The sequence below is a fragment of the Nocardia implantans genome, assembly GCF_035544775.1.
Classification (GTDB): domain Bacteria; phylum Actinomycetota; class Actinomycetes; order Mycobacteriales; family Mycobacteriaceae; genus Nocardia; species Nocardia implantans.
This window is the reverse complement of the sequence record NZ_JAYKYQ010000004.1, coordinates 340471-397943: the sequence shown is the minus strand read 5'-3', so window position 1 is coordinate 397943 and position 57473 is coordinate 340471. Positions and strand designations below refer to the sequence as shown.

General features: G+C 69.6%; 55 protein-coding genes and 1 pseudogene (2 of these 56 only partly in view). 15 read left to right on the top strand and 41 right to left on the bottom strand.

The window, feature by feature from the left end:
- Both tsf and rpsB read right to left on the bottom strand, forming a co-directional pair.
- Positions 1–314: the 5' end (the start) of a translation elongation factor Ts gene (gene tsf / locus U3653_RS12380; RefSeq protein ID WP_195078727.1), read on the bottom strand. 511 nt of this gene lie to the left of the window's left edge; 314 of the gene's 825 nt are visible here — the first part of the coding sequence; the start codon lies at positions 312–314; its stop codon lies beyond the left edge, outside the window.
- A gap of 170 nt (positions 315–484) precedes the next feature.
- On the bottom strand, positions 485–1309 hold the full coding sequence (gene rpsB / locus U3653_RS12375; RefSeq protein WP_195078726.1) for a 30S ribosomal protein S2: 825 nt from the start codon (positions 1307–1309) through the stop codon (positions 485–487).
- Between the two features lie 378 nt (positions 1310–1687).
- Between rpsB and U3653_RS12370 the strand changes: the two genes are divergently transcribed.
- The 3 genes and pseudogenes from U3653_RS12370 to U3653_RS12360 all read left to right on the top strand — a co-directional run bounded on the left by U3653_RS12370 (position 1688) and on the right by U3653_RS12360 (position 3131).
- On the top strand, positions 1688–1963 hold the full coding sequence (locus U3653_RS12370) for a hypothetical protein (protein WP_195078725.1): 276 nt from the start codon (positions 1688–1690) through the stop codon (positions 1961–1963).
- Between the two features lie 23 nt (positions 1964–1986).
- A pseudogene (locus tag U3653_RS12365) lies at positions 1987–2505 on the top strand (M23 family metallopeptidase); the annotation flags it as partial.
- Positions 2506–2618: 113 nt separating this feature from the next.
- Entirely contained in the window at positions 2619–3131 is a 513-nt protein-coding gene (locus tag U3653_RS12360; protein WP_195078724.1) for a DUF1990 domain-containing protein, read from the top strand.
- A gap of 40 nt (positions 3132–3171) precedes the next feature.
- Here U3653_RS12360 and U3653_RS12355 read toward each other — a convergent pair whose 3' ends face one another.
- From U3653_RS12355 to U3653_RS12335, 5 genes are all read right to left on the bottom strand, one after another.
- Complete coding sequence (locus tag U3653_RS12355) at positions 3172–5073, bottom strand: alkyl/aryl-sulfatase (RefSeq protein WP_195078723.1); 1902 nt, start codon at positions 5071–5073, stop codon at positions 3172–3174.
- Between the two features lie 47 nt (positions 5074–5120).
- The gene (locus tag U3653_RS12350; protein WP_195078722.1) at positions 5121–5429 is read right to left on the bottom strand and encodes a DUF202 domain-containing protein; all 309 of its coding nucleotides are present in this window, start codon (positions 5427–5429) and stop codon (positions 5121–5123) included.
- On the bottom strand, positions 5426–5791 hold the full coding sequence (locus tag U3653_RS12345) for a YidH family protein (protein WP_323124233.1): 366 nt from the start codon (positions 5789–5791) through the stop codon (positions 5426–5428). The genes U3653_RS12350 and U3653_RS12345 overlap by 4 nt, the downstream gene beginning before the upstream one ends.
- Positions 5792–6339: 548 nt before the next feature.
- A complete protein-coding gene (locus U3653_RS12340) occupies positions 6340–7071 on the bottom strand; it encodes an acetoacetate decarboxylase family protein (protein WP_195078936.1) in 732 nt (243 codons plus the stop codon).
- 131 nt (positions 7072–7202) lie between these two features.
- Positions 7203–7964 carry a TetR/AcrR family transcriptional regulator gene (locus tag U3653_RS12335; RefSeq protein WP_195078720.1) on the bottom strand — a complete coding sequence of 254 codons (762 nt, stop codon included), beginning with the start codon at positions 7962–7964 and terminating at the stop codon, positions 7203–7205.
- Positions 7965–8018: 54 nt separating this feature from the next.
- On the opposite strand from U3653_RS12335, the gene U3653_RS12330 reads away from it, so the two are divergent.
- From U3653_RS12330 to U3653_RS12320, 3 genes are all read left to right on the top strand, one after another.
- Entirely contained in the window at positions 8019–9482 is a 1464-nt protein-coding gene (locus U3653_RS12330) for an MFS transporter (RefSeq protein ID WP_323124214.1), read from the top strand.
- Between the two features lie 230 nt (positions 9483–9712).
- The gene (locus U3653_RS12325) at positions 9713–9991 is read left to right on the top strand and encodes a hypothetical protein (RefSeq protein WP_195078719.1); all 279 of its coding nucleotides are present in this window, start codon (positions 9713–9715) and stop codon (positions 9989–9991) included.
- 170 nt (positions 9992–10161) lie between these two features.
- Positions 10162–10827 (top strand): chymotrypsin family serine protease, encoded by a 666-nt coding sequence (locus U3653_RS12320; protein WP_397068881.1) that lies wholly within the window; start codon positions 10162–10164, stop codon positions 10825–10827.
- Positions 10828–10854: 27 nt separating this feature from the next.
- On the opposite strand, the gene U3653_RS12315 is transcribed toward U3653_RS12320, so the two are convergent.
- On the bottom strand, positions 10855–11544 hold the full coding sequence (locus U3653_RS12315; RefSeq protein ID WP_195078718.1) for an FHA domain-containing protein: 690 nt from the start codon (positions 11542–11544) through the stop codon (positions 10855–10857).
- 212 nt (positions 11545–11756) lie between these two features.
- Here U3653_RS12315 and U3653_RS12310 point away from each other — a divergent pair, with 212 nt between their 5' ends.
- On the top strand, positions 11757–12254 hold the full coding sequence (locus tag U3653_RS12310) for a GNAT family N-acetyltransferase (protein WP_323124213.1): 498 nt from the start codon (positions 11757–11759) through the stop codon (positions 12252–12254).
- 223 nt (positions 12255–12477) lie between these two features.
- Here the strand turns inward: U3653_RS12310 and U3653_RS12305 are convergent, their stop codons facing one another.
- From U3653_RS12305 to U3653_RS12250, 12 genes are all read right to left on the bottom strand, one after another.
- Positions 12478–13401 carry a tyrosine-type recombinase/integrase gene (locus U3653_RS12305; protein ID WP_195078717.1) on the bottom strand — a complete coding sequence of 308 codons (924 nt, stop codon included), beginning with the start codon at positions 13399–13401 and terminating at the stop codon, positions 12478–12480.
- 54 nt (positions 13402–13455) lie between these two features.
- Positions 13456–14709, bottom strand: coding sequence for a DNA-processing protein DprA (gene dprA / locus U3653_RS12300; protein ID WP_195078716.1), 1254 nt, complete (start codon positions 14707–14709; stop codon positions 13456–13458).
- The gene (locus U3653_RS12295; RefSeq protein ID WP_195078715.1) at positions 14706–16214 is read right to left on the bottom strand and encodes a YifB family Mg chelatase-like AAA ATPase; all 1509 of its coding nucleotides are present in this window, start codon (positions 16212–16214) and stop codon (positions 14706–14708) included. Before U3653_RS12295 ends, dprA begins: the two co-directional genes overlap by 4 nt.
- A complete protein-coding gene (locus U3653_RS12290) occupies positions 16214–16570 on the bottom strand; it encodes a YraN family protein (RefSeq protein ID WP_195078714.1) in 357 nt (118 codons plus the stop codon). Before U3653_RS12290 ends, U3653_RS12295 begins: the two co-directional genes overlap by 1 nt.
- A gap of 101 nt (positions 16571–16671) precedes the next feature.
- Complete coding sequence (locus U3653_RS12285; protein WP_011210678.1) at positions 16672–16977, bottom strand: DUF2469 domain-containing protein; 306 nt, start codon at positions 16975–16977, stop codon at positions 16672–16674.
- A 46-nt stretch (positions 16978–17023) separates the two neighbouring features.
- Positions 17024–17809 carry a ribonuclease HII gene (locus U3653_RS12280; protein ID WP_195078932.1) on the bottom strand — a complete coding sequence of 262 codons (786 nt, stop codon included), beginning with the start codon at positions 17807–17809 and terminating at the stop codon, positions 17024–17026.
- Positions 17810–17857: 48 nt separating this feature from the next.
- Positions 17858–18640, bottom strand: coding sequence for a signal peptidase I (lepB, locus tag U3653_RS12275; RefSeq protein ID WP_397068887.1), 783 nt, complete (start codon positions 18638–18640; stop codon positions 17858–17860).
- Positions 18641–18717: 77 nt separating this feature from the next.
- Positions 18718–19059 (bottom strand): 50S ribosomal protein L19, encoded by a 342-nt coding sequence (gene rplS / locus U3653_RS12270; protein ID WP_014352079.1) that lies wholly within the window; start codon positions 19057–19059, stop codon positions 18718–18720.
- A gap of 633 nt (positions 19060–19692) precedes the next feature.
- Positions 19693–20610: a hypothetical protein gene (locus tag U3653_RS12265; RefSeq protein WP_323124212.1), complete on the bottom strand. Its 918-nt coding sequence runs from the start codon at positions 20608–20610 to the stop codon at positions 19693–19695.
- A gap of 27 nt (positions 20611–20637) precedes the next feature.
- Entirely contained in the window at positions 20638–23046 is a 2409-nt protein-coding gene (locus U3653_RS12260; RefSeq protein ID WP_323124211.1) for a Tex family protein, read from the bottom strand.
- A gap of 61 nt (positions 23047–23107) precedes the next feature.
- Positions 23108–24745, bottom strand: coding sequence for an AMP-binding protein (locus U3653_RS12255; protein ID WP_195078713.1), 1638 nt, complete (start codon positions 24743–24745; stop codon positions 23108–23110).
- Positions 24742–26376 (bottom strand): AMP-binding protein, encoded by a 1635-nt coding sequence (locus U3653_RS12250; RefSeq protein WP_195078712.1) that lies wholly within the window; start codon positions 26374–26376, stop codon positions 24742–24744. The genes U3653_RS12255 and U3653_RS12250 overlap by 4 nt, the downstream gene beginning before the upstream one ends.
- A gap of 99 nt (positions 26377–26475) precedes the next feature.
- Between U3653_RS12250 and U3653_RS12245 the strand changes: the two genes are divergently transcribed.
- Positions 26476–27330, top strand: coding sequence for a LuxR C-terminal-related transcriptional regulator (locus U3653_RS12245; protein WP_195078711.1), 855 nt, complete (start codon positions 26476–26478; stop codon positions 27328–27330).
- A 273-nt stretch (positions 27331–27603) separates the two neighbouring features.
- Here the strand turns inward: U3653_RS12245 and trmD are convergent, their stop codons facing one another.
- From trmD to ftsY, 13 genes are all read right to left on the bottom strand, one after another.
- Positions 27604–28308 (bottom strand): tRNA (guanosine(37)-N1)-methyltransferase TrmD, encoded by a 705-nt coding sequence (gene trmD / locus U3653_RS12240; protein WP_195078710.1) that lies wholly within the window; start codon positions 28306–28308, stop codon positions 27604–27606.
- 64 nt (positions 28309–28372) lie between these two features.
- A complete protein-coding gene (gene rimM, locus U3653_RS12235; protein WP_195078709.1) occupies positions 28373–28897 on the bottom strand; it encodes a ribosome maturation factor RimM in 525 nt (174 codons plus the stop codon).
- Positions 28898–29140, bottom strand: a complete 243-nt coding sequence (locus U3653_RS12230) for an RNA-binding protein (RefSeq protein WP_011210690.1) — start codon at positions 29138–29140, stop codon at positions 28898–28900.
- 94 nt (positions 29141–29234) lie between these two features.
- Positions 29235–29663, bottom strand: coding sequence for a 30S ribosomal protein S16 (rpsP, locus tag U3653_RS12225; RefSeq protein WP_195078708.1), 429 nt, complete (start codon positions 29661–29663; stop codon positions 29235–29237).
- A gap of 216 nt (positions 29664–29879) precedes the next feature.
- Complete coding sequence (locus U3653_RS12220) at positions 29880–30617, bottom strand: class I SAM-dependent methyltransferase (protein WP_195078707.1); 738 nt, start codon at positions 30615–30617, stop codon at positions 29880–29882.
- A gap of 49 nt (positions 30618–30666) precedes the next feature.
- The gene (locus tag U3653_RS12215) at positions 30667–31650 is read right to left on the bottom strand and encodes an LLM class F420-dependent oxidoreductase (RefSeq protein WP_195078706.1); all 984 of its coding nucleotides are present in this window, start codon (positions 31648–31650) and stop codon (positions 30667–30669) included.
- Between the two features lie 54 nt (positions 31651–31704).
- Positions 31705–32763: an amidohydrolase family protein gene (locus tag U3653_RS12210; protein ID WP_195078929.1), complete on the bottom strand. Its 1059-nt coding sequence runs from the start codon at positions 32761–32763 to the stop codon at positions 31705–31707.
- Between the two features lie 212 nt (positions 32764–32975).
- Positions 32976–34538: a signal recognition particle protein gene (gene ffh, locus U3653_RS12205; RefSeq protein WP_195078705.1), complete on the bottom strand. Its 1563-nt coding sequence runs from the start codon at positions 34536–34538 to the stop codon at positions 32976–32978.
- A gap of 105 nt (positions 34539–34643) precedes the next feature.
- Complete coding sequence (locus U3653_RS12200) at positions 34644–34958, bottom strand: hypothetical protein (protein ID WP_067808803.1); 315 nt, start codon at positions 34956–34958, stop codon at positions 34644–34646.
- A gap of 121 nt (positions 34959–35079) precedes the next feature.
- Positions 35080–37494, bottom strand: a complete 2415-nt coding sequence (locus U3653_RS12195) for a [protein-PII] uridylyltransferase (RefSeq protein WP_195078928.1) — start codon at positions 37492–37494, stop codon at positions 35080–35082.
- A gap of 144 nt (positions 37495–37638) precedes the next feature.
- A complete protein-coding gene (locus U3653_RS12190) occupies positions 37639–37977 on the bottom strand; it encodes a P-II family nitrogen regulator (RefSeq protein WP_040868325.1) in 339 nt (112 codons plus the stop codon).
- A gap of 5 nt (positions 37978–37982) precedes the next feature.
- Positions 37983–39362: an ammonium transporter gene (locus U3653_RS12185; RefSeq protein ID WP_323124210.1), complete on the bottom strand. Its 1380-nt coding sequence runs from the start codon at positions 39360–39362 to the stop codon at positions 37983–37985.
- Positions 39363–39713: 351 nt separating this feature from the next.
- Positions 39714–41192 carry a signal recognition particle-docking protein FtsY gene (ftsY, locus tag U3653_RS12180; RefSeq protein ID WP_195078704.1) on the bottom strand — a complete coding sequence of 493 codons (1479 nt, stop codon included), beginning with the start codon at positions 41190–41192 and terminating at the stop codon, positions 39714–39716.
- Positions 41193–41385: 193 nt separating this feature from the next.
- Here ftsY and U3653_RS12175 point away from each other — a divergent pair, with 193 nt between their 5' ends.
- Complete coding sequence (locus U3653_RS12175; RefSeq protein WP_019048221.1) at positions 41386–41775, top strand: DUF2237 family protein; 390 nt, start codon at positions 41386–41388, stop codon at positions 41773–41775.
- 131 nt (positions 41776–41906) lie between these two features.
- Here U3653_RS12175 and U3653_RS12170 read toward each other — a convergent pair whose 3' ends face one another.
- On the bottom strand, positions 41907–42752 hold the full coding sequence (locus tag U3653_RS12170) for a TetR/AcrR family transcriptional regulator (protein ID WP_323124209.1): 846 nt from the start codon (positions 42750–42752) through the stop codon (positions 41907–41909).
- Positions 42753–42786: 34 nt separating this feature from the next.
- Between U3653_RS12170 and U3653_RS12165 the strand changes: the two genes are divergently transcribed.
- A complete protein-coding gene (locus tag U3653_RS12165; RefSeq protein WP_195078703.1) occupies positions 42787–43704 on the top strand; it encodes an NmrA family NAD(P)-binding protein in 918 nt (305 codons plus the stop codon).
- 331 nt (positions 43705–44035) lie between these two features.
- Positions 44036–44233, top strand: a complete 198-nt coding sequence (locus tag U3653_RS12160; protein ID WP_195078702.1) for a hypothetical protein — start codon at positions 44036–44038, stop codon at positions 44231–44233.
- 12 nt (positions 44234–44245) lie between these two features.
- Here the strand turns inward: U3653_RS12160 and smc are convergent, their stop codons facing one another.
- A complete protein-coding gene (smc, locus tag U3653_RS12155; RefSeq protein ID WP_195078701.1) occupies positions 44246–47866 on the bottom strand; it encodes a chromosome segregation protein SMC in 3621 nt (1206 codons plus the stop codon).
- Positions 47867–48284: 418 nt separating this feature from the next.
- On the opposite strand from smc, the gene U3653_RS12150 reads away from it, so the two are divergent.
- Complete coding sequence (locus tag U3653_RS12150; protein WP_195078700.1) at positions 48285–49835, top strand: hypothetical protein; 1551 nt, start codon at positions 48285–48287, stop codon at positions 49833–49835.
- 57 nt (positions 49836–49892) lie between these two features.
- On the opposite strand, the gene U3653_RS12145 is transcribed toward U3653_RS12150, so the two are convergent.
- Positions 49893–50318 carry a DUF1707 SHOCT-like domain-containing protein gene (locus tag U3653_RS12145; RefSeq protein WP_195078699.1) on the bottom strand — a complete coding sequence of 142 codons (426 nt, stop codon included), beginning with the start codon at positions 50316–50318 and terminating at the stop codon, positions 49893–49895.
- 225 nt (positions 50319–50543) lie between these two features.
- Here U3653_RS12145 and U3653_RS12140 point away from each other — a divergent pair, with 225 nt between their 5' ends.
- Both U3653_RS12140 and U3653_RS12135 read left to right on the top strand, forming a co-directional pair.
- Positions 50544–51629, top strand: coding sequence for an S-(hydroxymethyl)mycothiol dehydrogenase (locus tag U3653_RS12140; protein WP_195078698.1), 1086 nt, complete (start codon positions 50544–50546; stop codon positions 51627–51629).
- Complete coding sequence (locus U3653_RS12135; protein ID WP_397069178.1) at positions 51623–52252, top strand: MBL fold metallo-hydrolase; 630 nt, start codon at positions 51623–51625, stop codon at positions 52250–52252. The genes U3653_RS12140 and U3653_RS12135 overlap by 7 nt, the downstream gene beginning before the upstream one ends.
- Positions 52253–52306: 54 nt before the next feature.
- On the opposite strand, the gene U3653_RS12130 is transcribed toward U3653_RS12135, so the two are convergent.
- The 5 genes from U3653_RS12130 to U3653_RS12115 are packed head-to-tail and all read right to left on the bottom strand — an operon-like array spanning position 52307 to position 57284.
- Positions 52307–53176 carry a potassium-transporting ATPase subunit C gene (locus U3653_RS12130; protein WP_195078696.1) on the bottom strand — a complete coding sequence of 290 codons (870 nt, stop codon included), beginning with the start codon at positions 53174–53176 and terminating at the stop codon, positions 52307–52309.
- 1 nt (position 53177) lies between these two features.
- On the bottom strand, positions 53178–55310 hold the full coding sequence (gene kdpB / locus U3653_RS12125; protein WP_397069180.1) for a potassium-transporting ATPase subunit KdpB: 2133 nt from the start codon (positions 55308–55310) through the stop codon (positions 53178–53180).
- A gap of 22 nt (positions 55311–55332) precedes the next feature.
- Entirely contained in the window at positions 55333–57003 is a 1671-nt protein-coding gene (kdpA, locus tag U3653_RS12120; RefSeq protein ID WP_195078694.1) for a potassium-transporting ATPase subunit KdpA, read from the bottom strand.
- On the bottom strand, positions 57004–57090 hold the full coding sequence (kdpF, locus tag U3653_RS33250; RefSeq protein ID WP_353963128.1) for a K(+)-transporting ATPase subunit F: 87 nt from the start codon (positions 57088–57090) through the stop codon (positions 57004–57006).
- Positions 57087–57284, bottom strand: a complete 198-nt coding sequence (locus U3653_RS12115; RefSeq protein ID WP_323124208.1) for a hypothetical protein — start codon at positions 57282–57284, stop codon at positions 57087–57089. Before U3653_RS12115 ends, kdpF begins: the two co-directional genes overlap by 4 nt.
- A 168-nt stretch (positions 57285–57452) precedes the next feature.
- Here U3653_RS12115 and U3653_RS12110 point away from each other — a divergent pair, with 168 nt between their 5' ends.
- Positions 57453–57473, top strand: the 5' portion of a protein-coding gene (locus tag U3653_RS12110) for a hypothetical protein (protein ID WP_195078693.1). The gene runs 123 nt beyond the window's last position; only the first 21 of its 144 coding nucleotides appear in the window; it begins with the start codon at positions 57453–57455; the stop codon falls past the right edge of the window.

Below are 57473 nucleotides of genomic sequence, written 5' to 3'. Positions count from 1 at the left end.
TCCAGGTCGCCCGGCTTCGCCGCCGCAGCCGCGGTGACGACCTGCTCGGCCAGCTGCTGGAACTCCGCGTTCTTGGCGACGAAGTCGGTCTCGGAGTTGATCTCGACCATGACGCCGTCCTTGGCGGCGACCAGGCCTTCGGCGGTGGTGCGCTCGGCACGCTTGCCGACGTCCTTGGCGCCCTTGATGCGCAGCAGCTCGACGGCCTTGTCGAAGTCGCCGTCGGTCTCGGCCAGCGCGTTCTTGCAGTCCATCATGCCGGAGCCGGTCAGCTCCCGGAGCCGCTTCACATCGGCAGCGGTGTAGTTCGCCATTCTCGGCGAGCCTCCTTCGGAGAAGTGTGAGTTTTGGCAGCGGCGATCACGATGGCACTCGCCCGTGAACGCCGCCGGAACTGTGCCCGACCGCGGCGTGCACGGGCCCCGCGTGGGTGCGCAGGTACTGCCTCCGGGACCGTTCGCTCACGCCGCGGTGGTGACGAGTCTCAGGCTTCGGCCGAGGCTTCGGCCGAAGTCTCGGCGGCCTCGGCGCCGGGGGCGGCCTGCGCGAGCAGCTCCTGCTCCCACTCGGCCAGCGGCTCGCCCGCGCCCGCCTCCGGCTTCTCGTCGCCCGAGGAAATACCGGCGCGCGCCTGCACACCCTCGGCCACCGCGGAGGCGACGACCTTGGTCAGCAGGGCGGCGGAACGGATCGCGTCGTCGTTGCCCGGGATCGGGTAGTCGACCAGGTCGGGGTCGCAGTTGGTGTCCAGGATCGCGATGACCGGGATGTTCAGCTTGCGCGCCTCGCCGACGGCGATGTGCTCCTTGTTGGTGTCGACGACCCAGATGGCCGAGGGCACCTTCTGCATGTCGCGGATACCGCCGAGGGTGCGCTCCAGCTTGTTCATCTCACGCGTGAGCATGAGGATTTCCTTCTTGGTGCGACCCTCGAAGCCACCGGTCTGCTCCATGGCCTCGAGCTCCTTGAGGCGCTGCAGACGCTTGTGCACGGTGGAGAAGTTGGTGAGCATGCCGCCCAGCCAGCGCTGGTTGACGTAGGGCATCCCGACGCGAGTCGCCTCGGCCGCGATCGACTCCTGGGCCTGCTTCTTGGTGCCGACGAAGAGGACGGTGCCACCGTGGGCGACGGTCTCCTTGACGAACTCGTAGGCCTTGTCGATGTAGGTCAGCGTCTGCTGCAGGTCGATGATGTAGATGCCGTTGCGGTCGGTGAAGATGAACCGCTTCATCTTCGGGTTCCAGCGCCGGGTCTGGTGTCCGAAGTGCGCGCCGCTGTCGAGCAGCTGCTTCATGGTTACGACAGCCATGGCTCCCGTATCTCTCTTTCGTTGCCGGTTGACGCAGCGAATCGGCGATCCGCTGCCCTGGCGCCACCGAATCGTCGGACCCGACCACGGAGGTGGGGACCAGCCGGCGATTCCCTGTTCCGAACACGCTGCCGCGAACCCAATGATCTCGAGTTCGATTCGAACAGCGCCGCTATGAACAAGCACGGGTGGCGCGCGAAGTCGGTCCATGCACGCACAGACCGCCCGATCAGTTTACGACCTCCGGGCACCAGATCTAAATCGGTCCCGTCGGAGGGCTGCGACCAGGCGGAACGGCGGCTTTTCACAGTCGGGCCGGTTATCCCCAGTCCGCGGATCGAACCATCGGCGAGGCCGCGACCGCGCAAGGGTGGAGTCATGAAACCGATCTCCACTGCCACCACCTTTTTCGTCCCGCTGTTCTTCGTGCTCGGTGTAGCGACCGCGCCGCCGGTCGGGGCCGACACTCCTGCCGCGAAACCCGCGCCCGGGGCGTGTACGGGTTCGGCGTGCCTGCCATCGCTGTCCCACCTGCTGCGGCGCGCGCCGCTCCACTTCCGGCAATCCGGACTCGGCGGGGACGAGCAGCGTGAGACGCCTTCCGCCCCCGGTAGCGACCTGTGCGCACCGCTCGCGCCCCGCTGCGGCGCGTAGTCGGATCCGCCGGCCCGGCACGCATGACCAAGGTCTTACGGCGTGGTCGGCGCCTGTCCTCGGCGCTGGCTCTCGGCATCGCCGCGATCGTCGCGACGATACCGGTCGCGACCGCCCGGCCCGAAGGACGATTCGACTGGCCGCTGCAACCGCGCCCCGCGGTCATGCGGCACTTCGACAAACCGGCGCGGAACTGGCTACCGGGGCATCGCGGGGTCGATCTGGCCGGTGCCGAGGGCCAAGCCGTGCTCGCGGCGGGGGACGGGATCGTCGTTTTCGCCGCAACGGTGGCCGACAAGCATGTCGTGTCCATCGACCACCCCGGCGGGCTGCGCACGACCTACGAGCCCGTGCTCGCCGAAGTCCCCGAGGGCAGACGGGTCGGACGAGGCGCCCGGATCGGCACGCTGGAGGCCGGGCACCCAGGATGCGTGGCGGCATGTCTGCACTGGGGAGCCCGCGTCGAGCGCGGTAGCCGCAACCGCGAGTATCTGGATCCGCTCGGGCTGCTTCGCCTCGGTCCCCTGCGGCTCAAACCGGTGCGTCCCGCTTCCGGCGCCGGACGATCGGCTGCGCGTCGGTCGGTGACCTCGTCTCCCGGCGTGTCGGCGGTGAAGGGTGGCCAGACCGCGGGGGCCGGGGTGAAGATCAGGTCATGGCGGATGGGCTGGAGCCGTTCACGTACTCCGAACTCGGCGCGACCCGGGGTGCGCCTCCGGAGGGCTATCACGGGCTCAGGCTGCGGCGACGCATCGGGCGGGGGCGCGCGCTGTTCGAGCGGGCAGGCGCGGAGATCCTGGCCTACGGCGTGCAGAAGGGCACGGGAATCTTCCGATCCGCGGATACACCGACGGCCGAGCCCGGCACCGCGATCACCGTGCGGCTCGGTCTGGGTCCGTTCGGGATCATCGCGCCGTGCCGCGTGGTGTACGTCCTCGACGAACCCGACCGGCGGGGCTTCGCCTACGGGACCCTGCCGGGCCACCCGGCCTCCGGCGAGGAACTGTTCGCCGTCGAGTACGACGCCGCCGACGACACGGTGTACGGGCTGATCGTGGCCTTCTCCCGCCCCGCCACCTGGTACACCCGGCTCGGCGGGCCCGTGGTGCGGCTGATCCAGCGCTTCGTCGCGGGCCGCTACCTCGCGACGTTGCCGACCTCCGATTGAAGACGGACGGCACACACCAGGCGAGATGAGCGCAAGCCGGCTACGGCGTGACGATCGCGAAGTCGGGGTCGGGGGCGTCGAAGATGTCGGCCAGTTCGGCGAGCTTGGTGACGTCTCCTTCGATGACGATGTCGCCCGCCGCCGCGGCGACGCCGAAGTCTTCGCCGGCCAGCAACACCCGGATCAGCGTGGCCTTGCTCAGCGTGAAGGTGGCGTCGGCTTCCGGCAGGGCCATGCCAGGGGCGACGTCGAAGTGGGTGAGGCGGCCGTTGCGCAACTCGAGCCGGTGGGTGCGGTCCTGGTCGGTGAGGATCCAGTCGGTCACCAGCCGGAGGTTCCACGCCTTCGGGCCGTCGACGCGCAGCGCCAAGGCGTCGAAGATCTGGTCGGCGGACAGCGCCGCCACCATGGTCGGCGAATCGCTCTTGGTCGGCGTGCCGAACGAGCCGTAGCGCAACTCGTAGGCTCCGCTGAGATAGAAGTTGCGCCAGGTGGCGTTCTCCGCGCCGTAGCCGAGTTGCTCGAACGTGCTGGCCTGCAGGTGTTTCGCGGCATCGTTGTCCGGATCGGCGAAGATCACGTAGTTGAGCACCTGCGCCACCCAGCGGTAGTCCCCGGCGTCGTAGGAGGCCCGCGCTTTGCGCAGTATCTCCTGCGCGCCGCCCATGAACTCGACATGGCGCCGGGCGGATTCGACCGGCGGATGCTCCCACAGATGCGCGGGGTTGCCGTCGAACCACCCCATGTAGCGCTGGTAGACGGCCTTCACGTTGTGGCTGACCGAACCGTAGTAGCCACGCGCGTGCCAGGCTTCCTCGATGGCGGGCGGCAGCGTGACCATTTCGGCGATCTCGGCGCCCACGTGGCCCTGGTTCAGCAGGCGGACGGTCTGGTCGTGCAGGTACCCGTACAGATCCCGTTGCAGCGAAAGGAATTCCACCAGGCGGTCGGTGCCCCAGGTCGGCCAGTGGTGCGAGGCGAAGACGACGTCGGAGTCACGGGCGAACAGGTTGATCGCCTCGGTCAGGTATTTCGCCCAGACGTTCGCGTCGCGCACCAGCGCGCCGCGCAACGTGAGCACATTGTGCTGGGTGTGGGTCGCGTTCTCCGCCATGCACAGCGCGCGGCGATCGGGGAAATGGAAATTCATCTCCGCGGGCGCCTCGGTGCCGGGCGTGAGCTGGAAGACCATCCGGATGCCGTCGATGGTCTTCTCCTCGCCGGTGGCGGTGATGTCGACGGTCGGCGGGATCAACGTGACCGTGCCGACCGACGTGGTCTGCCCCAGTCCGGAGCCCACCGCGCCCAGCGGCCCGCGCGGCAGCACGGCACCGTACATGTATCCCGCCCGGCGGGCCATCGCCGTGCCCGCGTAGATGTTCTCCGCCACCGCGTGTTCCAGGAAGCCCGCGGGCGCCAGCACCGGACAGCGCCCCGCCTCCACCGCCTCCGCGGTGGTGACGCCGCACGCCCCGCCGAAATGGTCGGCATGGGAATGGGTGTAGATCAGCCCGGTCACGGGGCGGTCGCCACGATGCGCGCGATAGAGCGCGAGACCGGCCGCCGCGGTCTCCACCGAGATCAGCGGATCGATCACCAGCACCCCGGTATCGCCCTCGACCAGCGTCATATTCGAGATGTCGAAACCGCGGATCTGGTAGATGCCCTCACAGACCTCGTAGAGCCCCTGTCGCACCGCGAGCCCGGATTGCCGCCACAGGCTCGGATGGACCGAGACCGGGCAGGGCTCGCGCAGGAACGAGTAGGAGTCGTTGTCCCACACGACGGTGCCGTCTTCGGAGGTGATCACCCCGGGATCGAGCGCGGCGATGAAACCGCGATCGGCGTCGGCCGGATCGGTCGTGTCGCCGAACGGCAGTGCGGCGGCCGCACGTTCGTGCTCCGCGACGATGAAACCGCTCGGCTCGCTCGCTGTGCACATTGTCGTCCTCCTGTCGTCTCGGCCAACCTTGCTCGGCCGCCACCCGGTCATGGCAGCGGTTCGAGGAAACCGGCCGCCGCCGCGGCCAGTGCGACCGCGACCACCGCGGCGGCGGTCGCGGCGACGACGCGGCCGCCGTGGGCGTAGCGGCCCCGGCGAAGACCGCGGTTGCGCAGGTAGCAGGCTCCCGTCAGCGCCGCCATCGCGATCGCACCACCGATGGGCGCGATCGCCGCCGCGCGCCATCCGCTGCCGAGCGCCTGATGGATGAACAGGGTGCCGACGACCATCGCCGACACGGCGGTGCGCCGCCACGCCAGTGCGGTGCGTTCGGCGGCCAGATGTGGCGCGCTCACCGCAGCAGCACCGCCACCGCCGCCAGCACCGAGACGATCGCGATGCCCGCCGACAGGATCGGCACCAGGACCGTCTCCGGCAGCGCGTCGCCGCGGCGCATGGCCACGCCGATGCGCCGCCAATGCCCGTAGGCGCCGATCGCGGTTACCGCCGCCAAGACCAGGCAACTGAGCGCGATCGCGCGCCGCAATCCCGCGATCCGGAACGACTGGACCAGGGTGTGCACCGCGACGCCACCGGCCAGCAGTCCCAGCGAGGTCCGCATCCAAGCCAGGAAGGTGCGCTCGTTGGCCAGCGTGAAGCGGTAGTCGAGTTCCTCGTCGTCCTCTTCCGGCTCGGCTCCTGGGTTCGGCAGCGTCACGCCGACTCGGTTCGGGTCGAACGACAGCGGGTGTCCGGAAACCAACGCCTCGCGCGGCCTGCCCGCTCGGGTGGCAGGCATGCCGTCGCGCCAGGCGGTGTTCCGATGCGCGGGTGGACGCCGGACTGCACGGTGGTCACGACGCACCACGCTAGTGGGGATCGGGGAAGCTCGCGGCCCATCATCACCGGCGACGGGAACGCCGCTGATCTCGCTGCGCGCGCGGGAAACGCTGTCCAGGTGAGCATGCCGGCTAGCGGATGGTCCGGACGGCGGGCCGAACACTCGAACTCTCCCGAACAACCCAGCAACCGAAGGGAAGGGGCGCATGACGGAGGGCGAATCGCTCCCCGAAGGTGCTCGACATCGCCCGACATCCACAGCTCACCAGCCTCTTCAGCAGCACAGGTCCGATCGGCGACGACCACGGGACCACTCCATGACGTAGAGCGTTGGCTAACGATCCGCTACGTCAGGCTAACCGCCGCCGCGCCGGACCGTCCACCTGCCAGGCCCGCCCGTGACCGGGAGGTTATGCGGCAGGGACGTCAGATCGCGATCGCGTCTTCGAACGTCATCGCCAACCGCGCGACGGACGAGCACATCAGCGCCCGCCGCGGCAGCCCGAGCGACCGGAGTTCCGCGGCGATGGCATGGTCGCCCAGTGTCAGTTCCGCCCCGCCGAAACGCGCTCGCATGCCGGAGGGCCGCATCTCCCAGCGCGTACAGCGGGTGACACCGTCGATGTGCGAGTAGGCGTCGAACGAGGATGCGGTGGCGCGGCGGTTCGGGGTCGTGAACCCGGGCCGCACCGTGAGATCCGCGATCAGCCGGCCGTTCTGGTGCAGCGCGCCGCTGCGCGCCGGGCCGTCGTGATCGACCGCGAATTCGGCGAGCTCCTTCGGGAAGCCCCAGATGCCGCGCCCTGCGGCCAAGGTGAAGTCGCCGTCCACCGGCAGCTTGTGGATCAGAACGCCGGCCCGCCCGGTCGTCAGCGCCCGCAGATCACCGATTCCGGATGCCGCTCCCGCGGTGTGGTGGCGCACCATGAACGAGACGCCGAACTCGTTGTAGGGGCCCAGATCGCCGTCGACGTAGTCCACGAAGACCAGGGTGCACATCGCCCGTCCGCCCGGAAGCCGCAGAATCCGCAGGCCGGAATAGTCGATGAGGCGCTGCGCCGGCTCGGCGGGCACCAGGTAGGTGGCCATGAACGCGTGCGCCAGCCGGATGCGAACCGGCATGCGCACCTCTCGGCCGAGAACGGTATGGGTGCTCACGTAGACGCCTTTCCGCGCGTCGGCGCCGCGTTGCCCGCGGTATCCTTCCGCCGCATCTTCGGTATGGAACACGTTCCAATTTATCGACCCGATACGGTTCTGTAGTCGTTTCCGTCCATCAAGAACCTGTTTCAAGATCGACCGGCGTCACCGGCGGGAGATCCCGCCGGCCGCGACGGCCGACCGGGTCCGGACACGTTGCGCAAGCGGGCTTCCAGCCCATCGAGAACGCAGAGCAGACCGAAGTCGAAGGCCATCGCCCGCGCGGCCTCACTATCGGTCGGCACGGTCGCCCGGTAGTCGGCGAGCATCTCGGGATAGTCGCCGGCCACATCCTCCATCACGCGCAGCACGCCGTCGGCGTCGATCTCCATACCCTTGGACACTTTGTCCCAGGCGATCTCGGGAATCACCTGACCGAGCACGAAACACATCACCGTCCCGCTGGCCAGATAGATGTCCACGCCATGGAACCCCGCCTGGACGAACGCACGGCGCAGCCGATCGCTCAAACGCAGCGAGTTCGGGCCGATGCTGGGCAGCTGCCCCACCAGCGACGCCATCCAAGGATGTTCTCTGATGGACGCGCGCAGGCTGTAGGCGAAGGTGTTCAGCAGTTCCCGCCAGGACGCCTGCTCCGGCTCAGGCGTCCGGACCAGACCCCAGAACTCGTCGAGCACCAATTCGAGCAGCTCGTCCTTGTTGGAGACGTGCCAGTAGAGACTGGTCGCCCCCGCACCCAGTTTCGCGCCGAGCTTGCGCATGCTCAGCGATTCCAGCCCCTCGGCGTCGAGGATCTCCACGGCCGCCGCGACGATCTGCTCGCGGCGCAGCCCAGGCGACTTGGGCTGGCGGGTCTGCTTGGTCCATACCGACGCGAACTGCTTGGTCACAACACGATCTTATAATCGCTCGCACACTGTTCGAGATTCTCGTACGCTGTGCGAGTGGAATCGAACATTGTGCGAGACCCCCGTCGCTGGTGGGTCCTGGGGGTCCTCTGTCTGTCCTTGCTGGTGCTGATGCTCGACAGCACCGTGCTGAATCTCGCCATTCCCTCGCTGATCCGGGAGCTGGGCGCGACACCGTCGGATGTCCAGTGGATCCTGGACGCCTACGTGCTGGTCTTCGCCGGGCTGCTGCTCACCGCGGGCAGCCTGTCCGACCGGTTCGGCAGGCGACGAGCGCTGATCACCGGGCTCGCCGTCTTCGGAGTGGCCTCGCTGGCCGCCGTGCTGGCGACCGAACCGTGGCAGGTCGTCGCCGCCCGCGTCGCGATGGGCGTCGGCGGGTCGCTGTTGATGCCCTCGACGCTGTCGATCCTGATGACCACCTTCGCCGAGGACGAACGTCGCACGGCGATGGCGGCGTGGTCGACGGTCTCCATGGTCGGCATCGTGGCCGGACCCACCCTCGGCGGCTTCCTGCTCCAGCACTACTGGTGGGGTTCGGTGTTCCTGCTCAACATCCCGGTGGCGGTGCTCGCGATCGTCGCGGCCGTCGTGCTGATGCCGGAGACCACCGGTGAGCAGCGGCCGATCGACCTCGTCGGCGTCGTGCTGTCCGTCGTGGCGCTGAGCGCGACGGTCTACGTGATCATCGAACGGGAGTGGAACCTCGGCGTGCTCGCGCTGGCCGCCGTCACGGCGACCGCCTTCGTCATATGGGAGAGCCGATCGGCGCATCCGATGCTGCCGTTGGCCGTGTTCCGCAGCCGCGATTTCACCGGCACCTGCCTCACCCTGCTGCTGATGGTCTTCGGCATGGGTGCGGTCATGCTGATGCTCACCCAGTACCTGCAGTTCGTGCTCGGCTACGGCCCGATGAAGGCCGGGCTGGCATTGCTGCCGTACGCCGTGGCCGCCGCGGTGTGCAACGGCCTCGGCGCGACGCTCGGCAAGACCCTGAGCAACAAGACGCTCGTCGTGTCCGGCCTGCTCGTCATGGGCGTGGCCTTCGGCATCCTCGCGATGGGCAGCGGCTATCTGTGGGTACTGGTCAGCATGCTGGTGATGGGTGTCGGCGGCGGCCTGGCGGGTCCGGCGGCCTATGCCGCCATCATGGGCGCGATTCCGCTGGAGCACGCGGGCGTCGGCTCGGCGATGAACGACACGATCCAGCAAGTCGGCATGGCGATCAGCATCGCGGTGCTCGGTAGCGTGCTGGCCGGTGTGTTCACTTCGAACATGCCCGCCGACGCGCCGGACGCGGCGCGGGAATCCATCGGCGCCGCCTTCCAGCTCGGCTACATCGAGCCCGCCAAGGACGCCTTCACCACCGCCATGTCCACCGGCGCGTGGATCAGCGCCGGATTCAGCATCGCCGCCGCCGTGCTCGGTGCGGTCCTGCTGCGCGCCCGGCGTCCGCAGCCCGCCGGAGAGCCGGAGCCGGCCCCGGTAGCGCACGGCTGATCGTTGCGGCGGGGCCGTGCCGACCGGGAGTCCTCCTCGGTCCGGCGCGGTCTCGCCAGAACTCGAAAGCCGCATTCCGTGCGCGCGGAATCGTGCAGAATAGCGATTCCGATGTCTCCCCGATTCCCCCGGGATGAATGATTCCGACCCCGAGGTTGATGGTCTCTCGCGCGCGCTTCGAGAAGAGTTGTGAGTGTGTTCACACTGAGGCCTTCAACCAACGAGGGCTGGTGAAGCAATCAACCACTGGAGACATCATGATCACGAACAAAATGCGTGTAACGGCAGCGGCGGTAGCGCTCGCACCGATCATCGCCCTTGGTTCGGGTTTCGCTTCCGCAGCTCCCGACGTATCACCGGGGCCGATGCAGGTGGCGGATCATCCGGTACCCGTGCAAGTCGAGCCCGCGACACTGGGTCTGATTTGGCCGCTGGGCATTTTCTGTGCTCCTCTGTTGCTGCTTCCGCCGGTGGTCAACGCGGTTACCGTGGCCATTTGCGCCGCCTGATCGCGTTTCGCCGGAAGCGCATGGAACACGAGAGCGCCTCGGGCAGGCCAGTTGCCCCGGGGCGCTTCTCGCGTGCCGACGAGAATTCGATTCCGGTCCCGCCGGACAACGGGCCGGTGAACATCCGGGAATCCGCGGTGACGGGCCGCGGAGTGCGGTTGAATTACCGGATGACCAAGTTCAGGAAACTCGTTGGCGCCGCGGCGGCACTCGCCGCGATGACGGCGCCGTTCGGAGCACCTGGGACCGCGCAGGCCGCAGCGCCATCCGTTCTGGGTGGCGGCTCCGGCATCGTCGTCGGCGGTCAGAACATCTGCACGCTCACCACGATCGGACGCGACGCCGGCGGCAGGCTGGTCGGGTTCACCGCGGCGCATTGCGGCGAGGCGAATGCCGCCATCGTCCCGGAGAGCGATCGCGACGCCGGTACCGTCGGCACTGTCGTGTACGCCAGCGGCGACATGGACTATTCCGTCATCGAATTCGATCCGGGGAAAGTGACGCCGGTCAACCAGGTGGGCGGAACCACCATCACCGGATTGGGCGGGCCGGCCCGCCCACCGGACACCGTTTGCAAGGAAGGAAGGACCACCGGCCGGACCTGCGGGCCCGCTTATGGCGACATGTTCGCGGGCGCCGATGCCACGTGGACCCAGACGTGTGTCGTCGAAGGTGACTCGGGAGCTCCGCTCGTGGTGGGGACGACGCTCGTCGGCATGGTCAACGGCTACTTGGCGGTGCCGTGCCTGGGACCGCAGCTCGGCACCGATATCACCGCGATCGTCGCCGACGTGAACGCACGCGGCGGCGCCGGGGCCGGTTTCCAGCCGATCTGACCGGATTTCTTCCTTTCTACCGGAGCCTTACCTCTCCTGGTCGGCGACTATGCCGAATTCGATAGCGCGTTCGACCAGAAACAGCCTCTTCTGGTTGGGAGGTAAGGCTTCCACCTGGAATATTCGGAACAGCGCCCGCATATGCGTCTTGACCGTGGACAGACTCAGACACAAATCGTCCGCGATCTGCCGGTTGGAGGCGGGATACGAATACGCGTCGCGCGCGTCGTAGGGACGGCACAGCGCCTCCAGAACCACGTACTGAGCCGGTGTCAGCGAGCTACGGGTCGGCAGCGGTGAATGGGCGAGAGTCAATTCCCCGTCGAAGGATTCGTCGGCACGGAATACGAATACCGATCGACCCACGCGAATAGTATCGCCGGAGCCGAGTTTCCGCCGTCCGCCCACACGTTCGCCATTGACGAATGTCCCATTCTTGGATAATCCGTCGTCGACGATGATCCAGCAGCCGCCCACCCGCTCCAGAATGGCGTGCAGCCGGGATACGGTGGGATCGGAATTGACGATGATGTCGGCCGCGACGGACCGCCCGATCGTCATTTTGGACGCGCCGCCGTCGAGGGAGATCTCACGCGCCCCGTCGGATGCCGCGGGCTGAGGCGAGGCGGAAGCAAGGGCCGAGTGGCGCCACGCGGACTGCCCCACCAATGGGTACAGTTCGCGACGCAGGGCCTGTGGTCCGCTGGACGTAGACATCGCTCGTCTTCCCACTCGAAGTAGGCCGTGAACTGCGGGCACTGATTCGCTACCTCAAGAGTGCGCTTTCTCGGCGCCGATCACATGCATATTCGACTACTTCGCTGCGTGAGCGAGGCAGTATCGGACCGCAGCGCACGACAACGGTGCAAAATCCAACCGCTCGGTCTGAATAAGACTGCCTCCAGCCACGGGCAGTCAGAATGGTCCGGGTGAGCGTCATCATTCGACCGCGCACCGACAGCGACCTCGTCGCCTGCGCCGCGGCACTGCGACAGGTCCATGACAACGACCGGTACCCGGACGCCTGGCCCGCGGACCCGGCAGGCTGGCTGTCACCGCCCAAACTCCTCGCGGCCGTCGTCGCCGAGCGCGACGCGACCGTGGTCGGACACGCCGCACTCGGCGCGAGCGGGGGCATGCCGGAGGTCGTGCGCGCATCAGCCGGTGCGGAGACTGTCGTCTCGGTGATCCGGTTGTATGTCGTCCCTTGGGCGCGCCGGGCAGGGGTGGGTTCGCTGCTGCTCACCGAGGCCGTGCGCATGGCCGCGAGCCGGGGGCAGCGTGCCGTGCTGACGGTGACCTCCGGCAGTGCGGCAGCGATAGCCATGTACGAGAGGCACGGTTGGCGGCAGGTGCACAGCGGGCCTGGCGGCTGGCGGACCACGGACGGGCGAGAGGCTTGGATGCACTACTACGTCAGTCCATGAGCCCACGGGTTGCACATCGGCGCACGTAGCCCTACTCGCTTCGTAGGCAGACGCCGTGGTGACGACGTCCTCCGCTTGGGCGGAACCGGCGACCGCAACGCGTTGACGTTGTCGCAGGACATCGCGAGCGGCCAATGCGGACGCGACGCACTCGATCGAGGTCGCACCGCCGTTGTGGGCGACCTTCCAGAGGTACGACGCACTGGCGGTCACCAAGCGTTGGTCAGGCGCGTGGGTGGGCTTGGTCGTGCACCTTCTTGAGCCGGTCGATGGAGACGTGGGTGTAGAGCTGGGTGGTGGCCATGCTCGCGTGTCCGAGCAGTTCCTGGACCACACGCAGGTCGGCGCCGCCCTCGAGCAGGTGGGTCGCGGCCGTGTGCCGCAGACCGTGCGGACCCACGTCCGGCGCACCGGGGATGGCCGAGACCACCTCGTGCACGACCGTTCTGGCCTGACGCTGGTCCAAGCGCCTCCCGCGGCGGCCCAGCAACAGCGCTCGACCGGACTCCGCGGTGGCGAAGGCGGGGCGTCCGTAGCGCAGCCAGTTACCGACCGCCTCGTCCGCGGGCGCGCCGAACGGCGCCGAACGCTCCTTGTTGCCTTTGCCGAGCACACGCACCACGCGCCGTTCGCGGTCCACGTCTTCGATGTCCAACCCGCACAACTCACTGACCCTGATGCCGGTGGCGTACAGCAATTCCACGATCGCCCGGTCGCGCAACGCCATCGGGTCACGCTGCGCCGCACCGGATTCCGCCGCGTCCATGGCGCCGAGCGCCTGTTGCCGCCCGAGCACGGCGGGCAGCACGCGATGCGCTTTCGGCGAACCCAGCCGCAGCCCGGGGTCGACCGGAAGCCGACCGGTCCGGGTGAGCCAAGCGGTGAACGTGCGCGCCGAGGACGCCCGCCGTGCCACGGTGGTTCGCGCCGCGCCCGCGGCGGCTTGCCGGGCCAGCCACGAACGCAGCAACATCAGGTCCAGCTCGCGGATCGCCGAATCCGCCGACCGCGTGTACAGATGCTCCAGCAGAGATCGTGCGTCCCCCAGGTACGCGCGCACCGTGTGCTCCGAACGGTTGCGCCCGAGCCGCAGGTGCCTGCCGTACTCCGCCAGCAGCGCTTCCAGATCTTCGGGCAGTTCTTCCATGCCTCCACCGTCCCCACCCGCGATCCGGATGGCAAGCGACCGCGCCGAACACATTCATCGGCGCCGCGCCCTTCGGTGCCAACCGCTTTCGTCACTGACCACCAGACCGGCCAATTCCAGAGCGGACAAGGTCGCGCGAACCACAGGAAGCGGCACTCCGCACTGCCGCGACACCTCCAGCGGCAGTCGCGAGCCGATTCCGGGCAGCGCTTCGAAGACCAGCGCCTCGTCTCCGGTCAGCCGATCCTCCGGGTTACCGCCCGATGCCGCCGCTTCGGGGACCGACAGACGCAACGGCCCCGCCTCGTCGGCGACTTCCTCGGCCCTTGTCACCAGCAGGGCTTCGCCGTCGCGGATCATGCGATGACAGCCCACCGAAGCGGCCGAGGTCACCGAACCCGGCACGGCCAAGGCGGGGCGGCCCATGCGGCGGGCCCATTTGACGGTGTTCCGCGCGCCGCTGCGCAGCCCCGCCTCGACGACGAGCACGCCGTCGGCGAGAGCGGCGATCAAGCGGTTGCGGGCCAGGAACTGATGCTTCTGCGCGGTGACACCGGGCGCGTATTCGCTGACCACCAAACCGGTTTCGGCGATATCGGTCAGCAGGCGCTCGTGCTGGGCCGGGTAGGGCCGGTCGATGCCGCAGGCCAGCACGGCGATCGTGCGCCCATCCACCGCCAGCGCCGCCCGGTGTGCCATGCCGTCGATGCCGAACGCCGCTCCGGACACGATGGTCCAGCCCTGCGCGGCGAGGTCTCCCGCGATCTCCCCCGTGACCCGGTTGCCGTAGCCGGTACTGCACCGCGCCCCGACCACCGCCACCGCGCGTTCAGTGGACTCCAGCAGCGAGCGTGGGCCGCGCACCCACAGCACCAGCGGTAGAGCGCCGTCGCGATCCTTGCCCGGCTCCAGCTGGGCGAGGCCGAGCATGCGCCAGGCCGGCCATTCCGCGTCGTCCGGCGTCACCACGCGTCCGCCGATCCGATCCATGAGTTCGAGGTCCCGCGCCGCGACGTCGACGGCGCGCCGCTGCTGCGTTGGCCCGCGAAGCGGTTCGGGGAGCGCGCACTCCCGAACGGCACGCGCCGCTTCGACCACCCCGACCGACTCGATGAGCGCCGACAGCGGCGCACACGGGCCCTGCACCACCCGCGACAGGTACACCCACGCGAGCCGCCGCTCGTCGTGCTCGCGGGACGACGATCCCGTCCCGCTCACGGGCACGCCGCTCGTGGCGGGCGCATCCTCGACGGCGGGCCGATCGACGGCCGCAGGCAGGTCGGTTCCAGCCTTCGCGGAGGGCGTCATTGCGCGCCCCGCTGGCGAAAGTTCAACGCCGACAGCACATCCTGTGCCGAGGGAAGCTCGCCGCCGCGCAGATCGCAGATGGTCCAGGCGACGCGGATGGCTCGGTCGGCGCCCCGCGCGGACATGCGCCCGAGACGCAACGCGGCCTCGACGGGAGCGAGCGATTCGTGCGGCAAGCGGAAGCGTTGACGCAAGATGTGGCCGGGGACTTCGGCATTGGTGAGCCACCCGTATTCGCGCCAGCGGGTGGCGGCGGCGCGCCGCGCCACGGTGACCCGGCCGCGGACCACCTCGCTGCTCTCGGCCGCGTCGGTGCTGAACGCCGCACCGGACTGTCCGTGCATCCGCACCCAGATGTCGATCCGGTCCATCAGCGGCCCGGACAATTTGCCGAGATAGCGCCGGCGAGCCAGCGGCGCGCAGATGCAATCGACGTCGCGAGCCGGAGCGCACGGGCACGGGTTGGCCGCCAGCACCAGTTGGAAGCGGGCCGGATACCGCGCGACACCGTCGCGCCGGGCGATGCGCACCTCCCCTTCCTCCAGCGGCGTTCGCATCGCCTCCAGCACCTTCGTGCCGAGTTCGGCGCATTCGTCGAGGAACAGGACGCCGCGGTGGGCCCGGCTGACCGCGCCCGGCCTTGCGGTCCCCGAACCGCCGCCGATCATCGCGGTCACCGAGGTGGAGTGGTGTGGGGCGACGAACGGCGGGGCGGTGATCAACGGGTGTTCACCGGCGAGCGTGCCCGCCATGGAATGGATGGCGGTGACCTCCAGCGCCTCGGCTTCCGTGAGCGGGGGCAGCAGCCCGGGAAGACGTTGGGCCAGCATGGTCTTACCGATGCCGGGCGGCCCGGTGAGCAGCAGATGGTGGCCGCCCGCCGCGGCCACCTCCAGGGCCCAGCGCGCTTCTTCCTGCCCGACCACCTCGCTCAGATCGCCGCCTTGCCCCACCGTGTCCGGCAGGTCGCCGTCCGGCTCGTCGAGCGCGCCTTCCCCGCGCAACCAGGCCACCACTCCACGCAAGCTGCGCGCACCGAGGACTTCGATGCCTTCGACCAGCCCGGCCTCGGCCAGCGTCACCGCGGGCACCACAACGGTGGACCAGCCGGCCTTGCGTGCGGCGAGCACGGCGGGCAGGATGCCGCGCACCCGCCGCACCCGTCCGTCCAGCGCGAGTTCGCCGAGCAGCACCGTCTTCGCGAGCCGCTGCGAGGGCACCGCGCCGGACGCGTCCAGTACCGCGACGGCGAGCGCCAGGTCGTACACGCTGCCCAGCTTGGGCAGCGTCGCGGGCGACAGCGCGAGCACCACCCGGCCGTCGGGCCACTTCTCCCCCGAGTTCGCCACCGCGGAGCGGACTCGGTCACGGGACTCCTGCAACGCGGTGTCGGGAAGCCCGACCAAATGGACCGATGGCAGGCCCTGGCCGATATCGGCCTCGATCTCGACGAGCAGACCGTCCACGCCGGTGACCGCGACCGAATGCGCCCGCCCGAGAGCCATCAGAACACCGCCTCGAGATGGTCGATGACCGGTGTACGCCCTCGCGCCACCAGCACCGACACCACGTCGAAACGGACGCGCCGCCACGGCCCGTCCTGCTCGGCCAGCCAGAGCAGGGCCAGCCGCCGGATCCGTTGCCGCTTGGCGAAGGTGACCGACTCCGCAGGGGTGCCGTACCCCAAGCCGGAACGCGTCTTGACCTCGACGAACGCGGTCACATCCCCGTCCACGGCGATCAGGTCGAGCTCGCCGTATCGGCACCGCCAATTCCTGGCGACGATTTCCATCCCCGCGGCGCGCAGAAAGTCCGCCGCCAGTTGCTCACCGTGCGCGCCGAGCGCCTGTTTGTCTGTCACCCCGCCAGCGTGCGCCGGGAGCCGATCAGGTCAGCGCCGCCGACCTGGGGAAACGGAAAACCTGTTGATAACCGAGTGGCTGTGCGGAACTTCCGCCTGGCTCACTCGGGCAAGCGCAGGTCCGGCTTCTCCAGCTCCTCGATGTTGACGTCTTTGAAGGTGATGACCCGGACGTGCTTGACGAAGCGGGCCGGGCGGTACATGTCCCACACCCACGCGTCGCTCATCCGCACCTCGAAATACACTTCGCCGTCCGCGTTCTGCGGTCGCAGCTCCACGGAATTGGCCAGGTAGAAGCGGCGCTCGGTCTCCACCACGTACGAAAACTGACCGACGATGTCCTTGTACTCGCGATACAGCGAGAGCTCCATCTCGGTTTCGTACTTCTCGAGGTCCTCGGCACTCATCGGGTGGGACGTCCTCCTTCTCGCCGCATCGCGTCGTGTGGTGACATCATCGCGCATGCGCTGCGTCGGTAGCTACTCGGCCAGCCGTACGCGCGTTCGGAAACTGCTCCGACAGCGCCTCGTCCAAGCCCTCGGCCAGTACGGCGTCCGCGACATCGGCCGCCGCCGCGACCGGCCGCAACCCGGCGGCTTCGCGCACATTGCGCCAGGAGCGGCGATGCTCGCTGCTGGGGCCGAGGCGTTGCAGCGCGGCGGTGTGCTCGGGCGTGTTGTAGCCCTTGTGGGCGGCGAAGCCGTAGCCGGGGAACCGCTGATCCAACTCGACCATGATGCGGTCCCTGGTGACCTTGGCCAGGATGCTGGCCGCCGCGATGCAGGCCGCCGCACCGTCCCCGCCGATCACCGGCAGCGAGGGCACCGGTATGCCGGGCACGCGGAATCCATCGGTCAGCACATAGCCGGGGGTGTGCCCGAGCCCGGCCACCGCGCGGCGCATCCCTTCGATATTGGCGACGTGGATGCCGATCGAATCGATCTCCCAGGCCGGGATGACCACGACCCGGTAGGCGAGCGCCAGGCGGATGATCACCGGGTACAGCTCCTCGCGGACGGCCTCGGTGAGCTTCTTGGAGTCGTCGAGCCCGGCCAGCTTGTCGTACGCTTTCGGCGCGAGCAGGCACGCCGCCACCACGAGCGGTCCCGCGCAGGGACCGCGCCCGGCCTCGTCCACGCCGGCGACCGGTCCGAGACCGCTGCGGATCAATGCCGCCTCGAGCGTGCGCAATCCTCCGGCCCTGCGCATCACCACACGCGGCGGCCAACCGTTACCCACCGGCACTCGACCTTGCCCCACCGTCCAATTATCCTGCGTCCCGCGTGATCAGTTCTGCTGGGGATTCTCCGAACGCACCGGACCGATCCGCCCCGGCGGCCAGATCTTGAACACCGCCTTGCCGCGGACGTTGTCCACGGGAATGGTGCCCTGCAGTTCGTCGGTGATGTGGGCGCGGGAGTCGGCGGACTGGTTGCGGTTGTCGCCCATCACCCACAGATGCCCTTCGGGCACCTTCACGGGCTTGAACTCGCGTCCGCCGTTGGCGTTGTAGGGCTGCCCCGGCACGTAGGGGAACAAGTACCGGGCGTACGGCTCGTCCAGGGGCTTGCCGTCCACGAGGACCCGGCCCTGCGCGTCGCAGCACTGCACGGTCTGGCCGCCGACCGCGATCACCCGCTTCACCAAGTCGTTCTCGTCCGGCGGCACCAGACCGAAGAAGGAGAAGAAGTTCTGCACGCCGCGGACCGCGGGATTGTCCGAGCGGATCGACTGGTAGTGGGTGTTCCACGACGGCGGGCCGACGAACACGACCACGTCGCCCGGCTGCGGATCGCCCCAGTAGTAGCTCAGCTTCTGCACGTAGATGCGGTCACCGGTGCACCCGGCGCATCCGTGCAACGTGGTTTCCATCGACTCGGAGGGAATCACGTACGGCCGACCGACGAACGTGACCATCAGCGCGGCGATCACCGCGGCGATCACGATGAGGATCGGCAGTTCCTGCCAGAACGGCCGCTGCTTCTTCTTCGCTCGCCGCTTGGCGCGACCCGCTCGCGTACTCTCGTCGCCCGATTCGGACACCGACACCGACCCACTTTCGTCTGCCACGCCGAACAGATTAGCCCGGCAGCGAAACCGAAGTCCGATGCCGGGCTGAGGAAGATCTGTTGTGCCGAAAAGCTAACTCAGCGCTTTTCCTTGATCTTGGCGGCCTTGCCACGCAGGTCGCGCAGGTAGTACAGCTTGGCGCGCCGGACATCACCGCGGGTCACGACATCGATGTGGTCGATGTTCGGGCTGTGCACCGGGAAGGTGCGCTCCACGCCGACGCCGAACGACACCTTGCGGACGGTGAAGGTCTCGCGGATGCCACCACCCTGGCGACGGATCACGACGCCCTTGAAGACCTGGATGCGCTCCTTCGAGCCTTCGATGACCTTCACGTGCACGTTCAGCGTGTCGCCCGGCCGGAACTCGGGGACGTCGCTGCGCAGCGACTTCTCATCGACGAAGTCAAGGGTGTTCATTTCCATCCTTCTGGTTTCGCGCGAACAGAGGACCCTGGCGGCACTGGAGGTGCTCGGCCGGTTCATGCTCCGATCAAATGGGGTGCGCCGGGTCGACAACCACCCAGGGCAACCTGAGCATTGTGCCAGATCGCCGGGTCGCGGAAGAAATCGACCCTGGTAGCGGCGAGTCGGCGGCCTCCTTCACGCTACGCCGGGCGCGGCCGGGTTCACGACTCCGGCGGGAGTATGGGCGAGGCGAACACTTCCTCGAGCGGTGTCGGGCCGGTATAGCGGCGGCAGGGGCAACCGACCCACTCGCGCAGGCCGTGGGTTCCTTTGCGGGAGAGCTCGGCATGGCATTTGCCCGACGCGCGGTCGTGCACCGCCAGGTCGTGACCACAACCGCAGCGCGCGGAGAGCGTCTTCCCGACACGGCCGCGGCGAGAGCCGAACCGACCACATACCCATCCGACACCGGCGAGGCCTGCGCCGACCGCAAGGCTGAGCGGATCCAACATGAACGTAGTATACGTATACGCATAGCCGCGGTCATGCGGAATGCTTCTCGGGACTACGCGACCCGACGGTGACGCGCGGCAACTGCATGCCGAACCGAGCCTCTCGACCGGCCGGCCCGGCCGGACGCGTTCGTCAGCGCTTCTGTTCGCCGGATATCGCATCCTGGGCGGGCGGCCCTGGCGTATGCAGCGGGCCGTGGTCGGAATGCCAGAACGAATGGTCGCGGTGCGGGGCCGGTGGAGCGGGCACGACCGTGCGGGTGAGTTCGGCCTCCGCCGCCGTGCGGACGTGCTCCACATCCGGTTTCCCCGCCACCAGGTCCTGCACGAAGATCTTGGCGCGGATGACCGGGCGACGATATCGCCGTTCCCGGACGATGGCCCGGTACATCAGCCGCCTGCGGTCGCCGTAGCGCCAGCGCGCCCACGGCGCTCCCGGCCTGCTGAGCCGCAACGCGCCGACGACCAGCAGCGGCAGGAAGAACATGCCGAACAGGCCGGTCCAGATCTTCCCCTTGGCGATCACGATCGCCGCGAGAGCCAGATTGACCATGGCGAACACGACGACGAAGGCGCGCACCTCGATGCTCGGATCGCGCCGGAAATCGTTGATGTCCAGCATCCACAGCGGGTGGAAGCCGAGCAGCAGCAAGCCCGTCACGGCGAGCGCGACGAACACCGCGTCCACCGACGTGCGCCCCTGCTCCTCCCAATACACGTCGCGCAGATAGAAGATCAGCGCGAATTCGTCGAGCACCAGCGCCGCGCCCACACCGAAGAGCGCGGCGAGGATGCTGGCCGTGGCGGTGTCGGCGCTCTCGTACTGGGCGACCATGCCGACGCCGGAGGAGAGCACGAGGATCACCCCGAACACCATGTGGTGCACGTGCGTGTCCCCGGCCCGCAGGTTGCCCGGCCACCAGCGCACCCGGGCGCGGATCAGCCGGACGCTGACCCGGATGACCAGGAACCCGACGATGAACCCGAGCAGGAAGCACAGCAACGGCAGCCGCCCTTGGGCGATCACGTCCTCGTGGAGCCACCGTCGCATGGCCGCTACTCCCTCCCGCGCATCGGACTACCGGCCGAAGCCCGCCCTGCGCAACGCGTCGGCCATCGCGCCGCTGGGAGCGGGCGCGTTGCGGCGCTGGTTGCCGCCGCGGCCTTGGCCCTGAGTGCGGTTCTGGCCCTGCTGCCGGTTCTGGCCGTTCTGCCGCTGGTCGCCTCCGGATCGGCCGCCCTGCCCGCGCTGCCGGTTTTCGCCGCCCTTGGCGGGTGCGCCCGGCTCGTCGTCCAGGCGCAGGGTCAGGCCGATGCGCTGGCGCGCGACGTCCACCTCGAGCACCTTCACCTTCACCACGTCGCCGGACTTGACCACTTCGCGTGGGTCCTTGACGAAGTTGTGCGACATGGCCGAGACGTGCACCAAGCCGTCCTGGTGCACGCCGACGTCGACGAAAGCGCCGAACGCGGCCACGTTCGTCACCACGCCCTCGAGCACCATGCCCGGCTTCAGGTCGGCGACCTTCTCCACGCCCGCGGCGAACTCGGCGGTTTTGAACTCCGGACGCGGGTCGCGACCCGGCTTCTCCAGCTCGGCGATGATGTCGGTGACGGTGGGGACACCGAAGCGCTCGTCGGTGAAATCGCTCGCGCGCAGCGAGCGCAGCGCCGTGGTGTTGCCGATGATCTCCGCGATGCCGCGCCCCGTCGATTCGAGGATGCGCCGCACCACCGGATACGCCTCCGGGTGCACCGCGGACGTGTCCAGCGGATCGTCGCCGCCGCGGATGCGCAGGAAGCCCGCGCACTGTTCGAACGCCTTCGGGCCCAGGCGCGGGACGTCGAGCAGCGCGGTCCTGCTGCGGAACGGGCCGTTCTGATCCCGGTACGCCACGATGCTCTCCGCCACCGACCCCGCGATGCCGGAGACCCGCGACAGCAGCGGCACCGAGGCGGTGTTCACGTCGACGCCGACCGCGTTCACCGCGTCCTCGACCACCGCGCCCAGCGAGCGGGCCAGCAGCGATTCGGAGACGTCGTGCTGGTACTGGCCGACGCCGATGGACTTCGGGTCGATCTTCACCAGCTCGGCCAGCGGGTCCTGCAACCGCCGCGCGATCGACACCGCGCCGCGCAGCGACACGTCCAGGTCGGGCAGCTCCTGGGAGGCGTAGGCGGAGGCGGAGTACACCGAGGCCCCCGCCTCGGAGACCACGATCTTGGTGGGCTTGTTCTCCGGGATGCGCGAGATCAGCTCGGCGGCAAGGGCATCGGTCTCACGCGAGGCGGTGCCGTTGCCGATGGCGATGAGTTCCACGCCGAACCGGGCGACCAGCGCGCCGAGCACCGCCAGCGACTTCTCGGTCTGGCCCTGCGGTTTGTGCGGGTAGATCACCTCGGTGGCGACCACCTTGCCGGTGGCGTCGACCACCGCCACCTTCACGCCGGTGCGGTAGCCGGGGTCGAGGCCCATGGTGGTGCGGGTGCCCGCGGGGGCGGCCAGCAGCAGATCGCGCAGATTCGCGGCGAACACGTCGACCGCGTCCTTCTCCGCCGCCTGCCGCAGCCGCATCCTGGTGTCGATGCCGAGGCTGACCTGCAGCTTGGTCCGCCAGGCCCAGCGCACCGTGTCCAGCAGCCAGGCGTCGGCGGGGCGGCCGCGGTCGGCGATGCCGAAGCGAGTGGCGATGCGACCCTCGTAGACGGTGCGCTCGCCCGGCTGCGGCTCCTCGGTGTCGGGCTCGAGGTGCAGGGTGAGCACTTCCTCCTTCTCGCCGCGCAGCAGTGCGAGCACGCGGTGGGAGGGCAGTTTGTCGAACGGCTCGCTGAAGTCGAAGTAGTCGGCGAACTTCGCGCCCGTCTCTTCCTTGCCCGCGCGCACGGTGGAGGTGATCTGCCCGCGGCTCCACATCAGTTCGCGCAACTCGCCGACCAGGTCGGCGTCCTCGGCGAAACGTTCGACCAGGATGGCGCGCGCGCCGTCGAGCTGCTCGGCGGTGTACTGCGCCGGATCGGTGTTCGGATCCCCGATCAGGGCGTCGGCCACCGGCTCGTGCCCGGCCTCGCGCGCGATCTGCGCCTTCGTGCGCCGCTTCGGCTTGTACGGCAGGTAGATGTCCTCCAGCCGGGCCTTGGTCTCGGCGAGCAGGATCTGCCGGTGCAGCGCGTCATCGAGTTTGCCCTGGCCACGGATCGATTCGATGATCGCGGCCCTGCGCTCGTCGAGTTCGCGCAGATAGTGCAGCCGCTCCTCGAGCAGGCGCAGCTGCGCGTCGTCCAGACCGCCGGTGATCTCCTTGCGGTACCTGGCGATGAACGGCACCGTCGAGCCCGCGTCGAGCAGTTCGACGGCGGCGCGCACCTGGGTCTCGCGCACCGCGAGTTCCTCGGCGATGCGACGGTTCACGCTGGCTGGGCCCGCGGCGTCGGAGCGTGGCACGGCGGGTGTGGACTCTGCACTGGCAGTCTCGGGCGCTGTCGTCACGTCGGAGACACTACCGTCGCCGCCCGACAGACGGTCCACACCCAGGTGAACCGCGCGCATCTCAGCTGTCGTCCAGACCGAGCAACCGCCGCGACAGTTCCCGCATCTCGGCCTTGCGGATCTTGCCGGTCACCGTCATGGGGAATTCCTCCACCACGTGCACGTAGCGGGGGATCTTGAAGTGCGCCAGCTTGCCGGTGGCGAAGGCGCGCACGGCCGCGGCGTCCAACGGCGTTGTGCCCTCGCGCATCCGGATCCAGGCCATCAACTCCTCGCCGTACTTCGGATCGGGCACGCCGATCACCTGCGCGTCCAGGATGTCGGGATGGGTGTAGAGGAATTCCTCGATCTCCCGCGGGTAGACGTTCTCGCCGCCGCGGATGACCATGTCCTTGATCCGTCCGGTGACGGCCAGGTAGCCCTCGTCGTCCATCACGCCGATGTCGCCGGTGTGCATCCAGCGGGCGGCGTCGATCGCCTCCGCGGTCTTGTCCGGCTCGTCCCAGTAGCCGAGCATCACCGAATAGCCGCGGGTGCACAGCTCGCCGGGTTCGCCGCGCGGCACCGTGAGACCCGTCGCCGGGTCGACGATCTTCACCTCCAGGTGCGGTCCCACCCGGCCGACCGTCGCGGTGCGCCGATCGATGCCGTCGTCGCGCCGGGTCTGGGTGCTGACCGGAGACGTCTCGGTCATGCCGTAGCAGATGCAGACCTCGCGCATGCCCATCCGGTCGATCACCCGCTTCATCACCTCCACCGGGCACGGCGAGCCCGCCATGATCCCGGTGCGCAGCGTGGACAGGTCCGCGGCCGCCGAGTCCAGCGCGGCGAGCATGTCGATGAACATCGTCGGCACGCCGTAGAGCGACGTGCAGCGCTCGGCCTCGACCGCGGCCAAGGCCGCTTTCGGGTCGAACGACGGAGCCGGGATCACGATGGCCGCACCGTGACTGGTGCCGGCCAGGTTGCCCATCACCATGCCGAAGCAGTGGTAGAACGGCACCGGAACGCAGATCCGGTCCCGCTCGGTGTATCCGCACAGTTCGCCGACGAAATAGCCGTTGTTCAAGATGTTGTGGTGACTGAGCGTGGCTCCCTTGGGGAATCCGGTTGTGCCCGAGGTGTATTGGATGTTGATCGGGTCGTCGGCCGACAGCAGCGCGCCCAGCCCGGCGAGCCGGTCGGCGTCGACCGCGGTGCCGGACAACGACTCCCACTCCGGTGTGCCGAGCACGACCACCTGCGCCAGCGCGGGACAGTTCGGCCGAACCTGCTCGATCATCGCCACGTAGTCCGACGACTTGAACCGCTCGGCCGCGATGAGCATCCGCACGCCCGCCTGCCGCAGCACGTACTCCAGTTCGCCGGTGCGGTAGGCCGGATTGACGTTGACCAGGATCGCGCCGATCTTCGCCGTGGCGTACTGCACCAGGAACCACTCCGCGCAGTTCGGCGCCCAGATGCCGACCCGGTCGCCCTTGCCGATGCCCTGCCCGGCGAGGCCGCAGGCCAGGGCGTCGACCGCGGCGCCGAGCGCTCGGTAGGTCCAGCGCCGTCCGGTCGGCCGGTCCACCAACGCTTCGCGATCCGGGAACGCCGCCACCGTGCGATCGAGATTGCCGCCGATGGTGTCGCCGAGCAGCGGGACGTCCGACACGCCGGAGGCGTAGCTGGGCTGGGGCAGCGCGGCCGAGGTCATCGGGCACCGCCCTGCCGCAGCACGAACCGCTGCACCTTGCCGCTGGGCGTCTTCGGCAGACTCGCCACGAAGTGCACCTTGCGCGGGTAGGCGTGCGCGGCGAACTTGCGCTTCACCAGGCTCTGTAGCTCGGCTTCCAGCTCGGGACCGCCCACGGCGCCGTCGCGCAGCACGACGAACGCCTCGAGCACTTCGCCGCGCAGTTCGTCCGGCATGCCGACCACGGCCGCCTCCGCGACCTGCTCGTGCAGCACGAGCACGCTCTCCACCTCGAACGGGCCGATGCGGTAGCCGGCCATGATGATCACGTCGTCGTCGCGGGAGGAGAAACGGAAGAAGCCGTCCGCGTCCTGCGAGCCCGCGTCGCCGGTCAGGTACCAGCGGCCGTCGGCGGTGTAACGCTGTGCGGTGCGTTCCGGAGCGTCGAGGTAGCCGAGGAACCACAGCAGCGGGCTGCGTCGGGTGTCGATCGCCACCCGGCCCAGTTCGCCGGTGGGAGCGACCGTGTCGGCGTCGTCGGCGAGCACGGCGCAGGTCCAGCCCGGCAGCGAGCGCCCCATCGATCCGGCGGGGGTCTCGGTGTCGAGGTCTTCGTGCCAGGCGTTGCAGATGACCATGCCGTGCTCGGTCTGGCCGTAGTGGTCGCGCACCGCGACGCCCAGGTACTCGACGGACCAGGCGACCACTTCGGGGGTGAGCGGTTCGCCCGCCGAGGAGGCGCGGCGCAACCGGGAATGCACCGGCGGCGTGGCGCCGTCGGCGCGCAACGCTCGATACACCGTGGGGGCGGCGGCGAAGTTGGTGACGCCGAACGTCTCCAGCACCTGCCAGGTCAGCTGGGCCGAGAAGCCCGCGTGCAGCAGGATGCTGCGGATGCCGGTGGCCAGGGGACCGAGGATGGCGTAGTACAGCCCGTAGGCCCAGCCCGGATCGGCGGCGTTCCAGAAGACGTCGTCGGGCCGGACGTCCAGCGCGAATTCCTGGTAGGCGTGGAAGGAGGCCAGCGCGCGCAGCGGGATCGGGACGCCCTTGGGCGTGCCCGTGGTGCCGCTGGTGAACAGTTGGACGAGCAGTCCGTCGCCGCCCACCGCGACCGGGTGAGCCTGCGGGGAGGCGGCCGTATGACTGTCGAGCAACTCGTCCATCCGCAACGCCCCCTCGGGCGCCTCGGCTCCGGCGACGATCAGCCGCCAGGCCGGGTCTTCGGGGAAATCGGGGCCGGGCGCCAGCTTCGGCGCCTGGTCGGCGTCGGCGATGACGACCGACGTGCGGGCGGCGTTCACCCGCAGGGCGATCGCGGGCGGAGCGAAGGCGGTGAACAGCGGAACGTGCACCGCGCCGCGGCGCCAGATGCCGAGCAGGGCGACCACCAGGTCCGCCGATTTCGCCATCAGCGTGGCCACCCGGTCACCGGGTTCGACGCCGAGTCCGGCGAGTGCCGCGGCGAAGCGGGCCGAGCGTTCGCGCAGTTCGCCGTAGGTGAGGTCGGTCGAGGAAAGGTCGGTCTCGACGATGGTGAAGGCGACCCGGTCGGCCGGGTGCCGATCGCACAGCAGGTCCGCCGCCGACGCGTCGGCGCGGTCGTAGCAGTCCAGCAGTTCGCGCACCCGCTGATTCAGATCGGTGCCCATCTTCAGTTCTCCTCGTTCTGTGATCCAGCGCAACCCGGGTGTGCAATAGGATGTGGGTCACATCCCACCGCCCACTACCCCCGAAAAGGGGTGAGTCCCGTGACCCACACCGCCTTGCTGCGTCCGCGCGACAGCGACGCGCTGCGTGCCGAGATCCGCTGGGTGGCGAGCACCGCGGGCGTGCCGGTGGCGTTCGGGGGCGAAGTGCACGGCGACGCGCTGCTGCTGACGGAGTTCTTCGGCACGCTGACCAACGGCCTGCGCGGCCTGGCCGTGGCGCGGGCTTCGGGGCTGGGCGGCCGGGTGATGGAGTCGGGACGGCCCGCCGCGGTCTCCGACTATCGCCGCGCCTCCTCGATCACCCACGACTACGACGGGCCGGTCTCCGGTGAGGGCATCCGCTCGGTGCTCGCCGTACCCGTGGTGGTGGACCAGCGCTCCCGCGCGGTGCTCTACGCCGCGACGCGCGGCGCGAGCCCGCTGGGCGATCGCACCGCGGATCTCGTCGTCCAGGCCGGGCGCAGGCTGGCCACCGAGATCGCCGTGCGCGACGAGGTCGACCGCAGGCTGCGGATGCTCGAGGTCACCGCCCCGTCGGCGGCGGCGGCGGCGCCTGCGATCACGGAGGAACTCCGCGACATCCACGCCGAACTGCGCGGCATGGCCCGTTCCGCCGAGGACGACCGGCTGCGCGGACGGCTGCACGCGGTCTGCGAACGACTCACCCGGGTCATGACCGGCGAGCCGCGGCCGGACAGCCCGAAGCTGTCCCGCCGGGAGCTGGACGTGCTGTCCCAGATCGCCATGGGTTGCACCAATCAGGAAGCGGCGCAACGACTCTCGCTCGGCCAGGAGACCGTGAAGAGCTACCTGCGCAACGCGATGGTCAAGCTCGACGCGCACTCCCGGCACGAGGCGGTGGTCGCCGCCCGCCGCCACGGCTTGCTGCCGTGAGACGCGGCGGGCCCGGTCACGGCTCCGGCGGAGATGAGTCCTTGTAGGGGGCGTTGTGCGACACACCGGCGCTGAGCCCGATCTCGCGGAGGGTCACCGCCTCGACGCCGCCCGCGTCCGAGCAGCCGGACCGCCGAATCGAGCAGCACTGAGCGGGCGTCCGGCGGCTTTGCGCAGCCCTGTCGCGGCACACTCCCAGCCGAATCTGCGGCCGTCCGAACCGCACGACCAGGCTCCGCACCATACGTGGGCCGACGGGCGTGGGGAGTGGGCCTATCGCCCTGGTCCGGCCGTGTCGTGGTCGGCCAGCAGGTCAGGACGGCGTTCGCGGGTCCGCGCGAGGGATTGCTCGCGTCGCCACGCGGCCACCTTCGCGTGGTCGCCGGACAGCAGGATCGGCGGGACGTCGAGCCCGCGCCAGGAGACCGGGCGGGTGTAGCTCGGACCTTCGAGCAACCCGTCGGAGAACGAATCCTCTTGATGGGACTGCTGATTGCCGAGCACGCCGGGCAGCAACCGGACCACGGCCTCGGTCATCACCAGCACCGCCGCCTCGCCGCCGATCAGCACGTAGTCGCCGATGCTGACCTCCTCCACCCGGACGCGGCGGGCTGCGTCGTCGAAGACGCGCTGGTCGATGCCTTCGTAGCGGCCGCAGGCGAAGACGAGATGCCGCTCGGCGGCCCAACGGCGCGCCGTGGCCTGTGTGAACGGCACGCCCGCCGGCGTTGGCACCACGAGCAGCGCGTCATCGGGACACACCTCGTCGAGCGCGTCGCCCCACACGGTCGGCTTCATCACCATGCCGGGCCCACCCCCGTACGGGGAATCGTCGACCGACTTGTGCACGTCATGGGTCCACCGGCGCAGGTCGTGCACCGTGAGCGAGATCAGCCCCTTGTCGATCGCCTTGCCGAGCAGCGCCGTGCGCAGCGGCTCCAGGTACTCGGGGAAGATCGTGACGACGTCGAGTTTCATGCCTGTCTCCTAGCGCCGCCGGGCCGCACGTCGCAGGCCGGGGCGGGCGCGATCGGGCACCGTCTCATTCCGGGTCGAGCAGACCCTCGGGCGGATCGATCACGATCACGCCATCGGCGAGCGACACCATGGGCACGATGGCGGTGACGAACGGGATCAGGATCTCCCGCCCGTCGTCCGCGGCGCGCACCTCCAGCAGCTCACCGGCCGCGGAGTGCAGCACTTCACGGACGGAGCCGACCACGGTGCCGTCGGTGAGCCGGACCTCCAACCCCTCCAGCTCGTGGTCGTAGAACTCGTCCGGGTCCTCGGAAGGCGGAAGGTCGGCACTGTCGACCAGGAACAGCATGCCGCGCAGCGCGTCGGCTGCGGTGCGGTCGGCCACCCCGGCCAGAAACACCAGAAGCCGGCCCGAGTGCTCCCGGGCCGACTCCACGGTGAACTCGCGAACCTGCGTCGCGCGCGGCAACCGGCCGCGCAACCTGGCGCCCGGCGCGAAACGCGCCTCCGGTTCGTCGGTGCGCACCTCGACGACGAGTTCGCCGCGCACGCCGTGCGACTTGGCGACCCGTCCGACGACGAGTTCCATCTACTGGTCGGTGTCGACCACGTCGACCCGGATGCCACGGCCGCCGATCCCGGCGACGAGGGTGCGCAGCGCGGTCGCGGTACGTCCACCGCGTCCGATCACTTTGCCCAGGTCGTCGGGGTGGACGTGCACCTCGACCGTGCGTCCGCGGCGGCCGGTGATCAGCTCGACGCGGACGTCATCGGGATTGGCGACGATGCCGCGCACCAAGTGCTCGACGGCATCGGCGACGACGGCGCTCACTGCTCCATCACCTCGCGACGCGACTCACCCGTCGTTGGGGCCGGTCTACGAACGGCCCGCGACGGGTATCCGATGGACGGGTATCGCCCGTTCATTACTCGGCGGCCCCGGCCTCGACGCCCTCTTCGGCGTCCTTCTTGCTCTTCTTCTTGGGGGTGACCGCCTCGGCGACCGGCTCGTTGTCGGCGGCGGCCAGCGCGGCGTTGAACAGGTCCAGCTTCGACGGCTTGGCCGGCTTGACCTTGAGGGTGCCCTCGGCGCCCTCGATGCCCTTGAACTTCTGCCAGTCGCCGGTGATCTTCAGCAGCTGGAGGACCGGCTCGGTCGGCTGCGCGCCGACACCCAGCCAGTACTGCGCGCGCTCGGAGTCGATCTCGATCAGCGAGGGCTCTTCCTTCGGGTGGTACTTGCCGATGGACTCGATGGCCCGGCCGTCCCTGCGGGTGCGGGCGTCCGCGACGACGACGCGGTACTGCGGGTTGCGGATCTTGCCCAGGCGGGTGAGCTTGATGCGAACAGCCACTGCTGATCTGCCTTTCGTTGGTTGGTCACGACGCAATTCGGCGACCCGCATGGTCTGCGAGCCCGGTTTTGCGCTTTCGAGTGTGTGACCGCCGCGCGGTACGGAACCGGAGACGGGCTGACACTTGTCCGGAAGGACGGTGGTCCATTGTGCCAGACGAGGCGATCACGCCAGAAATCGCGTCCGGCTCGCCCATGACGATCGGCGCGCCTCGGACTATCCCGGTGCGGTCGCGATGAGCGCGCGGGTGGGCACCCAGGGGCCGCCCCACCACATCCGCCACCCCACCGGCCGGTGGATCAGACCGGTCGCGCCGTTCGCCGCCAGGACGGCGCGGTACTGCCTGGTGTTGCCGATATCGACGATGACCAGTTTGCCGCCGGGACGCAGCACCCGGCATGCCTCCCTGACCGCCGAGGCCCGGCCCTCGGCGGTCTTGATGTCGTGGATCGCCAAGCTGGAGACGACGACGTCGAACACGCCGTCGGGGAACGGCATGTCGGTCATGTCGCCGGTGCGCAATTCGATCCGATCGGCGACGTTCTCCGCCAGCGCGTTCCGCTCCGCGGTAGCGGGGGTGTTCCCGCAGTGGTCGGCCGAGCACCACAGATCCAGGCCCACCGCCCGCCCGGCGGGCAAGCGGCGCGCGGCGGCCAGCAGCACCGCCCCGCGGCCGCAGCCCATGTCGAGCAGGTGTTCGTCGCCACGCAGTTCGAGGTCGTCGAGCAGGCGCGCCCAGACCCGGAACTTGCCCCGGCGGGTCGCGTGCAGGAACAACCCGAACTGCGTGGCCAGCACGACGCCGATCAGCAGGAGCAGCAGGCTCGGACGCAATTGCTGGAACAGCGCCACCACCAGAGCTGCGGCGAGATACCCAACCGCGAGAACTCCCAGCAACAACAACACCGACGGCGCGTCGACACCGTACGACGCGCGCCACGGAGGGGCTATCATCGCCCGATCATAACCAGCGCCAACCGCATTCGAGCCCGGTTCTCGCTCGTCAGCGCACCAGCGGAGCAAAGGTGCGTCCGGCCAGCTCGACCGCGCCCGGTTCGTGCCCGTTGAACACCATGTTGATGATCAGCCCGTCGACGCCGTGGTCGAGAACGCGGGTCCGCAGCTGCTCGGCAACCTCGTCGGGCGTGCCGACGAACTGGCGGTCGGCCGGACTCTGCGCACGCTCGGCGTCCGACAGCTCCGACAGGTCGATTCCCATGCGGCTCAGGTAATCCCGCTGCTGCTTGCGCACCAGGTCACCGTCTTCGTCCATCATGACGAAGCACAGGTAGCTGGTCTCCAGGGTCTGCGGATCCCGGCCGACCTCGGCACACCGCGCCCGCAGCGCCTCGAGTTTGCGCGGCAGCTCGGAGGCGTTGCAGATGATGTTGAGATGGTCGGCGAAGCGGGCGGCAAGGCCGAAGGTCTTCTTCTCACCGCTGCCGCCGAGCAGGATCGGCAGATCATCGCGCACGCGCGGCTCGTTCATCGCGTTCTCGACCCGGTACCACTTGCCCTCGAAGGTGGGCCGCTCGCCGCGCAGCATCGGCTGGATGATGTGCAGCGCCTCGTCGAGCCGCTCGAAGCGGTCGGTGAAGGTCCCGAACTCGAAGCCGAGCGACCGGTGCTCGAGTTCGAACCAGCCCGCGCCGATGCCGAGCACGGCGCGGCCACCGCTGACCACGTCCAGCGTGGTGACCGTCTTGGCGAGCATCGCCGGATTGCGGTAGGTGTTGCCGGTGACCAACGCCGACAACTGGATTCGCTGCGTCGCGGTGGCCAGGCCGCCGAGGGCGGTGTAGGCCTCGAGCATCGGCTCGTCGGGCGTGCCGATGCCGGGCAGCTGATAGAAGTGGTCCATGACGAAGGCCGTATCGAAACCGGCGGCTTCGGCCTCTCTGGCCTGCGCGATCACCGTGGGGAACAGCTCACGCACCGACTTGCCGTAGCTGAAGTTGGGCATCTGATATCCGAGGCGAATTGTCACGAAATCCGACCTTACGCCGCTTCCGTATACGCGCGGGTGAGCCGCGGTGACGCGTTATCGATGGCCGGTGACCGGACCGTGCCCGCCGTACACGCGTCCGCGCAGGACGACGGCGTACGGTGTGCTGAGCGTCTCGGGGTGGGTGCGCGGATCCTCCTCGTAGACAACGAGATCGGCGGGAGCGCCGTCCTCGATGCCGGGCCGCCCGAGCCAGGAGCGAGCCTGCCAGGACGCCGCGCCGAGTGCGTCGTGGCCGGACAGGCCCGCGGCGGCGAGCGCGGAGATCTCGTCGGCGATGCGCCCGTGCCGGATGGAGCCGCCGGCGTCCGTGCCCGCGAAGATCGGCACGCCCGCCTCGTGCGCGGCGGCGACCGTGCCGCGCACCCGACGGTGCAGATCGCGCATGTGCGCCGCGTAGACGGGGAATTTGCCCGCGCTGTCGGCGATGCCGGGGAAGGTGTCGATATTGATCAGGGTGGGGACCAGCGCGGTGCCGTGCTCGACCATCATCTCGATGGTCTCGTCGGTGAGACCGGTGCCGTGCTCCAGGCAGTCGATGCCCGCGTCGATGAGGCCGGGTAGCGCGTCCTCGCCGAAGACGTGCGCGGTGACCCGTGCGCCGTTGGCGTGCGCGGCGTCGATGGCCTGTTTCAAGATCGCGTCGCTCCACAGCGGGCGCAGGTCGCCCACGGAGCGGTCGATCCAGTCGCCGACGATCTTCACCCAGCCGTCGCCCAGGCTGGCCTGCTCGGCGACGATCTCCGGGAGGTCGCGTTCGTCGTCCAGTTCGATGCCCAGTTCGCGGATGTAGCGCTTCGGGCGGGCGATGTGGCGGCCGGCGCGGATGATCCGAGGCAATTCCTCGTGGTCGTCGATGAACCGGGTGTCGATGGGCGAGCCCGCGTCGCGCAGCAGCAGGGCGCCCGCGTCGCGTTCGGTCTCGGCCTGCGCGACGGCACCCGCTCGGTCCTCATGGCCGCCGCCGTACCGGATCCCGACGTGGCAGTGGGCGTCGACCAATCCCGGCACGATCCACCCTGCGCCGCATAGTGTTTCGGCTCCGGGCACCGGATCGAACGACACCAGGCCGTCGCGTACCCAGAGGTCGCGCATCTCGCCTTCGGGCAGAACCACACCGCGTAGATGCACGGCAACCTCCTGGAACTCGTCGGCGGCCTCCAACCTACTGTCCGCTTCTCCGATCGGTCATCCGAGCGGGGAACGGCCGCGAAGCCCGTCCGGCAGGCCGCTCGGCCTCGCCGCGCGACCGAGCCGCGAAGCAGAGCGCAGCGCCGCCCACGAACAGCGCGGGCGGCGCGAGCGTCCTACTTCTTGGGGAACTTCAGCTTGCTGAGATCGAAGCCTTCGAGGCCGGGCGGCAGCTGGTCCAGACCGGCCGGCATGTCGGACAGGTCTGGCATCCCGGCGGGCAGGCCGGGCATGCCGCCCATCCCCGGGAAACCGCCGCGCACCTTCGGCGGCGTCGGGCCCCGACCGCCCTTCTTGCCTTTCTTGCCCTTCTTGGCGTTGCCGCGGCGAGCGCCGGGCAGCCCCATCTGGCGGCCCATCATCGCCATCATCTTCTTGGCCTCGAAGAAGCGGTCGACGAGCTGGTTGACCTCGGAGACCTGGACGCCGGAGCCGTTGGCGATGCGCAGGCGGCGGGAGGCGTTGATGATCTTGGGATTCGCCCGTTCGGCCGGGGTCATGCCGCGGATGATCGCCTGCACGCGGTCGAGCTGCTTGTCGTCGACCTGCGCGAGCACGTCCTTCATCTGGCCCGCGCCAGGCAGCATGCCCAGCAGATTGCCGATCGGGCCCATCTTGCGGATGGCCAGCATCTGGTCGAGGAAGTCCTCGAGGGTGAGCTCGCCGCTGCCGATCTTGCGGGCGGCCTCCTCGGCCTGCTTGGCGTCGTAGACCTGCTCGGCCTGCTCGATCAGCGTGAGCACGTCGCCCATGCCGAGGATGCGGCTGGCCATGCGATCGGGGTGGAAGACGTCGAAGTCCTCGAGCTTCTCACCGGTCGAGGCGAACAGGATCGGCACGCCGGTGACCTCGCGGACGCTCAGCGCCGCACCGCCGCGGGCGTCGCCGTCGAGCTTGGTGAGCACCACGCCGGTGAAGCCGACGCCGTCACGGAACGCCTCGGCGGTGTTCACCGCGTCCTGGCCGATCATGGCGTCGAGCACGAACAGGGTCTCGTCGGGCTGCACGGCGTCGCGGATGCCCGCGGCCTGGCGCATGAGTTCCTCGTCGATGCCGAGACGGCCCGCGGTGTCGACGATGACGACGTCGTACTGCTTCTGGCGCGCCTCTTCCACACCGCCGCGGGCCACGTTCACCGGATCGGCGGCGGAGATGCCGAGCGGGTTCTCACCGCCACCGACCGAGGTGCCGGGGTGCGGCGCGTAGACGGGCACGCCCGCGCGCTCGCCGACGACTTGCAGCTGGGTGACCGCGCCGGGACGCTGCAGGTCGCATGCCACCAGCAGCGGCTGATGCCCCTGCCCCTTCAGCAGTTTCGCCAGCTTGCCCGCGAGGGTGGTCTTACCGGAACCTTGCAGACCGGCCAGCATGACCACCGTCGGCGGATTCTTGGCCAGGTTCAGCCGCCTGGTCTCGCCGCCGAGGATGCCGATGAGCTCCTCGTTGACGATCTTCACGACCTGCTGGGCCGGGTTCAGCGCGGCGGAGACCTCGGCGCCCTTGGCGCGCTCCTTGATCCGCCCGATGAATCCGCGCACCACGGGCAGCGCGACGTCGGCCTCGAGCAGGGCCAAGCGGATCTCGCGACAGGTGGCGTCGATGTCGGCCGGTGACAGACGCCCCTTACCGCGCAGATCCTTGAGGGCACCGGTAAGCCGGTCGGACAGGGATTCGAACACCGATCGCGCTCCTGATCTCGGGGGACGTCACATTCTCTCCCAGGGTAATGGGATCGCCCGCGTGTTCGCGCAGGCGGTGCGTCCTTCCCGGCGCGGCGGGGCTCGCTAGTCGAGCACGCGACGGCGCGGCCTGGCCGTTTTGCGGTAGTCGTGGTTCTCCTCGGCCACCATGAAGACCGCCTCGTTGGCGGTCAGGCCCAGCTCCAGGGCCAGTCCGTCGAGCAGGGCCCACTCCGCCGTGCTCGGGATGGGCGAGCAGGCGACCGTGGAGGCGATCGTCATCGCGGTCACCGCCTGCCGCCCGGTCAGGGTGCGACCGGGAAGCCAGGAGACCACCCACCGGTCGCCGCCGACACAGCGCGCCATGTGGGTGGTCTCGTCACTCGTCATCGTGGACGCCGAAACGACCTCAATTGCCATCGACCTGCTCCCCTCGTGCTCGCGACAGCCGGACGCCCTAGATCGTATGGGGCGGTCGCGAGCCGAGAGTCGGGATGCAGCAAATATTGCGCAACAGAATTATCACCGGATAAAAGTGCTGCTAATCCTGATTTTCCGAATCCGAAGCACCGTCTGCTGGAGGTTTCGGCGCAGTTCTGGGAACCACCGCGAGAATCGCTTTCCCGATCGCTTCCCTGCGCGCGGGGCCGTCCTCGGTCCCCAGATCGAGGCAGAAGCTGTCGACCACCGCCGACCCCATCGTCACCACCTTGGCCCAGCGGACGTCGGCTCCGCAGCCTGCCAGCTCCGCGGCCAGCCTGCTGAGCAGGCCGACCCGGTCCTCGGCACGCAGTTCGAGGATGGCCTGTCCCGGCGTCGAGGTGTCCGACCAGATCACTCGCGGCTGGGCCCGCGCGTACCGGCTGCGGCCGATGGTGTCCGCCTCGCGCTCACGTTTGGCCAGCGCCGCGGGCACGTCCAGGTCACCGGCCGTGGCCCGGATCAATTCCTGGCGCAGCAGCCCCGGGTCGGGCGGGTCGCCGAATTTGGGGGCGACGACGAAGGTGTCCACCGCGGAGGAGCCTTCGACACCGAGCGCGGCCGACAGCACGCGCAGCGAATGCAGCGCGAGCACACCGGCGGCGTCGGACAGCAGTCCGGAGCTGTCGGGCGCGATGACCGTGACGACATAGGTGTGTTTGCTCTCGCCGGGCTTCAGGTCGACGTGCACACCGCCCGCCCTGGCCTTCTCGACCAGTTCCGGTGCGATCGGCTCCGGGGTCGGCAGCTGGTCACCCGCCATGACCAACCGACAGCGCCGGACGAGTTCGCCGATCAGCGACGCCTTCCAGTCGCCCCACACGCCGGGACCGGTGGCCTGTGAGTCCGCCTCCGCCAGCGTGTGCAGCAGTTCCAGCAGTTGCGGATCGCCGTCGAGCGCGTCGACGACCGAACGCACCGTCTCCGGATCGGACAGATCGCGCCGGGTCGCGGTTTCCGGCAGCAGCAGGTGGTGGCGCACGACCGCGCTGAGCGTGCGCACGTCCGACGGCCACAGACCGAGGCGGCGGCCGATGTGGGTGGCCAGTTCCGCGCCGACCACGCTGTGGTCGCCCGCGCGGCCCTTGCCGATGTCGTGCAGCAGCGCGCCGAGGGCGAGCAGGTCGGGCCTGGCCACCCTGGTGCTCAGACCGCCCGCGTAGGCGACCGTCTCCATGAGGTGGCGGTCGACGGTCCAGATGTGCTGGACATCGCGCGGCGGCAGATCGCGCACCGCGCCCCACTCCGGCAGCAGCCTGCCCCATAGTCCCGTCCGGTCGAGCGCTTCGATCGCGTCGATCGTGCCGCGGCCCGCGCCCAGCAGCACCAGCAAGTCGTTGAGGGCGTCCTTGGGCCACGGCTCGCGTAGCTCGGGGGCGTCCTCGGAGAGCCGGTTGAGCGTGGTGGCCGACATCGGCAGGCCGGTCTGCGCCGACGCCGCCGCGACGCGCAGGATCAGTCCAGGGTCGCGCTGGGGGCGGGCGTCTCGCGCCAGCACGACCTCGCCCGCGTGCTCGACAACGCCTTCGTCCAGCGGCCTGCGCACCGGCATCCGGCGCAGGCGCGCCAACCCGCGCCGGGGCAGGGCGTTGGCCGCGGTGCGCAGCCCGACGTCCACGGAGTAGCTGACCGTCCGGGCCGAATCGCTCAGGGTGCGCGCCAGGTCGAACCGGTCGCCGATGCGCAGGGCCGCGCCGATCTCGTCGGCGTCCTGGGCGCGCAGCTGGTCGCGGGCGCGGCCTGCCACGCGGTGCAGTTCGGTGCGCACGTCCAGCAGCCGCCGGTGCGCCTGCTTCAATCCGCCGCCGGGCACGTCCGGTCCGAGGCCGGGCATCGCGTCGGTGAGCTGGGCGATGGCCAGCGCGTCCAGCAGCTGGATGTCGCGCAGGCCGCCACGCCCGTTCTTCAGGTCGGGCTCGGCGCGGTGGGCGATCTCGCCGTTGCGCTCCCATCTGGCCTGGGCTTGGGCGATGAGCTCGTCGAAGCGGGAACGGATGCCGGTGCGCCACTCCCGGCGCACCCCGCCGATCAGCAGATTGCTCAGTTCCTGGTCGCCGACGATGTGCCTGGCCTCCAACATGCCGAGCGCGGCGATCAGATCGTCCGCGGCCACCCGCAACGCCTGCGGAACGGTGCGCACACTGTGGTCGAGTTTGATGTGCGCGTCCCACAGCGGATACCAGAGCTGGTCGGCGACCTCGGCCACCCGGGCCGGGTCGACGTCGTCGTGCAGCAGCACCAGATCAAGATCGGAGTACGGCAGCATCTCGCCGCGCCCGAGGCCGCCGACGGCCACCACGGCCAGGCCGCTGTCGGGTGCGATGCCCAGTTCGGCGCCCTTGCCGGTGAGCCAGAGTTCGTAGAGGTCGACCAGCGCCTGACGCAGCGACTGGGCGTCCAGCCGTGGATTGCGCGGCTGGCCGCCGTCGAGCAGTTGGGTTCGCGCGCGGACCAGGTCGGCCGCTCCGTTGGACACCTTGCCGCCGCCTTGTCCGGTGACCTTCCGGTCACCGTCGTGCTCGTACTGACTTGCCACAACCCACCGCCCATTCATGCGCGCGGCCCCGCCCCGACCGGGAGCTCCGGTGGGAGCGGGGCCGCCGCTCGACTCGATTTTCCGCTACAGCGCGTCGGTGCCGCGTTCGCCGGTGCGCACCCGGATGATCGATTCCACCGGGGTGACCCAGACCTTGCCGTCGCCGATCTTGCCGGTGCGGGAGGCCTCCACGATCACCTCCACGACCTTGTCGACGGAGGCGTCGTCCACGACGACCTCGACACGGACCTTCGGCACGAAATCGACGGAGTACTCCGCGCCGCGGTACACCTCGGTGTGGCCCTTCTGCCGGCCGTACCCTTGGACCTCGCTGACGGTCATGCCCAACACACCCGCCTGCTCGAGACCGGACTTGACGTCCTCGAGCGTGAACGGTTTGACGATTGCGGTGATCAGTTTCATGTTCGTCATGCCTCCTTGACGGCCGAACGTGCCGTGCTACCCAGAGCGGCGAAGTCGTAGGCGGTTTCCGCGTGCTCGGACTCGTCCAAGCCGACCGACTCCGCTTCCTCGCTCACGCGCAGCCCAATGGTGAACTTCACGATATAGGCAATGATCAGGGTCGCGACGAAGGAGAAGGCAAGCACCACACCGGCGCCCACCGCCTGTCGCCACAGCTGATCGAATCCGCCGCCGTAGAGCAGACCGGTCTTGGCCGCACCCGCCTCGGGCGCCGCGACGAAACCGACCATCAGGGTGCCGACGATGCCGCCGACCAGATGCACGCCGACCACGTCGAGCGAGTCGTCGAAGCCGAACCTGAACTTCAGGCCGACCGCGAGGGCGCACAGCGCGCCCGCGACGACGCCGATGGCGAGCGCGCCGAGCACGTTCACCGAGGAACACGACGGGGTGATGGCGACCAGACCCGCCACGATGCCCGAGGCCGCGCCCAGCGAGGTGGGCTTGCCGTCGCGGATCTTCTCCACCAGCAGCCAGGCCAGCATCGCGGCGCAGGTGGCGATGGTGGTGGTGACGAAGGTCGAACCGGCGAGGCCGCCGGAGGTCACCGCGGAACCGGCGTTGAAACCGAACCAGCCGAACCACAGCAGACCCGCGCCGAGCATGACGAACGGCAGGTTGTGCGGGCGGAACGGGGTGGTCGGCCAGCCCTTGCGCTTGCCGAGCACCAGCACCAGGGCCAGACCGGCCGCACCGGCGTTGATGTGCACCGCCGTGCCACCGGCGAAGTCGACCGCGAGCAGTTTGTTGGCGATCCAGCCGCCCTCGTGCACGACGTTGCCGTCGGCGTCCTTGACGTCGAAATCGAACACCCAGTGCGCGACCGGGAAGTAGACCACCGTGGACCAGATGCCTGCGAACAGCAGCCACGCGCCGAACTTCAAGCGGTCGGCGACCGCACCCGAGATGAGGGCAACCGTGATGATGGCGAACATCAGCTGGAAGGCGACGAAGACGGTCGCCGGAATCGTGCCGGCGAGCGGGATGTTCACCGCTTCGGTGGTGACCGAGCCCGCCGCGTCCTTGACCTCGGCGACGGAGTTGCCGCCGATCAGGCCCTTGAGGCCGAAGAACTGCGTCGGATCACCGATCAGGCCGAAGGTGTTGTCGCCGAAGGCCGTCGAGTATCCGTACAGCGACCACAGGACGCCGACCAGGCCCATGGCGCTGATGCTCATCATGATCATGTTGAGCACGTTCTTCGACCGGACCATGCCGCCGTAGAAGAAAGCCAGGCCCGGCGTCATCAGCAACACCAGCGCCGAGCTCGCCAGCATCCATGCGGTGTCACCGGTATCCGGTGCACCGGTAAGTGGAAAAGCCACTTTAATGTCCTCCTCATCTCGGGCCCAGCCGATTCCGGCAAATGGACCTGAACAGAAGGGTCCTAACTCGGTGTTTCATCCGTAGAGCTGCCGTGTTTCACCTACGTGAACGGATGGCACAGCCGTGTTGCCACTACGTTTCGTCACCTACACCGCGGTGTTCGCGGCGCTGTGAGCACGCTTTTCGTGAATCGGACATTCGTTACCGCACAGGATGAGTCGGCAAACTTCCGGGGTGTGACCGCCCTCGCACCGCGGGCGGCGTCGACCCAGGAGCGCACGCGGCGCAGCCGGTGGGCAGAACGCCGCGCGCGGCAACCTCTTCGGGCCGGACTCGGGATCGGGACGGCTCTAGCCCAGCAGTGCGTCCACGAACGCGGCGGGCTCGAACGGAGCCAGGTCGTCGGCGCCCTCGCCGAGCCCGACCAGCTTCACCGGCACGCCCAGTTCGTGCTGGACCTGGAAGACGATGCCCCCCTTGGCCGTCCCGTCCAGCTTGGTCAGCACCACGCCGGTGATGTCGACCACTTCGGCGAACACCCTGGCCTGGGTGAGTCCGTTCTGTCCGACGGTCGCGTCCAGCACGAGCAGGACCTCGTCGACGGCGGCCTTCTTCTCCACCACGCGCTTGACCTTGCCCAGCTCGTCCATCAGGCCCGTCTTGGTGTGCAACCGCCCTGCCGTGTCGATCAGCACCGCGTCCACCCCGCGCTCGACGCCCGCGGCCACCGCGTCGAAGGCGACCGCGGCCGGGTCGGCGCCCTCACGACCGCGGACGGTATCGGCGCCGACCCGCTCGCCCCAGGTCTGCAACTGGTCCGCCGCCGCGGCGCGGAAGGTGTCGGCCGCGCCGAGCAGCACCCGGCGGCCGTCGGCCACGAGCACCCGGGCGAGCTTGCCGGTGGTGGTGGTCTTGCCGGTGCCGTTCACGCCCACCACGAGCAGGATGGACGGGTGATCGGGGTGCGGCAGCGCGCGCACCGAGCGGTCCAGCTCCGGGCGCAGCTGCTCGATCAGCACGTCGCGCAGCACGGCACGCGCCTCGTCGGTGGTCCGCACGCTGCGCGCCGCCATCTCCGCACGCAGCCGGGAGACGACGGCCGTGGTGCTCGCGGTGCCGAGGTCGGCGAGCACGAGGGTGTCCTCCACCTCTTCCCACGAGTCGTCGTCCAGGTCGCCGCCGCCGAGCAGGCCGAGCAGGCTCTTGCCGACCGCGTTCTGCGAGCGCGACAGCCGTCCGCGCAGCCGGACCAGGCGGCCCGCGGTGGGCTCGATCTCCTCCAGCGCGGCGGGCGCCTCGACGCCAGCGGGCGTGTCGGGCGCGACGATCTCGGTGGTGACGCCGGTGTCCGGGCCCGCGGTGCCGGTGACCGGCTCGGCGGTCGTGTCCTGAGCCGGGGCCTCCGGGGCCTCCACCGCGTCGCTGTCCTGCGGCACCGTCTCCGGCCCGGCCTCCGCTTCGGTGGCCGGCTCGACGACTTCCGGCGCGGGGGCCGCCTCGGTGACGTCGGCATCCGGCAAGGGAACGTTCGTGATGCCGCGTTTGGGCGCGTCGCGCGGTATCGCGGCGTCGTCGCCGACGTGCGGCTGTCCTTCGGTGTCGGTGCGCTCGACCGGTTGCGGTTCGGTCGCCGTGCCACCCCGGCTGAAGGAGAATCCGCCGGACGCGGTGTAGCCACCGGACCGGTCGGTCAGCTCCTTGTCCTGCGTGGGCGGCGTCAGCGACACGCGGCCGCGCTTGTACCGGACGAATCCGGCGACGAGCACGACGAGCAGCAGTGCGGCGACCGCGGCGATCAGGATCCAGACTTCGGGACTCACGCGGACCATCCTTGCAGACCGGTCGTCACGGGATCGGCCCCGAGCCGCACCCGGCGCGCGAGTCGCGCGCCGGGGCCGACGGCGCGAAGTCGGCGAACATCGCAGGTACCGGGCCGTGGGCCGGTGCGAGCGGGCACCGACACAGCCCTCCAGATTTCTTGTCCTGCGGAACTTCTCGCGAAGGGACAATAGGATCGGCGACGTGACCGATCGAAACGTGCTTGGGGGGCCGCTGGAAGAGTGCGGCACCGATCCTCTCACCGGCTTCTACCGGGACGGCTGCTGCAGTACCGGGCCGGAGGATCTGGGCAGCCACACCGTCTGCACCGTTGTCACGGCAGAATTCCTGGAGCATCAGGCTTCCATCGGAAACGATTTGAGCACACCCCGTCCGGAGAACAATTTTCCCGGTTTGCAGCCGGGGGACCGGTGGTGCGTGGTCGCCGTGCGATGGCTGCACGCGCACGAGGACGGCGTCGCCGCGCCCGTGGTGCTGGCCGCCACACACGAGAACGCCCTGGAAGTGATCTCGATGGACATTCTGCGCAAGTACGCCGTCGACGTGCCCGACGACGTCAGCGACCTGCTCTGAGCAACCGGTAACCCCTTCCAACCGGCGGCGAGCGCCGCGCGGATCACCGGCTCACCCGGGGATCACGAGCCGGGGTCCGATCGGTCCGTGGCGCAGCCGAGCATCCGATGGCACAAATGCGCCATTCGGGCTCAGCGTGCCGCCGCGACCCGTCGGCGATGCGCCTTCTGACGGCACGCGGCCGAGCAGTATCTGGCCCTGCGGCCCGTCCCGGCCCGGGGCACCGCCGCCCGGCACACCGGGCAGCGATCCGCTTGGCTTTCGTTACGCTCCTCAGTTTCGTTACGGTCTTCGGTGTCGCCCTCCCGTTTCGTCACCACCGGTCCGACCGGCCCCGCGCGCAGCGCGTCCAGCACGATCGCGGCGGTACGGTCGAGGCCGCCACTGGCCTTACGGAGCCGTTGGATCGCGACGCATCCGGTGAAGATGGCGAGCACGTCGTCGAGTTCGATGTCGGCCCGGACCGCCCCCTCCCGCTCGGCCGCGGCGAGCAGAGCCGCCACCGCACCGTGGAATCGCACCCCCGCGCTCTGTACCAGCGCGCGCGGCCAACCGTCGTCGGACTGAACGAGGTCGCACAGCGCCTGGTTGTCCGGGGTCGTGGCGATCACCGCGGTGCAGAAGTCGAAGAAGGCGGCGCCGGGATCGGGTGCGGCGAGATGGTCGGCGGCCAGCTTCGCCAACCGGTCGATGCGCTGTTGCATAACCGCTTCCAGCAGTGCGCTTTTCGTGGGGAAGTGCCGGTAGACGGTGCCCGCGCCGACACCAGCCCTGCGGGCGACCTCGACCAGTGACACGGAGGCGCCCTGTTCGGCGAAGGCGCGCTGCGCGGCCGCCAGCACGAGGGCGCGATTGCGCCGGGCATCGGATCGCGACATCCCGCCCGGAGCGAGCGATGCGGTCATTTCGTTACGGCCTTCCGATAAGCAGCCTGGTCGATCGGGTGGCGCGACCCGTATCGTCCGAATCCGGGTCAACCAACCCGATTCTACCGAGCAGAGAAGGCGGAGTATGCCCCCTCAGCACAACCTCATCCTGGTCACCGGGGCCACCGGCAAGCAGGGCGGCACGACCGCCCGGCGACTGCTGGCCGACGGCAGGGCGGTGCGCGCGCTCGTCCGCGACGCACACGCGCACGCCGCGCAGGAACTGGCCGCGGCGGGCGCGGAACTCGTCGTCGGCGACTTCGACGCCCCCGAGACCTTGCCCGCGGCGCTGGCCGGTGTCAGCGGCCTGTTCCTGGTCCCGCCCGCAGCCTACGGTCCGGAAGGCTGGGACGTCGACTTGGAGGCCGCGCGCGGCGAAGCGATCGTCGAGGCCGCACGTGCGGCCGGGGTGCGGCAGATCGTGTTCACCGGCATCGCCTCGATGGGCGACAGCACCTCGTGGGGCGCGACGGGTAAGAAGCGCATCGAAGACGCGATCATCGCCAGCGGTCTGCAATACACCCTGCTGCGCCCGGTGCGCTTCATGGAGAACTACCTGCTGCGCACGTCACCCGTCGACGGCATCGAAGACGGCGTGCACCGGCACCTGTTCCCGGCCGAGGGGCCGATGAAGGTGATCGCCGTCGCGGACATCGGCGACATCGCCGGTCTGGCGTTCGCCGACCCGGATCGCTTCCACGGCCGCGTCCTCGAACTCGCAGGTGACGTGCTCGTCCCGCCCGTGGCCGCGGCGGCGATCAGCGCGGCCACCGGTCATCGAGTCAGCTACCACGAAGTCGGCGAAGCCGAGGCGGACGCGATCGGCGCGGAGATCGGCAATACGTGGCGGCTCATGCGCCACACCGGCGGCTGGAGCGCCGACGTCGACGAGATCCGCGCAATCCATCCCGGGCTGCGGACATTCGACGCCTGGCTCGCCGAAACCGGTGCGGCGCAGATCAAAGCGCTGCTCGACCACGAAAGCTCCGATAAGGCTGGGTGATCGGGGTCGGATTCGCGGTTCGGGGATCCCGTCGCACCGTGGCGTCGCGTACGAGCCGGATCACATGAGACGACTCGCTGTCGCCGGCGGCCCCGGAGCTGAGGGGTCCCCCACCGAGGCCGTAGCCGCCGAGAGACCGAGCGTCGCGGCCGAACCACGCGGGACCCGAGCTTCCCGATGGGGGGGGGCGATCGTCTCGTCCGTGGCCGCGTGGTGAAAAGGCCGCACCGAGAAGCGGGGCGGACCGGTGCCGGTGCCGGTGCCACTGGGCGCAGGCCCTGCTCACCGGGGTTGTCGAGCGGCGAGGCGTACGCTCGGCACGGTGGAAGGCATGCGCAGACGATCCGGCCGCGCCCGGCGCGATCCGGTCGGCGCGGAGGTCGACGAGATATTCGGCCCCTCGCGCAAGCACATCCACGAGCGCAAGGAATGGGTGGCGATCGCCAAGGTCGACGATCGGATCTCCGGTGACGACCCACTGGTCGACCTGGACTCCGGCACCGTCACCCTGCCCGCACGCCGGAGCTGACCGCGCGGCGGGTCAGCCCGCGGCGCCGACCGGGGCCAGATTCTCCCCGCGCAACCGCTGAGAGATCACCTGGGTGATGCCGTCGCCGCGCATGCTGACGCCGTAGAGCGCGTCGGCGATCTCCATCGTCGGCTTCTGGTGGGTGATGACGATCAGCTGGCTCTTCTCCCGCAACTGCTCGAACAGGCCGATCAGACGGCGCAGGTTGGTGTCGTCCAGCGCGGCCTCGACCTCGTCCATCACGTAGAACGGCGACGGCCTGGCGCGGAAGATGGCCACCAGCAACGCGACGGCGGTCAGCGACTTCTCCCCGCCGGACAGCAGCGACAGGCGCTTGACCTTCTTGCCCGGCGGACGGGCCTCCACCTCGATGCCGGTGGTGAGCATGTCCGAGGGGTCGGTGAGCAGCAGCCTGCCCTCGCCGCCGGGGAACAGTTTCGCGAACACCTCGACGAACTCGCGCTCCACGTCGGCGTACGCCTCGGTGAACACCTGCAGGATGCGGGCATCGACCTCGGCGACCACGTCGAGCAGATCCTTGCGCGCGCTCTTGACGTCCTCGAGCTGCGTGGCCAGGAAGTTGTACCGCTCCTCCAGCGCCGCGAATTCCTCGAGCGCGAGTGGATTCACCTTGCCCAGGGTGGCGAGATCCTTCTCGGCGCGCTTGGCGCGACGCTCCTGGGTCTGCCGGTCGTACGGCATCGGGGCGGGTTCGCTGACCTGCTCGCCGCGCTCCTTGGCCTGCTCGTACTCCTGCATCTCCAGCGCCGACGGCGGCAGCGGCACGTGCGGGCCGTACTCGGCGATCAGATCGTCCAGCGCGATACCGAACTGCTCGGCGATGGTCGCCTCCAGCTGCTCGATGCGCAGCGCCGCTTGGGCTTTGGCCACCTCGTCCCGATGCACCGCGTCGGTGAGCTGGGACAGTTGCGCGGTGAGCGCGCGCACCCGCTCCTTGACCTGTTCGACCTGCGCGGCGCACTCCGAGCGTTTGCGCACCAGCTCGTCGCGGCGGGCGCCGGCCTCGGCCACCACCCGCTCGAGTTCGGCGGCGATCTTCGCACCGGATTCGGCCACCGCGGCGGCGAGTTCGGCCGCCTGCCTGCGCGCGGCTCGCGCGCGTTCGGCGCGGGCGCGGTTCTCCCGCTCGGCACGGGCGGCGCGGCGCAGCGAATCGGCCTTGCCGCGAACGGATTCCGCGCGCTCCTCGGCGGTGCGCACGGCGAGCCTCGCCTCGACCTCCATGGCGCGCGCCTCGGCCAGCGCCGCGGCGGCCTCCTCGCGCGCGCGGCCCGCGGATTCGGTGCCCGCCGCGCCCGCGCCGTCGGCGTCCGCCTCGGACTGCTCCAATTCCGCGTGGCGCAGGCGGTCCTCCAGCTCGGCCAGCGCGGCCAGCGCCTCCTCCCGGCTCGCCTCCGCGTCGTCGCGCTGGCCGACCAGCCGTTCGCTCTCCGCGTGCGCGGTGCGAGCGGTCTGACCGAGCCTGCCCAGCCGCTCGTAGATCGCGACCAGCGCCTGATCGGATTCGTGCAGGGCGAGCAGCGCCTGGTCGACGGCGTCCTTGCGATCGGCCTGCTCCTCTAGCGCGCCGGACAGCGCGGCCTCGAGTTCCTCGGCGCGCCGCTGCGCCGCGATCAACTCCGCCTCGGCGGCGTCGATGTCGGCTTGGATCTCCAGCTGACTGGGCGCGCGATCGGAACCGCCGAGCAGCCAGCCGTTTCCGGTGAGGTCGCCGTCGCGGGTGACCACGCGCAGTTCGGGCCGCGCCGCGACCAGCGCGCGGGCGGCGGGCAGATCGTCGGCCACCGCGATCCCCGCGGCGAGCGCCGCGATCGCGCCGCGCACCGAGTCGGGGCATTCGACCACGTCGAACAGCCAGCGGGCGCCGTCGGGCAGCGCGTCCGGCCGCGGCCGATCGGCACGCTCGGCGCCGAAGACGACGGCGGCGCGGCCCGCGTCGGCGTCCTTGAGCGCCTGGATCGCGGCGTGCGCGGACTCGCCGGTGTCGGCGGCGACGGCGTCGGCCAGCGGGCCCAGCGCGGCGGCGACCGCCGCCTCGAAGCCGCCGTGCACGCGCAGCAGCGCCGAGAGCGGGCCGAGCAATCCCTGCTCGCGGTGCTCCACCAGCCAGGCCACACCGTCCCGGCGGGCCAGGTTCATGCCGAGCGCCTCGATGCGCGCGCTGAGCGACGCGACGCGCTTGCTCGCGTCCCGGTCCTGTTCGCGCAGTTCGGTGACCCGTTGATCGGCCAGTTCCAGCGCCTGCGCCGCGTGCTCGTGCTGAGCGTCGAGACCGGCCTCGCCCGCGTCGAGTTCGGCGAGTTCGGCTTGCACCGTGTCGAATTCGGCTTGCGCGGCCTCACCGCGATGGCGGGCGTCGGCGATCGCGACCGACAGCCGCGCGATCTCCGCGTCCACCGACTGCGCCCTGGCCCGCAGGGTGTCCACCTTGCCGGACAACCGGGCCACTCCCTCGCGCCGGTCGGCGATCGCCCGCACCGCGGCCAAGTGCGCCTGCTCGGCGGCCTTGGCGGCGTGTTCGCGTTCGGCCAGCTGGTCGCGGGCCGCCTCCAGCGTCTCCGTGGCGATCTCCACCGCTTCGCGCAGCTCGGCCTCCTCGGCCTCGACCCGGTCGGCCTCGGCCTCGAGTTGCTCGGGGTCGCGGCCGGTGCTGACCGGAGCCGCCGCGTCCAGGTGCCGCGCCCGGTCGCCCGCGATGCGGATGGTCGCGTTGACCCGCTCGGCGAGCGCGGACAGCTGGAACCACAGCTGCGCGGCGGCCTCCGCGCTCGGCGTCAGCCGCGACAGCTGGAATTCCTGCTGCGCCAGCGCCGCGTTCGCGGCGTCCAGCTCGGACTGCACGGTGATCTGCTGTTCGCGCGCGTACGCTTCCTTGCTCTGCTGGCTGGCCAGCTCTTCGCGCCGGGTGACCAGGTCGTCGGCGGCCAGCCGCAGCCGGGCGTCGCGCAGGTCGGCCTGCACGGTCTGCGCCCTGCGCGCCACCTCCGCCTGCCTGCCCAGCGGTTTGAGCTGGCGGCGCAGTTCGGTGGTGAGGTCGGTCAGCCGAGCCAGGTTGGCCTGCATGGCCTCGAGCTTGCGGACCGCCTTCTCCTTGCGTTTGCGGTGCTTGAGCACACCGGCGGCTTCCTCGACGAACGCGCGGCGGTCCTCAGGGCGCGATTCCAGGATGGCCGACAGCTGGCCCTGACCCACGATGACGTGCATCTCGCGGCCGATGCCGGAGTCGCTGAGCAGTTCCTGCACGTCCATCAGGCGGCAGGAGTTGCCGTTGATCTCGTACTCGCCCGCGCCGTCGCGGAACATGCGCCTGGTGATGGACACCTCGGCGTAGTCGATCGGCAGCGCGCCGTCGGAATTGTCGATGGTCAGCGTGACCTCGGCACGGCCGAGCGGCGCGCGGCCCGCCGTGCCCGCGAAGATCACGTCCTGCATCTTGCCGCCGCGCAACGCCTTGGCGCCCTGCTCGCCCATCACCCAGGTGAGCGCGTCGACGACGTTCGATTTGCCCGAGCCGTTGGGACCGACCACACACGTGATGCCCGGTTCCAAGCGCAGCGTCGTCGCGGACGCGAAGGATTTGAAGCCCTTCAACGTCAGGCTCTTCAGGTGCAAGTTCGACGACCTTTCCGTGTTCTGCCCGGTCGGCGTTCCGCGTCGGGGCAGCGCATCCGGCGACCTGTCATGGTATCCGTCGCGTACCGGGAGCTTCCGGGGCCCGACGGCGTGCGCGGCCGAGTGGTGGTTCGGCGATATCCGTAGGCTATCGACTCGCCGCCGGTTCGCGCGCATTTCGATATGCCCCGGGTTTGCCGGGACGGCGACGGCGGCGCCGGTCGCATCGGGTCGGCGGCCGCGACGCGACCGACTCCGCCGGCGCACCGGGATGCGGGAACGCCCGCTCTGCCACCGGCACGCGTCTCTTCCGTCAGCCCGCTGCCCATGCCCGGTCTCGAACTGGCACTGACGCCACATCCTCCGGCCCCTTACGATCCCTCTGATTCGTCAGCGGAACGTTCGGGAGCGCACCACGATGTCTGCCCCCTCACCAGGGACAAGTACCCGGTTCCGCCTTGCCCGGATCGCGGGGCTCGTCCTCGGCAGCCTGGTGTTCCTGCACGCCTGTGAACGCAGCAAGAGCGCGCTGCTGAGCGATGTGCGGATGGAGGTGGCGGTCGCGGCGGCTTTCGCCGCGGCCGCCCTTGGCGCGGCGTGGTTCGAGATCAAACTGCGGGGACCGGAGCAGGACGCGGACCCGCCGTGGGACGACGCCGACGAGGACGAAACTCCCAGTCCTGGGAATTTTCCCGGCCGAGCCGGGCGATCCGCCGAACCGGTGTACGGCAGGAGCGAGCGACCCGGGCGCACCGGCATCGGCCCCCGGTCGGCGCCCCCAGACCACTGGGAGGACGACGACCTGCCCGACGCCGCGGAATCCCCGGGCTGGGCGGATCTCGTCGCCGGGATTGCGCGGACATTGCGGATCACCCGCGCCCACATTGCGGACCGACAGCCGCTGCTCCCGCTTGGCGCGGTCACGAAATGGATGCGCCGCGTCGACCCCGACGACGAGATCGGTGCCCCCGAACTCGACGATGACGACCAGACCGAGCAGATCACCCGCACCGAAACGGGCGAACTCGTCATCGAGTCCGGCGTCCGGACGGTGCGGGCCAAGATCTCCCGCTCCGGCGACCTCGTCCTGCACGGCCGCAGACACGCGGAAGCTCGGTCCGAATGGAAGTGGACCTTCCCCACGGAAGCCTTCCCCGCCATCCGGGCCGCGCTCGGCGACGGCCCCGGCGATCTGCTCGATCTGCTCGAGGACACCCTTCCGTGGCTGGACGCCGTCGCCCGCCACGATCCGGGCGCGTGGTTGCGCGCGCACGACATCGCCGCCACTTATCAGGAGAAAGGCGTCAGCGCCACGCAGATCACCCGGGAGCTTCCCGTCCTCCAGCCGGGTCGTCCGCCGCAGCCGCCCCGTGCGAGCAGATCCCGCCGGAAGCCGCCGCAGGAGGCGCGCGGCGAGAGCCGGTCCACCCGTCGCGGAGCCGCCGAGCCACCGACCTCGTCCCGGCGCACCGATGCCGATCGACCGACACGCACCGCGAACTCCTGGCCGACAGCACGAACGAACCCTCCGGCCGGCGACTACAGCCCGCCCGCGGCAGCACGACGCCGCCGCCGCGAGGAATCCGAACCCGCTCGGCGAGGCGACCGGCTCCCGCGCGGCGGTGGGGCGAATCCGCCTCCGCGTTCTGCACCCGGCCGTCTCGACCCGCCGAGACGTCGGCGTCCCGATGAGCCCGACGCATCGCACCGCGCCGGACCTCGGGACGACTACGACGACGCGGAGGTCCGTCATCCGCGAGGGAGCGAGCAGACCGGACGCAGGCCCGCGGACCGCGAGCCAGGGACCGGCCGAAGAGAGCGGCCCGATGCGGCATACCGCGACCGTCCGGTGCCGTCCGACCGAGACCGGGCCGACGACCAACCACCCGGCCGCCGTCACCGCGGCGATCAGCGGTCACGGCGGGAACCCTCGCTTCCCCCGCACGAGTCCGCGCGGCGCGGGTGGTAGGACACGACAACGGCGCTGTCGCCCGGTGCGACGGGTGACAGCGCCGACGGTCGGAGCTCAGCTCGCGCGGTGGCTGAACCGGCCGTTCTCGAAGCCCGCCACCATCCGGAACGCCAGGACGGCGCCCCACGGGCCGATCACCCAGATCGGCCAGAAGTAGGTCAGCGCGCCGACGCTCAGCGAGACCGCGCCCCAGATGACGAGCACCAGCAGGCTCACGGCGAGCCAGGTGCTGCCCTCGATGCGCTGCCAGATCGGGATGCGGGGGCGCGCGGAAGCGGGCGCCACGGCGTCCTTGCCCAGTTCGGGCAGATCGGACAGCACCGCGCGCAGGTCTTCGCGATCGGTGGTGGCGTACACCTGGGCGACGCGCTGGTCGTACTCGGGCAGATCGATCCGGCCGTCCGCCATATGCCTGCCGAGCAGGCGCACCACGACGTCGCGTTCGGCGTTCGAGGCGCGAGTGCCGGTGGAGATGTCCATGCCTGGTCCTATCGACGGGTTTATCTTCCATAGTGGAATATGAGTCCAGCATAACCCTCCAAAGTGGAATGTCAACCCTCACGGGCGATTCCCGCTCGAAACTCGGGACTTCGCGCGATCCGGCGGTAGGGTTCGGATCGGGAACAACTGTATGGACAGGTGTTCAGCTCGCGGGTCCATGGAGCGACCGGATCCGCGTCCCGAGAACTCGCTCAGGAGGCACAGGTGTCGGAAACCGTCCGCGGGATCGTGGCCCGCAGCAAAGGCGCACCGGTCGAGAGCGTCGAGGTGGTGATTCCCGATCCGGGCCCGCACGACGTGGTGGTGCGGGTGCAGGCGTGCGGGGTCTGCCACACCGACCTGCACTATCGCGAAGGCGGCATCACCGACGATTTCCCGTTCCTGCTCGGCCACGAGGCGGCGGGCGTGGTGGAAGCCGTCGGCGCGGCGGTCACCCATGTGACCGAGGGTGACTACGTGATCCTCAACTGGCGCGCGGTCTGCGGTGAGTGCCGGGCCTGCAAGCGCGGCAGGCCGTGGTACTGCTTCGACAGTCGCAACGCGAGCAAGAAGATGACCCTCGCCGACGGCACCGAGCTGACGCCCGCCCTCGGCATCGGCGCGTTCGCCGACAAGACGTTGGTGCACGAAGGCCAGTGCACGAAGGTCGATCCGGAAGCCGACCCTGCGGTGGCGGGCCTGCTCGGCTGCGGCGTGATGGCGGGCATCGGCTCGGCGATCCACACCGGCAACGTCTCGATCGGCGACACCGTCGCGGTGATCGGCTGCGGCGGCGTCGGGGACGCGGCCATCGCCGGAGCCAGGCTCGCGGGTGCGCGCGCCGTCATCGCGGTGGACCGCGACGCCAGGAAACTGCGCTGGGCCACGGACTTCGGCGCCACCCACACGATCGATGCGACCACCGAGGACGTGGTCGAGAAGATCCAGGAGTACACCGACGGCTGGGGCGCGGACGTGGTCATCGACGCGGTCGGACGGCCGGAGACCTGGCAGCAGGCCTTCTACGGCCGCGACCTCGCCGGGACGGTGGTCCTCGTCGGCGTGCCGACCCCGGAGATGACCCTGGAGATGCCGCTGCTTGACTTCTTCTCCCGCGGCGGCGCGCTGAAATCCGCCTGGTACGGCGACTGTCTGCCGGAACGTGACTTCCCCGCCCTGATCGACCTCTACCGCCAGGGACGGCTGCCGCTGGACCGGTTCGTCTCCGAACGCATCGGGCTGGACCAGGTGGAGCAAGCCTTCGCCAAGATGCACGCGGGCGACGTGCTGCGTTCGGTGGTGGTCTGGTGACCATCCGCATCGACCGCGTCGTCACCTCCGGCGAGTTCCGCCTCGACGGCGGCACCTGGGCGGTGGACAACAACATCTGGCTCGTCGGCGACGACGACGAGGTGGTCGTCATCGATGCCGCCCACGACGCAGGCCCGATTCTCGCGGCGGTCGCCGGGCGCGCCGTTCGCGCGATCGTGTGCACCCACGGACACAACGATCACGTGACGGTCGCCCCCGAACTCGCCGAGCGCCTGAACGCACCCATCCTGCTGCACCCCGGCGACGAACCGCTGTGGCGCATGACCCATCCCGACACGGGATACCAGCCGCTCGCGCACGGCGATCGGATCGGCGTGTCCGACACCGAAATCCACATCCTGCACACCCCTGGCCACTCCCCCGGCTCGGTCGCACTGCATCTGCCCGACGCGAAGGCCGTGTTCACGGGCGACACGTTGTTCGCCGGCGGCCCCGGCGCGACCGGCCGATCGTTCTCCGATTTCGGCACGATCATCGAGTCGATCCGCCAACGCCTGCTGACGCTCCCGGAGGAGACCACGGTCCATACCGGACACGGCGATTCCACCACCATCGGCGCGGAGAAGCCCTTCCTCGCCGATTGGATCGCCCGCGGCCACTGACCGCCGTCGACGGCCGCGGGCGGCACAACGACACCGCCCGCGGCCGCCTCCGCGTCAACCGCGGTAGGGGTACCGGCGATCCAGGTCCAGGTTAAACCGCAGCACGTCGACCCGCGGCTCGCCGAGGAATCCCAGTGTCCGGCCGCTGGTGTGCTCGTCCACTACGGCGCGCACCTGCTGCTCGGAGATCCCGCGCGCTTTCGCGACCCGAGGCACCTGGATGGCCGCGTACCGCGGCGAAATGTTCGGATCGAGCCCGCTCCCGCTCGCGGTGACCGCATCGGCGGGCACCGCCGGGTCGGCGGGCGCGTCGCCGCGTATGGGGACGATGCGTCCGATGGAGTAATCCTGTCCCGGTTCGGCGCAGTCGACCCGGACGCCGCGATAGGCCGCGACGAACGGCGGTGCCGGACACGCCTCGTTGACGCTGACGACCCGTACGGGGCGCGAAACGTCCCCGTCGGAGTCACGCGGTCCGATCACCGAGAGCACCGCGCCGACACCGTCTTTCGTGCAGAACGGGCGGCTGCCGTCGATCCCCTCACGGTCGCCGACCTCCTTGCTGCGAGCGCAGACCGCGGTGAGCAGGCTCGCGCGTGCCGGAGTGTCGACGATGTCCTCGGGTCCGAGATTGCTCGCGGAAGTGGACATCGGGTCGTAGCCGTCACCGGCGGCCGAAGGGCGGCTCTGGAAATACTGCGCCGAGGCCGCACCGCCGGGGCCGGTGAACGATTGCCCGATCAGGCCGGAGCCCACCGTCGTTCCGTTCACCTCGATCAACGACCCGTCCGCTTTCTCGTGCAGACCGGGCAACTGGGCCACCGCGAAAACCGCCAGCGGGTAGACGATTCCGGTGATCGCCGTGAGCGCGAGCAACGCGCGCAGGGCGGCGAGATGCTGCCGGATCCAGGTTGAAAGGCGCATGTCAGGACATCCCGGGGAGGAACTGGACCACGAGGTCGACGAGTTTGATGCCGAGGAACGGCGCGATGATGCCGCCGAGCCCGTAGAGGGTCAGATTGCGGCTGAGCAACTTCGAAGCGTTCGACGGCCGGTAGCGCACGCCGCGCAGCGCCAGCGGGATCAGCGCCACGATGACGACGGCGTTGAAGATCACCGCGGACAGGATCGCCGACTGCGGGCTGGCCAACCGCATGACGTTGAGCAGGTCCAGGCCGGGGAACAGCGTCACGAACAGCGCGGGGATGATCGCGAAATACTTGGCGATGTCGTTGGCGATGGAGAACGTCGTCAGCGCCCCGCGCGTGATGAGCAGCTGCTTGCCGATCTCCACGATCTCGATCAGCTTGGTCGGATCGGAATCCAGATCGACCATGTTGCCTGCCTCTTTGGCGGCCGAGGTGCCGGTGTTCATCGCCACGCCCACGTCGGCCTGCGCCAGCGCGGGCGCGTCGTTGGTGCCGTCGCCGGTCATCGCGACCAGGCGTCCGCCCTCCTGTTCCCGCTTGATCAGCGCCAACTTGTCCTCCGGCGTCGCCTCGGCGAGGAAATCGTCGACCCCCGCCTCGTCCGCGATCGCTTGCGCGGTCAGCGGGTTGTCGCCGGTGATCATCACCGTGCGGATGCCCATGCTGCGCATCTCGTCGAACCGCTCGCGCATGCCCTGTTTCACCACGTCTTTGAGGTGGATGACGCCGAGCACCCTGGCGCCGTCGCCGTCGGCCTCGCCGACGACCAGCGGCGTGCCGCCCGCGGCGGAGATGCCGTCGACGGTCGCGCCGAGCTCGCCGGGCACCGAACCGCCCTGCGCGCGCACCCATTCGGTGACGGCACTCGCCGCGCCCTTGCGCAACCTGCGGCTCTCGACGTCGACGCCGGACATCCGGGTCTGCGCGGTGAACTCGACCCAGCGCGCGTGGTTCAGCTCACCGGGCGTGCGCTCCCGCAGACCGTGAGCCTGTTTGGCGTAGACCACGATGGAACGGCCTTCCGGGGTCTCGTCGGCCAGGCTGGAAAGCTGTGCGGCGTCGGCCAGCTCCTCCTTGCTCACGCCGGGTACCGGGACGAAGTCCGCCGCTTGGCGGTTGCCGAGCGTGATCGTGCCGGTCTTGTCCAGTAGCAGAGTGTTCACGTCCCCGGCGGCCTCGACGGCACGGCCGGACATGGCGAGCACATTGCGCTGCACCAAGCGGTCCATGCCCGCGATCCCGATCGCCGACAGCAGGGCGCCGATGGTCGTCGGAATCAGGCACACCAGCAGCGAGACCAGCACGATGCCGGTGACGCCGTGCGCGTCCAGCGCCGCGGTGTCCGGCACGCCCGGATTGTTCGACTTGCTGAAGATCGCCATCGGCTGCAGCGTGACCACCGCGAAGACGAAGATGAGCGTCAGCGCCGCCAGCAGGATGTTCAACGCGATCTCGTTCGGGGTCTTCTGCCTGCTCGCACCCTCCACCAGGGCGATCATCTTGTCGATGAAGCTGCGCCCCGGCTCCTGGGTGATCCGCACGACGATCCGGTCCGACAGCACGGTGGTGCCGCCGGTCACCGCCGAGCGGTCACCGCCGGATTCGCGGATGACCGGCGCGGATTCACCGGTGATCGCCGACTCGTCCACCGAGGCGATGCCTTCCACCACGTCGCCGTCGCCCGGGATCACCTGTCCGGCTTCGACCACGACGTGATCGCCGCGGCGCAGTTCCTGAGCGGCGACCCGTTCCTCGGCCACCCACGCGCCCGGCGACCACTCGACCAGTCGCCGCGCGACGGTGTCGGTCTTCGCCTTGCGCAGTGTGTCGGCCTGCGCTTTGCCGCGGCCCTCCGCGACGGCCTCGGCCAGGTTCGCGAAGATCACCGTGAGCCACAGCCACACGACGACGGCCCAGGCGAAGAAGGTCGGGTCGAGCAGAGCGAGCACAGTAGACCACACCGCGCCCAGTTCGACGATCAACATCACCGGGTTGCGCCACAGCGTGCGTGGATCGAGCTTGCGCACCGCCTCCGGCAACGAGGTCAGCAGCATTTTCGGGTCGAGCACCCCGCTGCGGACGCTCTTGCCCCGCCGCGGCCGCTCGGACCCGGCCTGCGCCGAAGCCATTTCGAGAACGGGACTGGACATGTCAGTGGATTCCTTCGGCGAGTGGCCCGAGCGCCAGCGCGGGCAGGAAGGTGAGCGCGACCAGGATCACCGTCACGCCGACCACCATGCCGACGAACTGCGGCCGGTGCGTGGGCAGCGTGCCGATCGACGCGGGAGTGCTGCCCTGGCGCGCGAGCGAACCGGCCAGCGCGAGCACGAGGACGATCGGCAGGAAGCGGCCGAAGAGCATGGCCAGCCCGAGCGCGGTGTTGTACCACTCGGTGTTGCCGGTCAAGCCCGCGAAGGCCGAGCCGTTGTTGTTGGCGGCCGAGGTGAACGCGTAGAGCACTTCCGACAGCCCGTGCGGCCCGGAGTTCAGCATGCTCGCGCGCTGGCCCGGCATCGCCAGCGCCGCGGCCGTGCCGACCAGCACGATCAGCGGGCTGATCAGGAAGTACGACGCGGCCAGTTTGATCTCGCGCGGCGTGATCTTCTTGCCCAGGTACTCCGGGGTGCGCCCGACCATCAACCCGGCGACGAACACGGTGATCACCGCCAGGATCAACATGCCGTACAGGCCCGACCCGGTGCCGCCCGGCGCGACTTCGCCCAGCTGCATGTCGAACATCGTCATCAGGCCGCCGAGGCTGGTGTAGGAGTCGTGGAACGAATCGACCGCTCCGGTGGAGGTCAGCGTGGTCGCACCGGCGAAAGTGGCCGAATTCGCCACGCCGAAGCGCTGTTCCACGCCTTCCATCGAGGAGCCGATAGCGGTGGGCACCGTGCCGTGGTGCTGGAGCTGGAACAGATTGGTCAGCGTGACGCCGAACAGCGCGATCGTCCCCATCACCGCGACGATCGCGTAGCCCTGCTTACGACTGCCCACCATCCGGCCGAAGGTGCGCGGCAGCGAGAAGCTGATCACCAGCAGCAGGAAGACCTCCACCCAGTTGGTCCACGCGGAGGGGTTCTCGAACGGATGCGCGGAGTTGGCGTTGTAGAAGCCGCCGCCGTTGGTGCCCAGTTCCTTGATCACCTCTTGGCTGGCGACCGGGCCGCCGGTGATCGTCTGCCGGGCGCCGCCCAGCGTCTGCGCCACTTGGTCGTGCAGGTGGAAGTTCTGGATCACGCCGCCCGCCACCAGCACGAGCGCGAAGACGAACGCGATCGGCAGCAGGATGCGCAGCGTGCCGCGCACCAGGTCCACCCAGAAGTTGCCGAGGTCGCCGGTGTGCCTGCGCGCGAACCCGCGTACCAGCGCAACGGCCACCGCCATGCCCACCGCCGCCGAGACGAAGTTCTGTACGGCCAGCCCGGCCATCTGCACCAGATGACCCTGGGTGGATTCGCCGGAGTAGTTCTGCCAGTTCGTGTTCGTCACGAAGCTGACCGCGGTGTTCCAGGCCAGCGCGGGCGTCATCGCGGTGCCCGGATCGTTCAGGTGCAGCGGCAACTCGCCCTGGACGAGCTGGAAGAAGAACAAGAACAGAATGCTCACCGCCGAGAAGGCCAGCACGCTGCGCGCGTACACGGGCCAGGGCTGCTCGACTCCGGGGTGCGCTCCGATCGCGCGATAGACGAGACGTTCGACGCGGGAGTGCTCGCGGCCGTCGTAGACCCGGTACATGTAATCGCCCAGCGGCACGTGCACCAGCGCGAGCGCCAGGACCAGGGCGGCCACGAAGACGATCCCCGCGGTTGTCGTGCTCACTCAGAACCTCTCGGGAAACAGCAGCGCCGCGACCAGATAGACCGCGACGCCGACGGCGAGGACGAGACCGGTCAGATTCGCGATCACAACTTCTCCACCCCGCGCTGAACCAGTCCGAGCAGCGCGAACACCGCCACGGTGAGCGCGGTGAACACCACGACCGACATGACTCGACAACCTCCATCCGCGCGCCGGGCTTCGGCGCGACACAGCGAGTGAAGCGCCCCGGCGGCGCGTGCGGCCGTTTCCTGACGACTTCTTGACGCCCCGGTGCGCGGCATTTGCGGTTCGTTGACGGTCGTTCACCGCCCGCAAGCAACGCGTCAAGGAACACGGGCGGACCGTCAACACACCGTAAAAATCGAGGTCCGTCCGTCTGGCGACGGTAGAAGTGGAGAGCCGGGCGGGACCTGTCGGTGCCACCCAGCCGGACAGAAGAAAGGAGCGCGATGTCGGCAGTGATCTTCGTC

Excerpts from the sequence above, each read along its gene's own strand:
- U3653_RS12320 (WP_397068881.1), top strand. The coding sequence starts at position 10,162 with ATGACCAAGTTCAGGAAACTCGTTGGCGCCGCGGCGGCACTCGCCGCG.
- U3653_RS12305 (WP_195078717.1), bottom strand. The coding sequence starts at position 13,401 with ATGGAAGAACTGCCCGAAGATCTGGAAGCGCTGCTGGCGGAGTACGGC.
- U3653_RS12255 (WP_195078713.1), bottom strand. The coding sequence starts at position 24,745 with ATGACCTCGGCCGCGCTGCCCCAGCCCAGCTACGCCTCCGGCGTGTCG.
- rpsB (WP_195078726.1), bottom strand. The coding sequence starts at position 1,309 with ATGGCTGTCGTAACCATGAAGCAGCTGCTCGACAGCGGCGCGCACTTC.
- U3653_RS12370 (WP_195078725.1), top strand. The coding sequence starts at position 1,688 with ATGAAACCGATCTCCACTGCCACCACCTTTTTCGTCCCGCTGTTCTTC.
- U3653_RS12315 (WP_195078718.1), bottom strand. The coding sequence starts at position 11,544 with ATGTCTACGTCCAGCGGACCACAGGCCCTGCGTCGCGAACTGTACCCA.
- U3653_RS12355 (WP_195078723.1), bottom strand. The coding sequence starts at position 5,073 with ATGTGCACAGCGAGCGAGCCGAGCGGTTTCATCGTCGCGGAGCACGAA.
- U3653_RS12210 (WP_195078929.1), bottom strand. The coding sequence starts at position 32,763 with ATGCGCGACCTCTGGGTACGCGACGGCCTGGTGTCGTTCGATCCGGTG.
- kdpB (WP_397069180.1), bottom strand. The coding sequence starts at position 55,310 with ATGGCTTCGGCGCAGGCCGGGTCCGAGCGGCCGCGGCGGGGCAAGAGC.
- U3653_RS12150 (WP_195078700.1), top strand. The coding sequence starts at position 48,285 with ATGTCTGCCCCCTCACCAGGGACAAGTACCCGGTTCCGCCTTGCCCGG.
- U3653_RS12165 (WP_195078703.1), top strand. The coding sequence starts at position 42,787 with ATGCCCCCTCAGCACAACCTCATCCTGGTCACCGGGGCCACCGGCAAG.
- U3653_RS12115 (WP_323124208.1), bottom strand. The coding sequence starts at position 57,284 with ATGCCGCGCACCGGGGCGTCAAGAAGTCGTCAGGAAACGGCCGCACGC.
- dprA (WP_195078716.1), bottom strand. The coding sequence starts at position 14,709 with ATGACGCCCTCCGCGAAGGCTGGAACCGACCTGCCTGCGGCCGTCGAT.
- U3653_RS12145 (WP_195078699.1), bottom strand. The coding sequence starts at position 50,318 with ATGGACATCTCCACCGGCACTCGCGCCTCGAACGCCGAACGCGACGTC.
- ftsY (WP_195078704.1), bottom strand. The coding sequence starts at position 41,192 with ATGGTCCGCGTGAGTCCCGAAGTCTGGATCCTGATCGCCGCGGTCGCC.
- U3653_RS12250 (WP_195078712.1), bottom strand. The coding sequence starts at position 26,376 with ATGGGCACCGATCTGAATCAGCGGGTGCGCGAACTGCTGGACTGCTAC.
- U3653_RS12360 (WP_195078724.1), top strand. The coding sequence starts at position 2,619 with ATGGCGGATGGGCTGGAGCCGTTCACGTACTCCGAACTCGGCGCGACC.
- U3653_RS12200 (WP_067808803.1), bottom strand. The coding sequence starts at position 34,958 with ATGGCAATTGAGGTCGTTTCGGCGTCCACGATGACGAGTGACGAGACC.
- U3653_RS12220 (WP_195078707.1), bottom strand. The coding sequence starts at position 30,617 with ATGATAGCCCCTCCGTGGCGCGCGTCGTACGGTGTCGACGCGCCGTCG.
- U3653_RS12265 (WP_323124212.1), bottom strand. The coding sequence starts at position 20,610 with ATGCGACGGTGGCTCCACGAGGACGTGATCGCCCAAGGGCGGCTGCCG.
- U3653_RS12295 (WP_195078715.1), bottom strand. The coding sequence starts at position 16,214 with ATGGCTCTCGGGCGGGCGCATTCGGTCGCGGTCACCGGCGTGGACGGT.
- rplS (WP_014352079.1), bottom strand. The coding sequence starts at position 19,059 with ATGAACACCCTTGACTTCGTCGATGAGAAGTCGCTGCGCAGCGACGTC.
- U3653_RS12285 (WP_011210678.1), bottom strand. The coding sequence starts at position 16,977 with ATGAGTGCCGAGGACCTCGAGAAGTACGAAACCGAGATGGAGCTCTCG.
- U3653_RS12190 (WP_040868325.1), bottom strand. The coding sequence starts at position 37,977 with ATGAAACTGATCACCGCAATCGTCAAACCGTTCACGCTCGAGGACGTC.
- trmD (WP_195078710.1), bottom strand. The coding sequence starts at position 28,308 with ATGAAACTCGACGTCGTCACGATCTTCCCCGAGTACCTGGAGCCGCTG.
- rimM (WP_195078709.1), bottom strand. The coding sequence starts at position 28,897 with ATGGAACTCGTCGTCGGACGGGTCGCCAAGTCGCACGGCGTGCGCGGC.
- U3653_RS12160 (WP_195078702.1), top strand. The coding sequence starts at position 44,036 with ATGCGCAGACGATCCGGCCGCGCCCGGCGCGATCCGGTCGGCGCGGAG.
- U3653_RS12130 (WP_195078696.1), bottom strand. The coding sequence starts at position 53,176 with ATGCGCCTTTCAACCTGGATCCGGCAGCATCTCGCCGCCCTGCGCGCG.